This window comes from Cesiribacter sp. SM1 (assembly GCF_020178975.1).
GTDB lineage: Bacteria > Bacteroidota > Bacteroidia > Cytophagales > Cyclobacteriaceae > Cesiribacter.
Genome location: NZ_JAHXBU010000040.1, coordinates 115,343 through 165,475, shown reverse-complemented (window position 1 = coordinate 165,475; position 50,133 = coordinate 115,343). Strand labels below are relative to the sequence as shown.

The following is a 50,133-nucleotide window of genomic DNA, read 5'->3' as shown; positions in this document are numbered from 1 at the left end:
AGGTCTTCGGTAAAGGCGCTAAACTCTCTGGTCTGTTCTTCTAGGCCTTCTCCTGAAACCGAGGCAACAATGAGGTTCTTGTGAACATCCAGTCCACATCCTCTGGCGATAAGCTGGGGAAATGAAATTTGAGGCTCCATAATGAAAAAAGGTTCATCCCTGATGGATAAACCTTTTTCATGCTCCTTTGTGATAGCTATATCATGAATGTTTTATTTTATACCCTCTACTGATCACATTGTACAGAAAAAAACTTGTAGCTAAGTGAATTTTAAAATTTCTGCACAGCTTTACCGCCTGTCGCAAAACATTTTGTAACGTTTTTTTACCGCTCAACCTGCGCCTGATCCAATAAAACTATTTTGCCATTAAATTAAACTATTTACATACAGATTGTTGTAGCTTTGTCCTCAGATAAGTGCCACAAATACTCCACACTATTTTTAAGAGTCAAACATTCAATAAGTTAAATTTTTACAACAGACAGAAACAAGCCTGTTCATACTGTTATTCCTGCTGACTGTTTTTTTGCCTAAGTAGTATTTTCCTAACCTTATATTTTTATTAATACTTAACCATTACAACTATGCGTAAGCTAAATGCGCTACTTTATTTGTTCCTCATTGGCTTGGTTTCCCTAACTGCCTGCACGGACGATGATGATGAAGATTCCGGACCAAAAGTAGCAGAAAACACTATCAACATTGATGGCATCACTAAAAGTGTAACCATAGCTGGTACCATTGACCTCACCGGCTCAACTACTACCTCTGATCATTACATGTTAATCATCACTGATGGAGAAGGAGATAATGCAGTTGGTATAGGCCTGAACCTTGCGCCGAATGCTACCACTCTGGCCGGCACATTCAATCCAGTAAGTTCAGAAGAAGAAGATCCTGCCCCAAATACCTTCTCTTATGCATTTATTGGTTTTGACTGTACTGAAGGAGATGATTGCAATCAGGAATACAATACAGCAGCAACACCTGTGGGTAAAGTAACCATCACCAAAGATGGTAATGTCTATACAGTGAATTTTGATATTACTTTTGAGGGCAACAAAAAGGGTCTTGGTAATTACAGAGGCAACATCCTAATGTAGGCTCAAAGAACTCTTCTACTGAATCTTGCTTTGGGCACTACAAGTACGGGCCTGTTCAAGATAGAGAGAAGTTTCAGCTTTGGCTTCAAATTCCGCAGACAGCTAAACCCGCAGAACGGGTAAGAATAAAACAGAACAGCCTTAACACTAAGGCTGTTCTGTTTTATTTTTATTACTGGAGCAGGGGTTGCATGTTATAGCTGTATCAGCAGCTGGGGCTTCATCTGGCTATGTAGGTAGTGGTATAGGTGTAGGTACCCTGCATTGTAATTCCCTGGCTTGCATAAAGGGCAAGCACATCTTCACTGAAAAAACTGCTGATAGGGATGGAGCGTTCTATCGTCAGCTTCTGAGGGCTTAGCTCTTTTACCTTAAAGGTGGCCTCATTGCCGTTCGACATATGATCTCCCTGGATGTTCACACTAAAACCTGCCAGGTTCTCTCCTATAAGCGTCAGCTCCGATACAGCATCGTCTGAGCGCCACTTCACGTTATTGGCAGCGGGGTTTTCCAATCCACAAAAATTCGCTGCATAGCCTATCACTACCTTTTCATCCCGGGCAAACTGCATGGTGGCGGCATATTCACACTCATCAGACAGCCCCTCCATCACCTGGCTTTGCTTCACGGGTGTAGATCCTACGGACGTTGTCATGGTGTAGTCTGTGCTTGCAATTACTTTATCGATCGTCCAGTTAACGGCCATCAACATTTTCTTCTGCTCACTAACAGGAGCTACACTGTCATCGCTTTTCTGGCACGACATGGCCACCAAAAGCAGTAAAATAAGCGGCAGGTAAACAGATTTCTTCATTTTGGTAGAAAGAGAGTATTTATAACAACTCCTAAATGTAGGCACTTCATAAAAAAAACCTGCTATGCAGCAGGCTTTTTTCCCTTATTTCACCACCATTATTGTTACCCTTCGGTTCTGTCGGCGCCCTTCAGCCGTATCGTTTGTAGCTGCCGGCTCGGCTTCGCCTTTTCCCTCTGTATACACACGCTCCTGTGCCAGTCCGGCATTGATCAGAAACTCTTCTGCAGAGAATGCCCTGTTAATAGAGAGTCGCTTGTTGTAGGATTCGGTACCAATGGCGTCGGTATGGCCGGTAAGGTTAACTTTTATGTCGTTGCCATTGGTGTATTTCTGAAACAGTTCCCTAAGCTTTGTTTGTGCCTCCGGCGATAACTGGTAAGAATCAAAGGCAAAGTAGATGCTTACGGTAAGCGGGTACACATCTTCCACCACAATGGCTTCTTTCTTATTATCTGAAAGGTCGGCCATGCTGTTATCTTCAGGCGTTGGCTTTAGCTCCTCCATTTCGTTTTCGGTAAGCTCCTGAAACACAATGGGTACTGCCTGCTCCTTTTGCTCCAGCGGACGGGCTATGCGGGTCTGGTAAATATCTGACATACCACCCTCGCGGTTGCTGATAAAAAAGGCTGTACTATCCGTATAAAGTGCAAAGGAAGCATCAAAGCCTTTGGAGTTTACGGGCTTGCCCAGGTTTACAGGCTTGCTCCAGTTAGTCCAGCTTTCGTCCTGGCGTGCCGACATGAAAACATCTGCATCACCAAAACCACCATGGCCATTGCTGGAGAAATAAAGTGTTTGTTTATCGGCAGAGAGGTAGGGGAAAGCCTCAAAACCAGGGGTGTTGATTTTGGCACCCATGTTCTGGAAATCACCCCAGCGGCCATCGCTCTGGCGCACTGCAATGTACAGGTCTTCGTCGCCGGGCTGTGTGCGCTGCTTCATGCTTACGATCAGCACTTCTTCATCTGGCGAAAGGTAGGCATTGTAAAAGAAACCATCCTTTTTCAGTTTTGGAATCTTCACTTCTTTCGGATAAGCCCAGCGGCTGCCAGCAAGCTCAGAATAGCTAAGGCCGGATTTAAAGCTGGGACCGCTGCCATACTGGTTCAGCAGGAATATACGGTCTCCCTCCTGGCTAAAGCCAAGCACTGCGTTGTTCCCTTTGTTGTTCAGGCTTATCAGGCCATTTTTAGGATCCTGCCAGCTGCCGTCTGCATTCCGGTAGGAGTACCAGATGTCGTGGCCCGACAACCTGCCTCCGATGTTTTCCGCATGCAACACCCGCACGAAGTATAGAATTTTACCATCCTGCGAAAGCACCGGCATGGTTTCCTCTACCTTGGAGTTGATGCTTTCCGGAAGCTTCTGCGGTATTTCAAATACAAAAGGTTGCGGTGGCACCACCACTGTTTTTGGAGCAGCCGATTGCGCAAAGGCCGGGCTGGCGCTAAGCCATAGCAGGCCCAGGCCAAGTATATTTTTTATTAGTGATTTCTTCATGACCAATTACCAAAAATAGCTGTTAACACGATAGCCTTTTCTAAAGAAGCGATAACCCAGCACCACTTCGTGGTTGTTGTTATGAGCAGCATCAAACTCAAAAGCATTTTGCTCATAGGCATAGCCCATGCTCAGGTGATCGCCCAGCAGGAAACCAACCATCATACCGTAAGCTTCTTTATTGCGGTAAGAGGCACCAGCCCAGAAAATCTCTTTGTACCTGAACTTCACATTTCCATATACTGAGGCTTCGCGAAGGCGATCGTAAGCCATCAGGATACTGGGCTGCAGGCGCAGACTTGGGCTTAAGTACAGCTGGTAGCCTGCATTGATGGTGTGTGCCACATAGTTTACAGGCTCCTGGTATATATCATCCGTAGTTCCTTTCAAAAAAGCCAGGCGGGTAGTGCTGTAACCTGCATAAAAACGGCTGCCATAAATAGCTACACCAGTGTTGATAGCAAGCTCACGCTTTCTGGCATACTCTGAAGTAAGGTCCTGGTAAATGTAGTCTTTGGTATGCCGCACATAATAGGTACCTGCAGAAAGATAGGTATTCATGTAGGCTACGCCTGCTCCGGCCGACATGCTGATGCTGCGGGTAAGGGGCAGGTGGTAGGCATAGGTAAGTGAGCCCTGGTCATCTACAGACATGCCATTGGTCACATAACCATAGTAACCGCCCAGGCCATGCCTGGCATTCAACTTGCGGTACTCCTTGTTCGAGAGGTTATCTTCATAAGCCTCGGGCCGGCTGATGCGGATGGAATTAAGGCGCAGATCGGGCTTGTAGAAACTACCATTAAAGCTCACAAAGCTCTGGGAAGGCGCAAACTCAGAGCCTGCCCACACCTTGCGGTAACCGGCATTTATCTGCCAGTATTTTTCTATGCCTGTAAAGGCTGCATTCAGGGCCTGTGGGTTCTGAAAAAACTGGGTCAGCTCGTACTGTTGCTGCGCAGCCACAGGAGCCGCGGCAGCAATCATCATTACAAGTATCAGATATATCTTTTTCATAGGAGTCTTTTTTTGGCTGTTATCGTGCAATGGTTATATGACCCTGGCGCTTATCCTTGCCTTCGTTGAAAACAATCTGGTAGGTGTAGGTACCATCAGGCAGGGCTTTACCGTTCAGGGTGCCATCCCATTCTTTACCCGGACCATATATGTTGGAGGAGAAGATGATGCGGCCGCGGTTATCGAACACCCTTACCTCATGCTTGCCAAACTCTTCAAGACCAAAAATATTCCAGGTATCATTATCGCCATCGCCGTTTGGCGTGATCAGGGTTGGGATGTCGAGCACATCTCTGAGCTTGATCACCACATGCACGGTAATGAATACAGGCTCACGAGGCGTTTCATCTACATTACAGTAGGCAAGGTCGTTGATCTGGATCTTAAAGGTAGTTTCGCCATACTGGTTGTCTGCAGGCGTAACCCACAGGCGCCACTCATTTTCAGCACCCTTCACCAGCTCTACCTTGCTGATCATGGTTTGGTCTACCTCTGTGGCTGTTACCTCCAGCACCTCTGCTCCTTCAACCAGAGCTTTGGCATCGTCTTCTATGCTAAACTCGTAGTGTGGCTCTGCTGGGTCTGGCTGCTGGTTCATGAAGAGGGTAATGGTTGTTTCCTCCTCCGCTACCTCGGGCAGTGCATTGTTGCAGACAATCTTCACCCAGAACTCATCGTAACGCTTCTGCGCTCCATTCTCATCCAGGTCTCCCTCGTTCAGGAGGTTTACGCCGTGCTCGTCGGTTGCAAAGGCTTTTACTTTAAACAGCATGCCTTCTGCTTCACGGGGTGGGTTTGCCACCAGCTGGCTGATCCACCTGAAATCAGTGGTGAAGATATTTTCCACCCTTAGCCATTCTGGAGCGCCGCCTTCTACCTCTATTGCTACAGTAAGCTTTTCGGTAGAGGCTTCATCCTGCATATCCACATCTTTGTATATGGCAGGGAAAAGCTCTGCTGCCGCTTCAGTTTCAATTTCAAACACCAGCGGCTCTTCACCAACTTTACCATAAGGGGCATCATTGAGTGAATCTATTTGCACACTGAAGGTCTGAGAGTAAAGGTTGTTTACCGCACCCTTATCATCTGCTGTGAGGGTAAAGGTAAAAGGCTGACGCTTGTTTTTATTGTCTATAGACTTCAGTACAATAGACTGCTCTTCGGTATTCAGGCTAATATCTACCCAGTCTACACTAACAGGGTCAAGCGAGAATTCTATGGCCGAAAGGTCTGTATCAACATCTGCCAGATCGTTGATGTAGATGGTAACATCTCCACTTGTGTGAGAAAAGTCTTCCACCTGCCTGATTTGGGTCTGGCTAAGCGAGAAGCTCGGGGCATCGTTCACACCCCTGATGGTGATCAGCAGCTCTACCACACGCTCGGCCTGTTTTACCACCTGCGGATGGTTGGACGCTTCTTCGCTGATAGCCCGGATGGTCAGGAGAATATCCTCATCAAAGTTTTCTGTGCGGATGGTAAGACCTGTAAGCTGGTTCTGACTTAGCTGCCACTTGCCGCCTCCCAGGTTTGTACCTGCCGATAGTGTTGCATCTGCCGGCACACCTTCAATATAAATACCGATGAGGCTTTCAGATCCATCCACATCCTTCAGCGATACGCCTATACCAAGTGGAATGTTGGCTTCTTCCTCCCCTTCAATTGGATTCTGCGCCAGTGTGATGTTTGGCTTATCGGCCACTGCCACTACTGTAAGTGTAAAGGTTTTAACAGTAGTGTTTCCCGCCCGGTCTTTCACGGTAATGCTGATGGCAGAACTGCCATCGAGATCTGCTGCAGGGGTTATTTTAAGGGTGTAGTTTCCATTCACTTTGCTTAGGGCAATTCCTGAAGCAGGTATCAGGGCAGTATTGACAGCTGTAACCTTAACATCTAGTTCTGATGCAGAAGATGAGTTATCCGTTACGGTAAAGTACAGGGTCTTTGCGGTATCCTCGAAGGTCCACTCTTCATTGCCGATACCACCACCATTTCCGCCACCGCCGTTATCACCACCGTCACCACCATCACCACCATCGCCTCCATCTCCACCGCCTCCGGTGCCGCCGTCGCCACCGCCAACAATTGGGTCGGTGTTATCAACGATAAAGGTTTCACTTGGGCCGGCAGCAGGCGCCAGGTTGGTGCCATCGGTGGCAGTTCCTGCCGCTATGTTGATGCCAATGGTGCCGTTTCCGGTAATATTGGATAAGGTTACCCTTAGTACATTTGGATTATTGGTAGTAGTAACCGCTATATTACCAGCCTGTGCCGTACCTGTAAGGTTAAGGGATACATCATCGGCAGTAAGGAAAATATCAGTAGTACCATAATAAGTAACATCGTACCACACAGGGCCATGTGTTGTAATAGGTACAGATGGCGGACCAATAACGATCATTGGGGCATCATTATCTACCACCACAACCGTAAAGGAGCATTCGGCAACATTACCGGCTTTATCGGTTGCCTTAAACTTATAAGTATAGGAACCGGCCGTTAACCGGGTGCCTGATGCAAAGCCTGATACCCGCTCAATTGTAATTTCTGATGCAGCCGTACAGTTATCTGTTGCTGTAACAGCCGGGTAAGTGATGATCACATCATTTTCTCCCTCGGCAACCTCGTAATGTGTCTGGATGGCAGGGCATTTGATCACCGGTGCTTCCGTATCGATTACAGTAATTTTAAAACTACCAGTGGTGGTGTTACCGCTTGGGTCTTTGGCAGTGTACGTTACTACGGTTGGTGTTCCTGTTGGAAATCTTGATCCCGAAGCAGGGCCGGTGATGTTTAAGGTAACATCACCGCCGCAGTCAACTGCTGTTATTACACCGTAATCTACTTTGGCATCGCACCTGCCGGGGTCTGTGCCCACTGTTATATCTGCAGGAGCCGTTACCACCGGAGGTGCTTTGTCTTCTACAGTTACAGTTGTGGTACAGTTATCGTAGTTACCAGACTGGTCGGTGAATGTCCATGTAACGATGGTTGTTTTACCCACAGGATATTTATCTGAAGAAGCATCGGCTGTATTGGTAAAATCGTTGGTGATGGTTACCACGCCTGGCTCGTTTATATCATTGAAAGCAGGAAGGCCTACTTTTACATACGGGCTACAGCTAGTTGCTGTATGCATAACTGTTACATCCTGCGGGCAAACACCCTGAGGTTTTGTATTATCAATAATAGTTACTCTGCTGTAGTCAGACATACCCGCTACATTGCCTGCCGCATCTACGGCAGTACCTGCTTTAATCCTGATCTTCAGGGTACCATCGCCTGTAATGTTCCTGATAACTACCTTACGCTCCAGGCTACCGGTACCTGTTACTTCAACAATGCCTGTAGGGGCCGGTTTACCAGCTACCACTTCAGTAACAACCACTTCTACATCTGCAGGCGTAAGTGTAATATTACTTGCCTCGCTATAGGTAATGGTATAAGTTAAAGGACCAATCTGGGTATAAGGATGTATTGGAGATGTGATGGTAATGCCTGGCGCTGTGTTATCAAGCAGGTAAACTTCGCCGCCACTGAAATCGCCGGCAGCAGTGCCACCAACAGGCATATTGACGCTACTTAATACAGTATTGTTATCCCTGAAGCGGAGCTTCAGCGTTCCATTACCACTAACACCATTTACGTTTACATCATATTCTGAAGTGCTTACGGCAGCAACAGCAGAAATTGCAGCAGAAACGCCAGTACTTTTTTCCAGCTCAAAATCGCTGGCATCTACTCCCTTTACTGCTTCGCTGAACTTAACTCTATAGCTTACGCCCGATGCTTTGGTTGGACTGGCGCTGTTTCTCCTGATAGATAAAACAGTTGGAATACTGCTGGTTGTAAACGACATTGTTTTACCATACACAACCCCAACACTATTCTGGGCCACAAGGCGGTAATAGTAAGTGGTGTTGGCCTCAAGACTGCTAAGCGGCAGGTTAATGGCCGTAGCAGCAGCTCCCGCTGAAAGAATCCGGGACCCGGGCAGCATACCAGGATCATCAACATCGGGTAGCGCCTGTACTGAACCCCACTGAAAAGCCACAACAGTTGCTGCACCATTGCTGCGGGCAGTACCATTAAGCACTGCATCTTTTTCAGAAACTGCTGTAGCAGCCTCTGTATTTACCAGGGCTGCTTCGGCTACGTTATTAAGATTAACATGCACTGTAATATCTGTGGCCTCCGGCGCAGAAGTCTCTTTGCCTGCCGTTACGCGAACGGTGAGACTAAAAGTTGGTGTTTGCTCAAAATCTAGTGCATCGGCATTAAGCACTGATAGCTTACCATCCGTTGCCAGTTTGAAGGCATCGTTAGTGTTTCCTCCAATCAGTTCAAAGTGCAGAGCATCACCATTGGCGTCTGTTTTGGGCATAATCTGCCCCACAGGCGCATCTGTTGCCGTGTTCTCATCTACACTGAATGTGTGAGCGGAAAAAGTGGGCAACAGCACCGGAGCTGCAGCAATAATCAATAGGGTAACCGCCAAAAGCGCGTATCGCTTAGGGCTTAACCGCAGGGATTTAGTAACATGGTAAAATGGAATCATACCTTCCAGCTTTTGCTGATGTTGTAAGAATAGTTCGTTACAAAGGTAATATCCAGACTCAAAAAAGAAACATTTTTTATGAAAAAATTTTATCTATCTTATGATAAATAGGACTAAACCAATTCAGCAAAAGCCCTAAAAAACTGAGTTATAAAGAAATATATGCTCCTGCCGCCACTTAAAGGCACTTATCACCTACAAACCAGCAGGCCAGCATCAGCACGTAAGAACAGACAATAAATGGAGCATAATCTCAGCAGAAACAGCATGTTTATTTATGAAATATTCTGATACCAGCCCCCTTTTCCCGGCGCTGCCTGTTGTTTCAAAATTTTTTTTATATGCTAACGTTATGGCTATACAATTAGTAAGGCGCAGGAATTGCGCAGGCATACTAAAAGAAACTGAGTATTTTACATATTTTACATTAAAGCATTGATAAAACATAAGCACATCAATACTCTTAACATCAGCTTTTTATGCCTGATTTCCTGTAATAACTTATAGCCAGGCGAATCTTGTGATAAGGATATTTTCCATCCAGGCTCTCGTACACCTGTTTCATGGGACTGTTAACGCCATGAACATAGAGGGCATCACCAATTTCAGAGCGCTCATCTTCATCTAAATAACGGTCCAGGAACGGTAGCCTGCCCTGTTCAAAAAGAGCAGCAATATGAGAATAAACTGTCTCTTCACGCATGCCTCTTTTAGCGGCTACCTCTTCCGGCGATAACTGCTGCTTCAGCAGTTCAAGGGTAACCAGGTGAGTAGATCCCTCTACCTTCTGTTTCTTATCCTGCTGCTGCTGCCGGTATTGTAGTATTTCGTTAATAAAATCCTGCCCATAGCGATCCAGCTTCTGACGCCCTACCCCTCCTATCCGCAAAAGTGCGGCTTCTGTAACCGGTTGCCGCTCTGCCATCTCGCGCAAAGTTTTATCACTGAAGATAATGTAGGGGGGCAGCGCTTCTTCATCGGCCAGCCGCTTGCGCAGGTTACGCAGTTGCACGAACAGGCCATCATCTGCCACTTCAGCAGATTTTGGCTGCGGCCGCTGTGCCTGAACGGGCTGCAGGGGCTTATTCAGTTCTACTTTTTTACCCTCAAAGAGTATGGCACGGCTCCCGTCGTTCAGTTTTAGCTTACCACCATCTTCATAGGCAATATCCATGAGGCCTGAGTTTAGCATCTGCTGCAGGTAATTGCGCCAGTCGGCTGCGCCTATGTCTTTGCCTGCTCCATAGGTTTTAATCCTGAATAAGCCTTTCTGGCGCACCTCTTCGTTATCGGCACCGCGCAATACATCAATGAGCAGGCCCAGGGAGAGCTTCTCGCCAGAACGGGCAATAGCAGAGAGCGCCTTCTGTGTTAGCAAAGTGCCATCGAACGACTGGCGGGGGTTATCGCACACATCGCAATTATTACAGTTGCCCTCTGCCAGCTCTCCAAAGTAGGAGAGCAGGATACGCCGGCGGCAGATCTGGGCTTCGGCATACTGCTGCAGGCGCTCCAGCTTGGCCTCCTGCATGCGGCGGCGGTCGTTTGGCAGATCTTCCAGCATGCTGCGCTGCTTCATTACATCGGCAAAAGAGTAAAACAGCAGGGTATCGGCTGGTGCACCATCGCGGCCGGCACGGCCAATCTCCTGATAATAGCTTTCTATGTTTTTAGGCAGGTTGTAGTGTACTACCCAGCGTACATTGCTTTTATCGATGCCCATGCCAAAGGCAATGGTAGCACAAACAATCTGAACATTATCGCGCAGAAAATCCTCCTGCGTTTTCTGGCGCTGGTGGTGCGGCAGCGCTGCATGATAGGCCTCCGCACGGTAGCCGGCATCGCTTAGCTTTTCTGCCAGCGACTCGCAGCCCTTGCGGCTTAAGCAGTAAACGATTCCCGGCTGAAAGGGCCGCTCTTCCAGGAACTCCAGAATGCGCTGCAGGCGCTGCTGGGCCGGCAGCACTGCCAGGCTTAGGTTTGGCCTGTCAAAAGAAGCAACAAACACCTTGGGCTGCCTTAGTTTTAGCTGCTGCAGTATGTCGCTGCGGGTAAGTTTATCGGCAGTGGCGGTAAGGGCAATAATGGGCACTTGCGGAAACTGCTCCTTGAGGCGGCCCAGTTGTGTGTACTCCGGCCGGAAGTCGTGCCCCCAAAAGCTAATACAGTGTGCCTCATCGATGGCAAAAAGAGAGACCGGCAGCTGGCTAAGCAGGGAAGTGAAAGAGGGCGTTTGCAGTTTTTCCGGCGATACATAGAGGAGCTTGAGCTGGCCGTGTGCTGCCTGCTGCTCAATTTGCACCTGCTCCTGCCACTCCTGGGTACTGTTGAGGTATGCCGCAGCAACGCCGCTGGCCTTTAGCGCAGCTACCTGGTCCTGCATCAGGGCAATCAGGGGAGAAATTACTACGGCCAGCCCGGCCAGGTGCAGCGCTGGCACCTGGTAGCAAAGCGATTTACCGCCCCCGGTAGGCATGAGCACGAGCGTATCCTGTCCGGAGACTACTGCTTTAATAATATCGGCCTGCATAGGCCTGAACTGCGTGTACCCAAAATACTTCTTAAGTATACTATGTAAGGGGGAGGTTTCTGCCACTGTTTCTCTCTTCTTGTTCTGTTACAACAAACAAAAATGTGCTGTCTGTTCAGATGCAGTAAAATCTGTTATGATTTTCCATATCCTTTTTTTTAGAAGCTCGTTGAATAAAAAACAGGCACTTTCTTTAGCACGCTCATACTGATGCCTTTATCTTTTCAGCAGAAGCTAAAATTAAGAAATAATAGCCTGGTAGCCAAAACTTTGCAATTAACGGATGGTTGAATATATATAAGCGAACTTTATTTTTTTTAAACTGTATGATTGATTTAATACTCTGTGGAATAGCTTACGTCATCATGATATATTTTATGGTCATGCTCATGAAGCAAAAGATTAATCCCTTCCGGAAGGGAGGAGACGACGATGGCGGAATAAGTGTCAGTAATTTACCAGATCTGGATGATCTGCCCCCCGGCATTAGCCTGCCAGATGGCAGCTTACCTAAAAGACGATTGAAGAAAGAGCCTGAAGAGATAAAGTAAGGGTGTGCTGTTAATTTGGTGCTGTTAAAGAAATAAACATTTACAAAAACGGGCTTCAGCCGATATCAGCGTAATTTCACGATAGTTAAAAGCGCCTGGTAAAACAGATATTATCAGTAGAACGCATCTTCAAAGTGGCTGATCTCTGGGTTTTGATCAGAATTTAATGGCAGCTGTATAGCAATAATGTCAAAACGGATATCTCCTTTCCAATCGATCTTTTTAATATAGTAACTGGCAGCATTTATGATTAGTGCTGCTTTTTTATGATTGACAGCTTCTTCGGGATATCCAAAACTGTTTCCGCCCCTTCGGGTTTTAACTTCAACAAACAGCAGCAGCTTATCAGTAATGGCAATAATGTCTATTTCGGCCCGGCCCTTACGGTAATTCTGTTCAAGAATACGGACACCTTTTTGCCGCAAAAATTCTGCAGCAAGCTTTTCGCCTAATAATCCGGTAAGCTGCTTATCGTGCAAACGATTTTCTGTTAATTTTACCCTACATACTTTTGGAACAAGCTAAACACCTGCTTTGTCATGGACAAAATGAGAAAACTGATCGAAGATTTTTCCCAACAACTACGGGATGCCATACGCATAGGACAAGATGCCAGCATTAAACCGGCTACAAAAGAAATCCGCAATGTAGTAATTGCAGGCATGGGCGGCTCCGGCATAGGCGGAAATCTGGTTGCTTCTCTGGTGCAGGATGAGCTGAAGGTGCCGCTGCTTGTACTTAAAAACTACAGCATGCCCGCCTTTATAGATGAGCATACACTTTTTATAGCTTCATCCTTTAGCGGTGATACCGAAGAAACTGTTGGCAGCCTGGAAAAAGCCGTGCAGGCTGGCGCGCAGTGCACAGCCGTTACCAGCGGCGGCACGATTGGCAGTCATGCCGTGCAGCATCAGCTGGATATGATAAAAATACCCGGCGACAGCAAAAGCCCGCGTGCAAACATTGGTTATTCAGTAATTGCCCTACTCTTTATACTGCACCACAAAGGTTTAATAGGCAATGGCTTTGTTGCAGAAACAGAACGTATCGCCGCCCTGCTTGATCAGGAAGAAGAATCGCTGCGCACACGTGGTGAAAAACTTGCCAACTCCATGAAGGGCTACCTGCCGGTAATATATACCGATAGCCGTATATCGCCTGTAGCCACCCGTATTCAGCAGCAGATAAATGAAAATGGCAAACACCTGTGCCATGTGAATGAGCTGCCCGAGATGAACCACAACGAGCTGGTGGGCTGGGAGCACCCCGAGCAGGTAATGAACGACAGCAAGGTATACTTCCTGCTCACCGCCTACGACCACCCCAGGGTGCGGGAGCGCATTAGGGTTACACGCGAGCTGCTGAAAGGAAAGGCTGCCAATGTAAGCGATATTGAAGCAAAAGGAGATAGCCTGCTGGAGCAGTGTTTTTACCTGATCCATTTTACCGACTGGGTCAGCTACTTTCTGGCACTGGCCAACCAGGCAGATCCTTTCGCCATAGAAGCCATTGATCACCTCAAGAAAGCACTTGCAAAGGTGAAGTAGGGAGGTATGGAGTATCGGGTATGAGGTATGAGCGGGGCTGGTGTTGGTTGCCAGAGGCACTTCATTAAGCTGTTGGCTTTGGACATTGGACTATAGACAATAGACTATAGATAATAGACAGACTGGCACTGTATAAGAGATCATTCAGCTGACAGCAAACTCCCTACTCCTCATACCCCATACCCGATCCCCCCAAAATTCCCTACCTTTGCATTCAATCAGCTGATTCAACGCGTGAACGAGCACATCAATAAACAGGTAGTTTTCAGGCACCTGGGCAAAATGGATTACCAGCAGGCCTGGGATTTGCAGGAAGAGGTATTTGCAGGCATTGTTGCCATAAAAATCGCTAACCGGCAGCTGCCCCCGCATGAGCAGCAGCCTACCACCAATCACCTGCTGTTTGTAGAGCACCCCCACGTTTATACCCTGGGCAAGAGTGGCAAAGCGGAGCATCTTTTACTTGATGAGGATGGACTGCTACAGGCCAGGGCCAGCTATTACAAGATAAACCGTGGCGGCGATATTACCTACCACGGCCCCGGCCAGCTGGTAGCTTACCCCCTGCTGGACCTCGAGAACTTCTTTACAGACATTCATAAGTACCTGCGCCTGCTGGAAGAAGCCGTGATCTATACCCTGGCTGATTATGGACTGGACGCCGGGCGCATTCCCGGCCTTACCGGTGTGTGGCTGGATTATGAGAAGCAGCAAAACCCAAGAAAAATATGCGCTATGGGTGTCAAAAGCAGTCGCTGGGTAACCATGCACGGCCTTGCCCTGAATGTAAATACAGATCTGGCGTATTTTGGCCACATCATTCCCTGTGGCATTGATGACAAAGCCGTTACCTCCATGCAGCAGGAACTGGGCCGTGAAGTAGCGCTTGCAGAAGTTGAAGAAAGATTAAAACTACACCTGGCCAGTCTGTTCGGCATGGATATTGTTGAGTAATATGGTACTTTTAGACCATAAACTCAGCCTTATGTACCACTTTTTCAAATCCATGACATTGGGCCTGCTGCTCACAGGAGTTTTAGCAAGCTGCGCCAGTATATTCAGCAAATCAACCTACCCTGTAACCATTAACACCACCCCCCAGAATGTTAACATTACCATTTCTGATGCAAGGGGTATGGTAGTATATCAGGGCATGACACCTGCCACACTCCCGCTGGATGCCAGCAGTGGCTACTTTAAGCCTGCTTTCTATGAAGTATCCCTTAGCCAGCATGGGTATCAGCCACAAACATTTGTTATTGAAGCAAAAATAGACGGCTGGTATTTTGGCAATATTGCTATTGGTGGCTTTTTAGGGATGCTGGTTATAGACCCCCTTACCGGCGCAATGTGGCGCATTCCTTCTCAATACTACAACTTCACCCTGATACCGAACGACGAAGCCTCTACCAAAGGCATGCGTTTGATGCTGATCGATGAGGTACCCTCACACCTGCGCGATAAGCTCGAACCTATCAAAGAAGCAGGCAACAACTAAAATAAAATGGCCCGGCCTCCAGCCGGGCTTTCTGTTATAGTACATTTTTACGCTGGCAGCAGCGCTATGCCACAGCTGCTCCGATCTTCAGCAGCTAATGACAGCACCAAATACTGCTGTTAATTAATTTTTATATATTGTTGTAATATTAAGCTTCACCAAAACGCCTGTTGCCATGAAAAAACTATTACTGGTACTCACGCTCCTCTTTACTGCCTTCTGCACCTATGCCCAGGATTTCAGTGCCCTGCAAAAGGTTGAGTATAAGGAGAAGACTGAATATAAAGCGTACGAAAGCCAGATACTGGAATCTGCCAATTATATCCTCTCTGTTCCTGTAGATGATAACAACCCTAACCGCCAGGCTGCACTTAAAGCACTGGTCACCTGGATGTCGGGCACCCCTGATTATAAATTTATGGTAGATGAAACTGCCGCAAAGCTCATGCACAAAAACGATGCTGTGCTGGGTATTTACTTTGCTGCCATGACCAAATACGTGCTGGAAAATTCAGATAAAGCTTCAGATAACAATGAAATAAAGCTCAATGCAGTAACGCTTCTGCTCGATTACTGCGAAGTTAAATCAAACAAAATGAAGCTTAACAAAGAGCTGAAAAAAGCAATAGCCGCTAAAAACGGAGGAAAGCTAAAGGAGTACCTGAATATTTAGTGGCTAATACCGAAGAAAACTGTAAAACAGAAAAGCGCGCAGGGGTTGCCTCTGCGCGCTTTTCTTTTATCTTGATCTATTCTAAATTCTAATATCTACTTCAACTCTGCTATAACGGTGCGGCCGCCTTTGGTTTTATCGCCTATGGCAACTTTTACTTCAGCATCCAGGGGCAGCAATATGTCTACGCGGGAGCCAAATTTAATGAACCCGAATTCACCACCCTGTTCAATAGGCTGGCCCTCCTGTACATACCACTTGATCCGGCGTGCAAGAGCACCCGCAATCTGCCGGAATAGCACCTGCACACCGTCTGTCATTTCCACTACCACGGTAGTACGTTCGTTATCGGTGCTGCTTTTGGGGTGCCAGGCTACCAGGTACTGCCCGGGATGGTACTTAAAGTACTTTACAATACCACTTACCGGGCTGCGGTTTACGTGCACATTCACCGGCGACATAAAGATGGAGATCTGCCGGCGGGGCTGGTTAAAGTACTCTTTATCAAGCACCTCTTCTATCACCACCACCTTTCCATCTGCAGGAGCAAGTACATGCTTTTCATTAGTGGGCACCAGAAAGCGCGGATTCCTGAAGAATTGAAGAATCAGCAGATAAAATACAATGCTTGCAATAATGAAAATAGTGTGGAGCTCCGATTGCTCTGGTGCCCAGTAAATAACCAGCAGGTTAATGGCTACCAGGATCAGTAACAGTATAAATAGTAATCTACGTCCTTCCTTATGTATGGTCATGTGTGACTGTGTTTCGCGGCGCAATATACGGTAAAAGGCCAAAAACAGAAAAGGCTGGCCGGCACCTGCATGCTTACGACCAGCCCTTTTTATAATATACTTGTGCTTTGGCTCAAATGTTTAGAAGCCACCGCGGAATTTATAGGTTTTAGCCACTTTATCGATCGCAACAATGTAAGCAGCAATACGCATAGGTACTTTGTACTCTACCGAAGTTTTATATACCCGGTCAAAGGCATCTTTCATAATCCTGTCGCTGCGGCGGTTAACACGTTCGGCAGTCCACTTATAACCCAGGCGGTTCTGCACCCACTCAAAGTAGCTTACCGTTACACCACCGGCATTTGCCAGGATATCAGGCACTACCATCACCCCTTTTTCATTGATAACACCATCGGCACGGAAAGAGGTTGGGCCATTGGCTCCCTCCACAATCAGTTTTGCTTTGATATTATGGGCGTTGTTGATGGTAATTACATCTTCCATGGCAGCGGGCACCAGCACGTCTACCTCCAGCTCAAGCAGCTGGTTGGCTTCTTCCATTTTATCGCCACCGGCAAAGCCTTCCAGGCTGCCACGGTTGTTATTGCGGTGCTGCATGGCTGCGTTAATATCAATACCATTGGCATTGTAGTAAGCACCACTAAGGTCGGAGATAGCCACAATCTTAACCCCGCGCTCCTCGAGCAAAAGGGCTGCAAAAGAACCTACGTTACCAAAGCCCTGCACGGCGCAGGTTGCCTGGTAAGGGTTAATTTTAAGTTTCTCCATGGCTGCCAGGGCACTTACCATCACACCACGACCGGTAGCCTCGGTACGTCCCAGGGAGCCTCCCAGTACAAGGGGCTTGCCGGTTACCACAGCATTGGTAGTCTGGCCCACCGAGCGGGAAAATTCGTCCATCAGCCAGGCCATTTCCTGCGGACCTGTACCCATATCCGGAGCCGGAATATCGCGGTCGGGACCAAAGATCTCCAGCATGGATTTGGTGTAGGCGCGGGTTAGGCGCTCTATTTCGCCGGTCGACATCTGGCGGGGATTGCAGCGGATACCACCTTTTGCACCACCATAGGGAATATCTACCACGGCGCATTTCCAGGTCATCCAGGCAGCCAGGGCCTTTACTTCATCCAGGTTTACGTGCATATCGTAGCGGATACCGCCTTTTGAAGGACCGAGAATACTGGAGTGTATCACCCGATACCCTTCAAACACCTTAATTGTACCATCGTCCATGGTAACGGGCAGGTTTACAATTACCTGCTTTACCGGAGCTTTAAGTACATTATACACTGATTCATCGAGGCCCAGGTGCTGTGCAGCTGTTTCAAACCTCGACATCATAGATTCAAACGGGTTCTCCTTATCTTTTATAGGAGCTGGTTCGATGTACGCCATAGTATCTGTTGTCTAATAGCCTACTGCATCCCCATTTGTATGCTTAAAAAAAGATACACAGGTTTTGCCAGAGGCAAATTCATGAGGTAAAATTAGAAAGAAGTACAAGATTATAAAACGTTTTACCTGAAACGATTTAATGCAAAAATTTAAAAATTGTTACCTCAATTTTACGTAGCCTTCTAGGCTGCTTTGTTTTTCAAACGGTTGCGTTACTAATAATGAAAAAGAGCGAGATAGGTTAAAATGAAAGGCACCGATAGCAGGAGCCCATCAAATCTGTCCAAAAATCCGCCATGTCCCGGTATGCTGCTTCCGGAGTCTTTAATGGCAATGCTTCGCTTAAAAAGACTCTCCACCAGGTCGCCATAAGTAGCTGTAATAATAGCAATGCCTGCCAGTATCAGCCACTCCCAGGTACCCAGGTCGTCGTAGAACAAGGAAATTGCCAGCGCCATTACAAAAGCGGTAGCTGCTCCGCCTATACTACCTTCCCAGGACTTCTTTGGTGATACGCGCTCGAAGAGTTTATGTTTTCCAAATTTAGTACCTGCAAAATAGGCCCCCGTATCACTGGCCCAGATAATGAGCATCAAACCTAAAATTATCTGGTAACTGTAATCACCCAGGATAAACACAATGCCATGCAGCAGGGCAAAAGGCACGGCCACATAAATAATTCCTAAAAAAGTAAAGGCTATGTTCGTAAAGGGCTTTTTATCATCCCGTTTATAGAGCTTTATAAAGAAAACCAGCGAGCCCAGGGGGAAAAGCAGAAAGTAGTACTGAACGGGCAATATCCCTTTTTGTATAAAAAAAGCAGTAGTATAGACCATGAGGCCGGTAAAGGTACCCCAGAATTTTAGCGGAAAATGGCCATCCAGGCCAACCAGCTTGTAAAATTCAAGCAGGGTAAAGGCACAGATTACGGAAAAGGCCAGAAAATAGGTCCAGGAACTGAACCAGATGGCAAATATGATGGCAGCAGCTCCAATCACGCCGGCTATAACACGCTGACCCAGATTGCTGTACCTATTCAAACGAGATATCATCCTGTATAATTTTAATTGCTTGCAGTACACTGTCAGCTGCCACGTGTACTTCGTAATAACCAATTCCGTAATTACTATCTTTTTTATCAACTACCACCGCGGGCAAATCGTTATCCAGCAGCACGGCTTTTACTATTTCGGCCTGGTACTGCAAGTGTGTTTTATAGACTTTTGACCAGCCTTTCATGTTATGCTCTCTTTGCTAAAATACCCCCTGAAACCAACAATTGCCGCTATGCCCAGGAATAAAAAGATGGCAATGGTAGTACCCGCCAGCGATTCCGTGCCGCTGCTGTCAAATTCAATTAAATGCAGCTGGTACAGATAGCGCATTACCAAAGTAAAACCATTATTGATGAAATGACCCAGTATGGGCATGAGCAGATTTCCTGACCAGTAATAAAGATAGCCAAAAAGAGCGCCCAGAAACAAGCGGGGCAGCAAACCGTAGAACTGAAAATGAAAAACGCTGAAAATAAAAGCTGTTAACCAGATGGCTGCATGGGCGTTCCCGATCTTCAGCCGTATGAGCGGCTGCATAAGGCCCCGGAAGAAAAGCTCCTCTCCAACAGCCGGCAACAGGGCAATAATGATAAAGGCCACACCAAAATCAAGTCCCGAACTAAACGTGGTGAGGTAATCGGTGAGCCGCTGCAGGTAAACTTCTTTCTCCTGCATCCAGCTTTCAAAGGTTTTGAATGTTTCGGGCAGGGTTAGGTTGGCATTCCATTCAATTACAATGGAGTTTACCATCATAAAAGCCAGCGTTAGCACAATGGCCAGCAGCATGGGAATTATTGCCAGCCCCTTGCTGTTAATGAGGGTTGACAAGCGGTGGCGCTCATAGCGGTACACGTACATGAGCGGCCCTGCAATAAAGCCACCTGCCGCCGAGAAAAACTGCAGAACAAACAAGATGTAGCGTGCGTTAGGGTGGTTTAAGCTACCGGCAACCTGGGAGGTTTCGTTAAAGCCAGTACCAAAAATGGCCATGGAGATAACCACAGCCAGAAACTGGCCTACAAATAGCCCAACAAAGAAATAGATGAGGAGCAGGATAAGCGAACGCCCCGGGGGCAAATCTCTTTTATCGGGCTCTGGTTGCCGAAATACCATAATTAAGGCATAAATTTACGCTAAAATACGGATTTGTAAATTGGTAAAGATAGGAAACCTTGAGTTAGGCGATTTTCCGCTCCTGCTGGCGCCCATGGAGGATGTAAGTGATCCTCCGTTCCGAGCGGTTTGCAAGGCAAACGGTGCAGACCTGATGTATACAGAATTTATTGCTGCAGAAGGCCTGATCCGCCATGCCGACAAATCGGTGCAGAAGCTGGATATCTACGACTACGAACGTCCCATCGGCATCCAGATCTTTGGTGCCGAGATAGAAAGCATGCGTCAGGCTGCAGCCATTGCCGAAGAAGCCAATCCGGAGCTGATCGATATTAACTACGGCTGCCCTGTAAAAAAAGTGGCCTGCAAAGGGGCCGGTGCCGGCATTCTGCTGGATATCCCCAAAATGCAGACCATGACAGCCGAAATTGTAAAACGGGTAAATAAACCCGTAACGGTAAAAACACGCCTGGGCTGGGACCATGACACTATAAAAATTATAGAAGTAGCCCAGCGCCTGCAGGATGCGGGTATTCAGGCCCTTACCATACACGGCCGCACCCGTCAGCAGATGTACAAAGGTGAGGCCGACTGGAGCTGGATTGAAGAGGTGAAAAGTCACCCCTCCATTCATATACCTATTTTTGGCAATGGCGATATTGACTCGCCCCAGAAAGCTGTGGACTACTGGAAGCGCTATGGCGTTGATGGTGTAATGATTGGCCGTGCTGCCATTGGTTATCCCTGGATTTTCAGAGAAATTAAGCACTACAATGCCACCGGCGAGCTGCTGCCCCCGCCTACCCTGCAGGAAAGGATGGCAACTGTGAAGGAACATCTGCGCTTTTCTGTAGAATGGAAAGGCGAAAAGCAGGGTATTTATGAAATGAGGCCTCATTTCACCAACTACTTCAAAGGTCTGCAGAACTTTAAGCCCTACAGGATACGCCTTGTTACCAGCGAATCTTACGATGAGCTGCTGGTAATTCTGGAGGAAATTGCTAACGAATTTTCAAATGCCTACAGCTTTGCCTAGCAAGAGCCGGCATGGCGAGACAAAGCCTGAGGAGGCCCACACAAACAAGATGCAGACTAAAGAAATCCAGCCCAGGGATTCCCTGCATGAGGATGCCCCGCATGGAGATGCCCCGCATGTAAATGCTGTGCATAAGAATGGGCAATCTACCCAGACACGTTTTGGTAATCTTCGCTCTAACAAACAAGTTGTGGCCTGGGCCCTGCTGATACTGCTGGCCATTATCTGGGGTAACTCTTTTATTCTGATAAAAAAATCTTTACTAGCCTATAGTGCAGGCGAGGTAGGTGCTTTGCGCATTATTGCCGCCGGCCTTGCCCTGCTGCCCATTGCCCTGAAACATATAGGCGGGCTCAATGGGCGCAACCGCATGCTGCTGCTGGTTATTGGCCTGGTGGGTTCTTTTATTCCTGCCTTTTTATTCGCCAAGGCTCAAACACAGCTCTCATCCAGCGTTACGGGTATTCTCAATGCCCTCACACCCCTGTTTGTGGTGGTAATAGGTGCCATTTTCTTTGGTCATAAGTTTACCGTGCGTAATGCAGTAGGCCTGGCCATCAGCTTTGTTGGCTCTATTGTGCTGGCCCTGGCCAAAGCCGGTGGCGAGTTAGGCAGCATTAACTTCTATGCATTTCTGGTTATTCTGGCAACACTTTGCTACGGCCTTAACCTTAACATTATTAAAGCTTACCTGGGCAGCTTAAGGCCGGTAGTAATTACGGCGGTTTCTCTGGCGCTTGTGATGCCAGGTGCAGTAGTGTACCTGTTTGGTTTTACCGACTTTACTTACCACCTGCAAACACAGCCAACCGCAGGCTGGTCGTTGCTGGCAGTGGTTACACTTGGCGTAATTGGCACGGCCATCGCCCTTATTCTGTTTAACCGCCTGGTGCAAATGACCACACCTATGTTTACCTCCTTCACCACCTACCTTATACCTATTGTAGCTGTAATAGTAGGGGTGCTGGATGGCGAAGTGCTGCTGCCAATGCACTTTGTAGGCATGGCTGCCGTTATTGCCGGAGTTTACATAGCTAACCAGCGCCCTAAACAAGCAAAGCCAAAACTCTAAGCCACTGATGCTCGTTGGTTTATGAAACATAAATCAGCATATGGCGCAGGAGCCGGTTAAAGTAGCGGTTTTCGATCTTAACCAAACGGTTTATCGCAAATCATCAAAAGATGAGTTTTTCAAATTCATTTGCTACAAGAAAAATTATAAGCTACTAAACATCCTGCAGTTGTCTGTTTATGGGCTGATGAAAAAGCTGAAGCTCATCAATAAAACCAAATTCAAGGAGAACTTCTTCAAGTACCTGGATGGGCTCCCCCCGGAGCAGGTGCACAAATATGCCCGCCAGTTCTGGGAGGTAGAATGGGACGATCATTTTAACGAGCCCCTGCTGCAGCGCATAAAAGAACTACGGGCACAGGGCGTACAAATTATTTTTATTACAGGCGGCTTTGATGTGTACGTGGCTCCTCTTTTTGAAAAACAGCTGCAGGCAGACGCCTGGATGGCTACCCAAACCCGCTACGAAAAAGGTACCTACAAGATAAAAGGCAAGGCACTTAAGGACGAGGAAAAAGTGCGCCGGCTCAATGAACATTTTGCCGGCAGGCCATACAAGCTTATAGAGACCTACTCCGACCAGGAAGAAGCCCTTTTTGAACTGGCAGAAAAGGCTTACCTGATGAAGAATGGCAAGCCGGTTCTCTATCAGCCAGATTAACCTGCAGGCCCCTATATTGATTTTATTCACAGGTACATAAGAAAAGCATAGCGTTTGATTAGAAATAATTACACACTGTCCATAGCTTTGCTCCTGTTATACTATTTCCATCTGAACCCACAGTATGCTTCGCCGACTGAATCATTATATACTATTTACACTCACTGCCGGCTTACTGGCCGTTGCCTGTGATGAAGAAGATCTTTTTACCAGTACCCCCGCTGTTCCCCAGAGTTATAATTTTGAAAATGTAGATGTAAGTGGTCAGCAGCAACGCATACTGCTACTGGACTCTTTGATAAAAAAAGCAGGCGCCGCTGATGGAAAAACCAGGGTAACAGCTGCCGACTTAACTGCTATCTATGAGAATAGCGGCAAACTGTTCGGAACCGATAAAAATCTGTCCTCTGTTACATCAACCGATACAACAGGCACTACAAAAGCAAAGGTTACCGCTCTTTTCAAGCAGATTGAAACATTAAGTGGCAACCCGGCCCAGGTTGTAGATACATATCTGGTTACAGAAAAAGGCATTGAGCCTGCCGAAATACTGGCAAAAGGCCTGGTGGGTTCCATCCTGTACTGGCAGGCAACAGCCGTGTATTTAGGTGAGGAAAAAATGAATGCAGATAACACAAAAGTTACCGAAGGCAAGGGCACTGCCATGCAGTACCACTGGGACCAGGCTTTTGGTTATTTTGGTGTACCTAATGATTTTCCCGCCACCGATGGTATGGCCCAAGACACTGCATATGCTAAAAATGCCTGGTTCTGGGGAAGATATGCCAATCAGCATGCCAGCCAGCTAGATGTGCGGCAGGATATCATGGATGCTTTCATCAGCGGACGTGCTGCTATTAACCGTAATGATTTGATTGCCCGCAACGAAGCAATTGCTACCATCAGGGAAAAATGGGATTTACTCGCTGCTGCAAATGTGGTGCACAGCATTAATGCTACCATCAAAGCAAAACGCGAAAATAACACCGGCGCCTATTACCACAGCTGGTCCGAGAGCAGTGCTTTTGCACAGGCATTACGATACAACCCGGCCAGCAGGATAAGCGGCAATGAGCTAACAGCCCTGTTAGGGGCTAATCCCGCAGAGGCGAGCTTTGAAGAACTGGAACAAGCCAGGGCCCTGCTACAGGAGGTGTATGGTTTTACCGATGCTCAAATGCAGAACTTATGATAGCTGCAGAACATAAAATACGTTGGGAATAAAGAGTGCCCGTGTTGCTGCAGTAGCAGGTACTTTTCAGGTTTATTGCAGTGTAAAAGTAAAAAGCGTCAGCATGTGTGCTGATGCAACTTTGTTAACCAGCCATTTCAGGGGCTATCCTGGCCCGGGAATTTTTCCTTCCAGTGGAAGGAACTTATACCATAGCTTACAGTTTAAGTAAAGGAGGAGCCATCCTTATATTAGATATTTCATCTATATTTGTTTACTGTAAAGTGTTGATTTGCTTTTAAGGAGCGTAAGTTGCTGCTATGTCATACGAAGCCGCCATTATACAATACCAGCCGTTGTTGATTTCCATTGCTCAGCGCATGGTAAAAAACATAATGGATGCAGAGGATATCGTACAGGATACCTTCCTTAAGTTTTTGAGCCAGCCCCCTAAAGTAATTGAAAACTTAAAGGCCTACCTGGTACGCTCTGTTATCAACAACTGCCTTAACCACCTTAAGCAGTTGCGTCACAGTGCCGAAGAGCTACTGGACCCGCTGCTCCATGCCGAATGGATCGCTCATTTTGACATCAACATCAATTTTGTTGAGCGTGAGGGAGAAGTATCTGAGGCTTTAAAGGTGCTGCTGCAAAAGCTGGAGCCTTCTGAGCGTACAGTTTATCTTTTCAGGGAAGTCTTTAACTACGATTACGCAGAAATTGCTGAAATTGTAGAAAAGAAGAAAGACAACTGCCGCCAGCTCTTTTGCCGTGCACAGGCTAAGTTACAGCAGGAGAAAGTACGGTTCTCATTCAACATGGATCAGCACAGGCAAACACTGAATACTTTTCTGGATTCCTGCCGTAATGGCTCCTTTCTCGAGCTGGTAGATAATCTCAAAGAAGACTTCAAGCGTAAAATGCCGTTCAGCGAATAGCTCCTGTCAGGGAGCAAGTTCTATTTTTTTTCAATTCACCTGTTTTTTTGTTTCTGCTTAGTGCATGAAGAAGTTTGATACCCAGGAGATTAATCACCTCATTAGCTACCGCCGTGCTGTTTACCCGGTAAGCTTTTCCGGCGAACGTATAGATGATGCAGTTATAGAACAATTGCTGGAAAACGCCAACTGGGCACCCACACATGCCCTTACCGAACCATGGCGGTTTACAGTGTTTACAGAAACAGGACTTCAGAAACTTGCTAATTTTCAGGCAGACCTCTACAAGCAGTTTGCCATGGAGGAGGGCAGCTATGTGGAAAGCAAACATCAGAAGCTGCTCGATACCCCACTCATGTGCTCACATGTGATTAGTATAGGCTTAAAACGTGACCCAAAGGGAAAAGTACCGGAAATTGAAGAGGTAGAAGCAGTAGCCTGCGCCGTTCAAAACATGTGGCTCACCGCTGCCGCCTATGGCATTGGCTGCTACTGGGGCAGTGGCGGCATTACCTACCGGCTGGAGGCACTGTCATTCTTTGGTCTTGAGCCTAACGACAAGCTCCTGGGCTTCCTTTACCTGGGCATCCCCAAAAACGACTGGCCTGCAGGGCGGCGCAGCCCCATTGCCGACAAAGTAAGGTGGGTGAAAGAGTAAGCCAACCTTGCATGCCTGCTCCCGTACTATTGCAAGAGTAGCCGACACTATTTTTTTTCGCGTGCCTACAGGTACAGCACCCTATTATGGAGCAGGGTTTACAACTCTATGTCTACACCCAACTGTTAGATCAGTTACCTGGCCTGCATTGGTGGCAGAGCCTGGAGGGGGATCGGTATGCCTTTGCCCCCGCCTGCAGCAGGCTTGTTGGTTTTGAAGATACATTAACACCACGGCAGTGGCAGTCGCTGCTGCACCCACACGACCAGCCCCGCCGCAGGTCTGCACTCAAGCTGGCTCTTAACCAGGAAAGAAACCTAACCTACCGCATTTTAACCAGAAACGGCACCTACGAATGGGTGCAGGAGAGCATCAGGCATATACAGTCTGCCGATGCCGGTGCCGCACTCATAAGCACGGCTGCCACCTGTAAAGAACCAGTATACCGTGCCTTTTTCGATCACACCTCCCTTTTTATGGTACTGCTGGATGCCGAAGGCAACATCAGGGAGCTAAATAAAATCAGCAAGAAGTTTTTAGGCCATGAGGAAGAAGAAGTATGGGACAAACCCCTCTGGGAGAGCACCTGCTTTAGGGAAACCAGCCACAATACGACAAGGATCAGGGAGGCCATACAAAGGGCCGCTGCAGGAGAGCAGGTAGATCTGCAGGAGTGGATCATAAGGTACAACGGTCTTAGCTTTCATGGTAAATTCAGCATAAAGCCTATCTATGATCAGCAGGGGCAGCTTGAGCACCTGTTTATAGAGGGCAATGATATATCGCACAGAAAACAACCTGACCAGCAGTGGTATACGCTTGCTGAAAATATTCCTGATGTTATCACACGCTTTGACCAGGAGCTTCGGTATCTGTTTGCCAACCCTGCCATAGAAAACTTCACCGGCAAAAAATCATCTGAATACCTGGGCAAAAGTATTGGCGACACCAACTTTCCTGACCCCAGCTGGGATGGCTTTGAAAACAAGCTGCAGAAAGCCCTGCAGACCGGCCAGATGCAAACCTATGCCGGCAAAGTAAAGTCGCCCAAGCAGGAAATAAGAGATATATACAGCCTGCTGGTGCCCGAACTTGATGAGGGTGGCGAGATAGCCAGTGTATTGGTGATTACGCGTGATATCACAGAGCTGGCCCAGAAAGAAAAAGACCTGGAGCAGGCGAACGCCAGGTTGCGCGCGATCATAGAAGGTACTAAGGATATTATTTGTGCCTTCAACACCGATAAAAGACTGATTGCGTTTAACGCTGCTTTTGCAGAAGAAATGCAGCAGATCTTTGGAGCAGAGGTTAAGCTAAAGCAAAACATAACAGATCTGCTGGCAGAGTATCCGGAAGAGCTAAAGAATGCAAACGACCTCTGGGAAAGAGCCCTGAATGGAGAGGAGTTTAGCATTCAGCAGGAGTTTGGCCATCCGGATAGGGAGCGTAATTACTATGAAATAAACTTTTCCCCGATCCGCGATGAGCAGGGACAACTAATTGGGGCATCCTCAAGAACCATAAACACAAGCAGGGAAAGGCTGATAGAGAAAGAGCTGAAAGATGCGCGTGAATTTTTGGTGTTGGCCGAAAACCTGCCCCAGACAATTTTTACTGCCCGCCCCGACGGGCAGATCGACTACCTCAATACTGCTTTTTTCAAATACACCAACCTGCCGCATACCAGGGCCGACAAAGTTGACTGGAAAAGGGTGATTCACCCGGACGACTTTGACTGCAGCATGCAGCAGTGGTTTGAAGCTGTACGGTTTAAGGCTCCCGGACTGCAGCTGGAGCTGCGCCTGCGCAACAGGCATGGCTTATACCGCTGGCATATTGCCCGGGCCGTACCATTGTACAGCTACCAGCACTCAGCAATTAAGTGGATAGGCATTATTAGTGATGTACACGAGGCTAAAATTGCAGGTGAACTGGAGCGGCTGGCGGCAGAAGAGTTTAAAACCATATCAGAAAGCCTGCCCCATATTGTTTGGACTACCCATGCCGATGGGCGTGCCACCTACTTCAACAAAAAGTGGTTTGACTATACCGGCGAAGATGAAACCATCAGCAATGGGTGGGACTGGATAAAGTATGTGCATCCGGAGGATACAAGCCGCACACAGAAAACCTGGAATAAAGCCATTGCCTCCCGCACCCAATACCAGGTAGAGTACAGGCTGCGTCACAAAAGCGGCCGCTACCGCTGGTTTTTAGCCAGGGGCGTGCCTGTTACAGATGCACAGGGTAATGTTAGCAAATGGTTTGGCTCCTGCACCGATATTCATGAAAACAAGCTGCAGCGTAAAAGGCTGCAAACACAGAATGAACGCCTGAACCAGATAAACCAGTACCTGGATAATTTTGTACATGCAGCTGCCCACGACCTGCGCTCGCCGGTTGCCAACATGAAGGGCCTGCTACAGTTACTACGCGATAATGGCAGGGAAAAGAACGGCAAGGTTATACAGTCTATGGAAACCAGCCTGTACCGCCTGGACAATACCCTGCAGGCCATGATCCATTCCATTGAGTTGCAGAGCCTGCGGCAAAGTCCGGCAAAAACACTCAACTTCAGAGAGGTTTTCAGCATGGTACATCAGGAGCTACAGGAGCGCCTGCAGGAGGTGCCTCACGAAATACAGGCAAACTTTCAGAATTGCCCCGATATCGTGTTTATACCATTTTACCTCGAGAGCCTTTTCAGAAACCTGTTAAGCAATGCCATTAAGTACAGAAAAGAAAATGAAAAGCTAATCATCAGGATCAGTTGCCGTACCTACCGCGGGTATAAGCTCCTGGAGTTTTCTGATAACGGTATTGGCATAGATGTGGAAAAATATAAAAACAAGCTGTTCAGGCCCTTTCAGCGCTTTACCCAAAAGGCAAGCGGCAAAGGTATTGGCCTGCACCTCATCAACAATATTGTAACTAAAACAGGTGGAAAAATAGAGGTAATCAGCAAACCCGGAGAGGGCACCACATTCCGCCTGTTTCTGAAGAATTTTGAAAGCTAAGCAACCAGCCTCCGGAACAGTATATGCCGGCAGCTAAAATTATAGTTAGGCAAGCCTGCTGGCTGTTTGTTGCTTCTGCCGATCTGCCAGGTTTATCTGCGTCTGCTGCTATGGCTTTATTAGTTTTTAATTACTCTTAGCAGCATGCTCTCCAGGGTAAGGCCGGGGCCAAAAGCAAAGCTAATCACCGGGCGCCCCTCAAGCGTATTTGCCTGGCCAGCACCGCTAATAGCGGCGCTGGCTATGTTAACAGCTTCAATATCTTCACTGCTACTCCCTGCCTGCTTTTCCGCAGTACTCAGCTCCGGAGAAGAAACAAACTCCTCCACCCGGGCTGCCTCATCAAAGATCTCCTTCAGAACAAATAAAACTGTGGCCGACGACATATTTCCATACTCCTGCAGCACGGCATAGGAGTAGCGGTTGTCATGTCTTTGCAGGCCCAGGGCTTCTTCTGTTACCTCCAGGATGCGTCTGCCCCCCGGGTGTACGGCAAAAAGCGGATCCTCTTTTTCTACATGCGGTATTTTACCAAGCAAACCCCGGAGCAGCTGCTCTACCCCTCCTTTTATAAATGCCGGTATATAGGTAGAAAGCCTCATTTCGAAGCCCGTATCGCCAATATGCCAGGCCATGTCCTCCAGGCCATCCAGTGCCAGATCGCAATAAAACTGCTCCAGGGCAAGCTGTACGCCCGGGCGCTCCTTACCTTCTACCAGCACAGCTGCGGCACCGTCGCCAAAAAGAGCATTTGCCAGGAGGTTATCGTCATCGTGCTTTTTCTGAAAGTGCAGGGTACACAGCTCTACCGATACCACCAGCACCTTGCTGCCGGCATCTGCCTGGCAAATACTGGCCGCCAGCTTCAGGCCATTGATAGCGGCATAGCAGCCCATAAAATAAACGCAGGTACGGCTCACAGAGCTTTTCAGCCCCAGGGCCTGCACCAGCGATATATCCAGGCCTGGCGCCTGCATGCCGGTGCAGCTTATCGTTATAAGATGTGTTATATCACCGAGGGCTACATCTGATACCTGTTCCAGGCATTTTTTAGCTGCTGCTGCTGCCAGGGCCGGAGCCTCTGCATTATAAATAAACATTCTTTGTTGCGTGGTCGGGAAGGGCTCCAGGTTTTCGGTATTAGGGAAAAAGCTGTAATAGCCGTAAGACCTGTTGTAATCTTCCAGCACAGAATAGCGGTGCCTGATGCCACTGGCCCGGTAAACAGCCTGTAACCTGCGTTTGTCTGCAGGGCCTAATGCCATGGCTTCTGCCATAAAGCGGGCAGCATCGGCCTGTGGTATTTTATGCGGAGGGGTTGCTGTACCTAATGCCGAGATGTATGCGGTCATATTTTAAAAATTCCTTAACTTATGCTTTTTAAACCGGAAGGGCCATGATCAAGAAATCTACCTTGCTGCATTTGCGCATTCCCTTTTCTTTTTATCTGTTGCCCGTTTACCTGTTTGCTCTTGCGGTGGCAGAAGCTGTACATATAATACCAGCAATAGGTGTATTTGTTAGCCTGCACCTGTTATTATATCCGGCAAGCAATGGTTATAACAGTTATTTCGATCGGGACGAAGAGAGCATTGGCGGCCTTGAGAAGCCACCACCGGTAAGCCGGCAGCTTTATTTTACAGCCAATGTACTTGACCTGCTGGCCCTGGTTATAGGCTGGTGGCTGGCCGGCCCTGTGTTTGCTATAATGGCCGCTATATACAGCGCCGTATCTCGCGCCTACAGCCATCCGTCAATCCGCCTTAAAAAGCGCCCTTTTGCCAGCTGGTGGGTAGCAGGCTTTTTCCAGGGCTTTTTTACATTTGCCATGGCCTACATAGGCATTACCGGCAGCAGCCTGGCAGAGTTCTGGGAGGTTAAAACCGTACTGGCTGCATGCCTTACCACGCTGCTGCTCTGGGGCTCCTACCCCATGACACAGATTTACCAGCACCACGAAGATGCCCGCCGTGGCGACCACACCCTTAGCTTACTACTGGGGGTTAAAGGCACCTTCTTTTTTACTGCTGCGGCTTTTACCATTGCAAACATCGCATTCTGGATTTACTTTCTCCAGTTTCACACCCTTTGGCGTGGAGTAGCTTTTCAGCTGATGCTGTTGCCGGTCTTTATTTATTTTTTCCACTGGCTACTGCTGGCCTACCATAACGAAAATGCAGTAAGTTTTAAAAAGGCCATGCTGCTGAACACCCTGTCGGCCTGCAGCTTAAATGTCTTTTTTGCGAGTATGCTTATTTGGCCTGATCGTTTTTAAGCGTTGCTGCCTGGTGAGGTGCGGCAGGAAAACAACTACAGATGTTCCCTTTCCTTCCTGGCTTTCTATGTGAATCTTACCCTTTAGCCGCTCTACTGTCTGTTTTACAATGTAAAGCCCCAGGCCAGAGCCTTCGGAACGGTCTGTAGCCCTGAAGAACATATCCCACACCCTGTCAATGTACTCCTGAGAAATGCCTATGCCATTGTCTTCTACCTCTATACTGGCCCCTTTGGCGGTATTGTGAATTGTTACGTGCACATAAGGTTCTGGCTTTCTTAAATCAGCATACTTAATAGCATTGCCAATCAGGTTATTTAAGATCATACTAACCCTTACCCTGTCGCTCTGAAAGCTGTAAAGCTCGGTATTGATGTTGACTTGCTTATTTATTCTGCTGAAGTGTTCCAGGTAGTGTACGTGCTCCAGGGCATCATCCAGCAGCTGATCCCATTCAATACTACCCAGCGTAATTTCGGTACGGCTGCTTTTGGCGTAGGAGAGCATTGCCTTCACAAAATCATCCAGCTTGTGCACCCTGTTTTCGATGTACGTGTGGTACTCCTGTATCTTGGCTACATCGGTTTCCTGCCTGGCCAACATTAATAAGCCCAGAATGGAGGTTAAGGGCGACCGCAAATCATGGGAGGTTTTGTACATGATCTGATCCAGCTCATAGTTACGATCAGAGAGTTCTTCTACCAGCTGCTGTAAATCTTGTTTCTGCTCCTGAAGTGCTTTATTGGTACTGTCGAGCTCTGTTTTGCTTTGCTGCAGCGCCTGGTTCTGCATATGCAGCATTTCATTGAGGCGCAGGGTTTCGCTAAGCAAAATCTTGTTTTGCTCCTGCTGCTCTACTTCTTTGGTAAGATCAATAATATACCCCCCTATGGAATTGGTGGCACCATAGCTGTTCTCTACCGGAAAAAAAATGGTGTAAAAGTACCTCCGGCCTGTCGGAAGCTTGTACTCTTCTGTTAGTAAAAGAGGCTGTCCGCCATTAATTACCCGCTCAACATGCAATCTGAAATGTTCATAAAGATCTGAAGGCACAAAATCTTTTAAAGTGCTGATAGTTCCTGTTCCAGATTTTACATTTAAGAGCTTATTGAAAGCTTTATTGGCGAGCTTGATGTTAAGCTCAGTGTCTACAATAAAAACCGGAATGGGAGCAAACCGCAGAAAATCGTTTATGGTTTTAAGGGTTGCCTGCATCAGGTTACGGGGCTTTTTGCCGCCTGCATAGTCGGTACAAAAGCCAAATACCATAACCTGTTCAATGGCTTTTTCTCCTTCTAATGGAAAAAAGTGAAGATCAAGTTTTTTTGGTTCCAGTTCAGCTTTCCGGGGGCTTAGCAGCATATCTTCCAGCCTGAATGACTCCCCCGCCAGTGCTTTCCGGTAATACTCCGTACCTTCCTGCTTATTCAGAGAAAATACCTCAGAAATCGCCCTGCCCCTGATGTCCCTTTGCAATATGCTGGTACATTCTTCCATGTACCTGTTCCATTCTGATATAATGAAGTCTTTGTTGAATATGAACATGCCGAATCCAGTACCCACGCTTAGGTGCTGAATCAATTTATTTCCATCCAGAGTACTGTAATCCATGCTTAGAGGGGGGCATTAAAAAATAAGCGCTTTGGCCAGGGCCTTACGTTAGCACCAACAAATATTACAGAAAAATAATATATTTTTTAAGAATACTTAAATTCTAAATCAGAACAAAGTAAAAATTGTTTAAACACAGAAGCCTAAGCCCGGCAACAGGCTTAGGTCTGATCTTTTTATACAATTGGCGTTGCTGCTACTCTTTGCGCAGGTAAATATTACTGCTGATTGTCTCCAGGCGAACAGGCGTACCACCATTGCCCAGCTTGCCTTTCATTTCATAGCCAACGATCGGTATCTCATCTTTTTTATTGAGGATTTGCAAATCCAGGTCGGTGTAGAGTTCCCCTGTAACAGACTTCATTGTTAACTCTGCCTGCTGGGCCGGTGCCATGCTTACATCAATAAAGCCGCTGATACTTTTCAGATCAAGGCTGCCGCGCAGGTTTGTTGCCGTTACATCGCCGCTTATGGTTTCGAGCTTAACCACTGCTGAATGAGGAAGCCAGACCTCAAAGCTGATTTCCAGACAAATGTTCCTGTTTACATTATCTGAATCGTACCTCCAGATCGACTGGCTGCCGTTGCAGTCTTCAGCAGATGAACCGCTAAGCTGTTCTTCATCAACCAGGGAAGTGATCTGCAAACCAGCTGCAGCATCTGTGCCGGTGAGCTTGAAAGCATCATTATCGCGGCCTCCGTTTATTTGCACTACTGCCTTAATCTCCACCTCGGGCTTATCCCAGCCCCTGAGCGCTATGCTGCTGGCATGATCGAGTTTTAAGTTAACTGGTTTATTTGCGGGCAGTGGCCAGCGCTCATTAACAACTTGCTGAGCCTGCAGGCAAAGGGGTGCCAGCGCCAATAGCAGAAAAAATAATTGCTTCTTCATAAGGGTTAGCGTTTACGGAGGTAAATATTGCTGCTGGTGCTTCTGATGGTTAAGGCAGCGCCACCCCCATTTAAAGTGGCCCTGATGGTACTGTTGCCCCCGCCTAAATGCTGCATGTTTGCCTCCTGCCCATTCCGGTTCTGCATCTGCAGGTCCAGGTCTGTAAATATCTCGCCCGCTACAGAGCTTAGCACCAGGTCTGCTTTGGCACTGGCAGGCATGCTGATATCCACCTCACTCGCCACTGAGCTGATCATGCTGGGGCCTGACTGGCTGTATTCGCTGAAGGCAACATTGATATCGCCGCTGGTGCTGTTAGCTACTACCGGACCGGATACATCGCTTAGATTAATTTCAGCATCCAGGGATTTCACCTCCAGCTCTGCCCGCATGCCTTTTACAGATATGTTGCCGCCACTCCAGTTCATATCTTCAATGCTAAGGCGGGAGCCTTCCGGTACCCTGATAACGTAGGTGCCAGGAGTCTGGCTTGCCTCACGCACCAGCAGTACTCCCTCTTTTGCTTCTACAGCAAGGCCTATACCTGTGTTATCTACAGAGCTGTTGTAGAGAGAGCGCAGACCTTTTGCACGCTCCGGCGGGGCCTCGTAACCAGATGCCTGGATTACTATTTCGCTGCCCTTGTAGCCTTCAATACGTATATCGGCCTTGTGGTACTGTATTTTCACCTGCTGACCGGCAGCTACTTTCTGCTTAAATTCCTGCGCCATTACAGGACCGGCCACAGCAAGCAGGAGTAGAAGAATCTTATATTTCATGTGATGTTCTGATTTAAAAATTAGATAATAGAAACGGTTTGAATATGTGTGATTGATCGATCCAGAATCCTAAATGAGTATTGATATACTTTTCTGTAACTGCTGGCGTACTACCTGCTGCAAATCGGCCTGCCGGAGCATTTCCTGCATATAAGGCACCGCCTCTTTCTCCTGCATGGCAGTAAGTCCCTGAATGAGCATGATCTGTACATTAGGGTCTTTCTGTATGGTTAGGGAATGAATAAGCGCCTGGCGTACCCGCGGGTGCTGCCGGTAACCAATCAGGGCTTCCACAGCGGCCATTCGTACATTCACGTTATCATCAAAGTGCATGGTTTCAATAAGTGCCAGCAGCAGCTCTGTATCTGCACTGGGTGCCTCTGAGGCTACACTTACAGCCTGCAGGCGCTGGCTGGTACTGCTGCCATTCTGCAGCATTTCCTTCAGGGAGCTTAACTCCTGCCGCATGGCTGTAAGCTCGGTAGCAGTTTCTGTAGCAAGCGGCGCATCTGGCTGACTGGTGGTTAACTTACCGGCGGCAAAGCCCAGCACCAGCAGGCTAACTGCAGCGGCTATCTGCCAGACCACCGGCCAACTACTGCGCCTCTCTAATTTGTGTGCAGGCTTTTCGTCTTCCGCAGGTAGTTTAGATAGTATTTCCTGCACCGTAACAGGTGCTTTAACAGCCTGCTCCTGCTGTTGCCAGCCAAGTAATTTAGCTTCCAGCTGCAGGTCTTGTGGCAGATCCGCCTCCTGCAATGCTTCTCGCAGGTTTTTTTCTTCGGTAACAGTAGTTTCGCCCTCGTAGTAGCGGCTAAGCAATTCGCGTACACTATCCCAGTTTTTCATAGCTGCTCACTTTAATAAATTGTTCTCTTAATGTTTTTCTGGCCCTGGAGAGGGCTACCCGTATGGCATTAACCTGCATGCCGGTAACTTCTTCAATTTCCTCGTAAGAGAGCTCCTCCACCTCCCGCAGCCTTAGGAGCCATTGCTGCTGCTCAGGCAGGGTTTGCATCAGCCGCATCAGTACGTCGTTGTGGTTGGCAGCTTCTGTCTGCTGGTGCGGACTGGCCGCCCCACTTTCGGAATACTCCAGCCCCTCCAGGCTTTGCCGGTTTTTATAGGCTTTAGATTTTAGCCTGTCGAGGCAAAGATTGCGCACGGTGCGAATAGCAAAAGCCTCAACATTATGGCACAGCAATAGCTTTTGCCGGTAAAGCCACAGGCGCAGCATGCCCTCCTGCAGTACATCTTCGGCTTCGGCGCTGTCTTTCAGCATCCAGTAAGCCACTCTGTAAAGCCGGTCTTTGGCGGGTAATACCTTGTTGTGGAAATTCTCTAGCTCCATATCTGCTAACATGACGACCGAGTGGCACAAGCATTACAAAAAAAAGCGAAGGAATTTTCCTTCGCTTCAGTACGCTGTTTACAGGCTGCTATTTCTTTTGAATATAGATGGTGCCGTTAAGGCTCTTCACATAGATCTCCGGTCCGCCGCCGTTCACTTCTCCCTGCACCCAGTTATCTATTTTAACACGATATGTACCTCCTGAAGATGTAGATTCTGCACGAACCTCTTCCTGCTTCATCTTCATATCGTAGTTGGTATACACATCGCCAAACTGCGACCTGGCCTTTACGTTAAATTTTGCATCAGCAGGCAGTTTTATCTGTATTTGCCCGTTAATGTTGGTAAAAGACATTGGCGCATTGGGTGGCGTATCAGCAAAGAAAGCTTCTATTTCCCCGTTAACGGTATTTACCACGGCAGCTCCCGATATATTGTGCAACAAAACCGAACCATTCACATTGCTGATGTCCAGCTCGCCCTGTACATCTTTTACCTCTATAAGGCCGTCGTTAACAGTGCGCAGGTGAAGGCTGAAATTACGGGGCACTAAAATGGTAAGGTCGGCCTTACTCATCCAGCTGTTTACCTTTACATCAACCTCATTGCGCTCTTCTTTTATATCGAGGCCCATGTTATTATCAGAAACACGGCGCATGCCATTGGCCATCTCCGGCTTACTGTTGTTTCTGCGATTACCACCCGAGGTGTAGCGTACTACCACTTCTTTACCATTGTATCCCTCAACCCTTATTCCGCCATTCAGTGATTGCACACTTAGCTTGCCTGCTTTACCAGGTTCGGAAAGCGGTATGGCTATCTGGTCGGAATCTTGCTGAGCGGCTGCCGGCAGGTAGAGGAATAGTAAAGCCAGCAGCATGTTGCATATCGTGCGCGTTTTCATTGTTAGTTATCTCCTTTCTTCAGGAACATATCACCGTTAACGGTGGTAATTTTTATTTTAGGGCCACCCTGGCCAACTTGTAGTGCACTTTTACCGCCAACTTTATAGTAGGTGCCGCCGCCATTCCTTTTTTCTTCTTTCAGGGGCGATGCTGTTACATCAAAATCAGTATAGAAATCTCCAGATACAGAGGTATACTGTATGTTGGCTGCCAGTTGCGGCGGGTAGGTAAGCCTGACAGCACCATTTACGGTGGTAAATTTAGTATCGATACTGGGTGCTTTTTTACTTTGCACTTCCACATCGCCATTTACAGTTGTGGCCTTTACATTGCCGTTCATGTTGGTAAGCCGCACGGCTCCGTTCACATTGGTGGCTTCGGCATCGCTCTGCAGGTTCTGCATGCTTACATCACCCGCATTGATGGTGGAAGCCTGCACCACGGCGGCATCTGGCACCCGTAGCTCAATATCGAACTTCACCATTCCATCTTTGGAGTCGTTGTTTACACTGTAGCTCCAGTTGCCACTGCTGTTTTGCTTTACTGTTACACCCGGGCCATCGGCATATACTAACACAGTGTTTCCCTCCTGGCGGAATACCAGTTTCCATTCCTGCTCCAGCTGGTCGGCATTGCGGCGGGCTTCTACCGTTTTGCTGGCTTTCATCTCCACTGCAGTGCCGCTGTGCCCTTGAATATCTACCTTTCCATTGAGGTTCATAACTTTTATGGTGTACTGGCTGCTATTCTGGGGCAGGTTTAGCGATTCAGTGATTGTACCCGCACTTTGTGCAAAAGCATACACCGTGCATACTGCAAGTATCAGTAGGGTTAAAAAGGTATTTTTCATGATGATATTAAAGTAAAATGTTAATGCTCTGATTTATTTGTTGTTTTACAGTACTGTCAAGTTCTTTTTCTTCCAGCAGCTTTTGCATGGGGGCCACGGCCCGCTTTTCCTGCAGGGCTGCTACCTCTTCGGCCAGGGCTATTAGCACCAGCGGCGACTCCTGGTACTCAAAGGAGCGCACCAGGCCCTCGCGCACCAGCGGATGGCTGGCATGGGTATGAAGTGCCTCTATGGCTGCCAGGCGCACATTAATGCTGGGGTCGCTGTTGAGGGTGTTGAGCAGGGCCTTAATTACCTGCTGATCGGCCTCGGGCAGCTCCTGGCTGAGGTTTACCGCCTTTAAGCGTTCGGTCGCAGAGTTTTGCTCCAGCTGGCTTAGCAGGGCAACCTGCTGCATTTCCAGTAGCTGGTGCTGGAGCTGGCCTATCTGCTGCTCGTATACCTGCACCGGCCGCAGCCAGTAACCTATGCCAACCCCTATAATTAGCAGCAGCGCACCTGCCAGCACACTACCAGCCTGCACATTGCCCGACCAGAAGAACCGCCCCAGCCGTTCCTGCAGCTTTTGCAAAAAGCCTGGCGCTTTTTCTTCGGCTTCTGCAGCGGCCAGCATGGTATAAAAGTTATTGCGCAGGCGGGAGCTGGGCTCAGGCTGAGGCAGTGCCTCCATCTGCTGCAGCATATTGCTGTACTCCTTTAGCTCCTGTTCCTGCAGTATGCCTTTTTCCAGCAGTTCTTTCAGCTCCTGCTGCTGTGCCGCGCTTAGCTGCCCCTCCAGGTAGTCCATCACCAGGGGTATGTATTTATCATCAATCATGTTGCACCTCCTCGTCTAGCTGTGCATAAATGGTTTTAAGCTCCTGAATGGCCCTGAAAACCTTTACCCGCACATTGTTTTCCGTACTGTTTGTCATGTCTGCAATTTCCTTGTACTTAAGCCCCTGAAACTTGCTTAGCTCCAGCAGCTCACGCTTTTCATCACTCATCTGCAGCAGGGCTTTCTGCAGCAGGCTTACCTCTTCTTCCCGGTCGGTTGCAGGTCCATAACTGCTCTCTGCGGTATCTTCAATCTTGGCTAAATCGTCGCGCTGCCCTTCACGCTTGTTCTTTCGCCAGTGATCTGCCATTATGTTGCGGGCCATGTGGAACATCCAGGCAGTAAAGGCACCCTTCCCCAAAAAGGTATGCTTATATTTAAGTATGCGATAAAACACCGTCTGGGTAAGATCTTCGCTGAGGTCGCCATCGCGTGTAAGCCTGAAGAAAAAGGCATACAGCGGTTTATGGTGCCGCTCAAACAGCAAGCCCAGGCAGGAGGTCCGGCCCTCTTTTACCTGCAACATCAGGTGGTTATCGCTAAGGGTGTTCTGTTCCATTTTGTTTTGCGCTAGGGTAAACTCCACCTTTGTCTAAACATTACAGCTGCTAGCTATATTTTTTTAATAAAAGCAGCAATTCTATCTTGACCAGCGGTTGCATAGCGCCGTAACCGGCTGTGCTGCAAACAAAAACACCATATAAAAAAAAGAAAACAGGAGCACCGCCACTAAAGGAGCCCGCACTGCAACTCTTTGCCCGCTCCCCTGTTCAATTTAAAAGAGATATGTAGTATGGATAACAGCATGCAAGCCATTGTAGTAAAGCAGGCCCAACTGGAGGTAGGTGAACTACCCAGGCCACAGCCAGCCGAAGGAGAACTGTTAGTAGAAGTAAAAGCAGCCGGCGTAAACAGGGCCGATCTGTTGCAAAAGCAGGGCAAGTACCCGCCACCCGAGGGTGCCAGTTCGCTCCTGGGCCTGGAGGTTGCCGGTACTGTAGCGGCTGTTGGCAATGGGGTAAGGGGCTGGAAAGCCGGAGACAGGGTATTTGGCCTGATGGGCGGCGGCGGCTATGCACAATATGCTGTTTTAAACAGCCAGCTTGCCATGCGTATACCTGCGGGAATGGATTTTGCCAGTGCTGCGGCCATACCGGAAGTCTTTTTAACTGCCTGGCAGGCCCTGGTGTGGCTGGCCCGACTCCAGCCAGGCGAAAAAGTGCTGATTCATGCAGGTGCCAGTGGCGTAGGTACGGCAGCCATTCAGCTGGCAAGGGCTCTGGGAGCAGAGGCATGGGTTACCGCATCGGCAGCTAAACATGAAGCCTGCAGAGCCCTTGGCGCCAGCGAAGCTATCGATTATAAAACGCATGATTTTGCCGAAGTTGTAGCAGATAAAACCAGGGGCAAGGGAGTAAATGTAATTGTGGATTTTATTGGTGCCGATTACTGGCAGCAAAACATGCAGAGCTTGGCAGTAGATGGCCGTTTAATAATGCTGGCCTTCCTGGGAGGGGTAAAAACAGAAGCAAACCTGGCTCCCATTTTGCGAAAGCGCATTTCTGTTTATGGCTCCACGCTGCGCTCCCGCTCCCTGAGCTACCAGGCAGGGCTTACCAAAGATCTTTCTGACTTCTTACTGCCCCGGCTGGAGCGCGATGAGCTCAAGCCTGTTCTTCATAAGACCTTTAACTGGCAGCAAGCCGAAGCAGCACACCAGGAAATGGAGCAAAACAAAAACATTGGGAAAATCGTACTCATATTTTGAATGAAATTTTTTAACCAAGCTTTGAACACATGAAAATGAACATAATTGTTGCAGGTATTTTTTGCCTAAGTTTAGCTGCTGCCTGTAATCCAGACCGCAGAACTGCCCAGAATGAGGGCTACCAGGATACTACTGCCACCGACCAGGAAACTGTTGCAATTGGTGAAGAGGGCCGCATAGATGACAATACCCGGGAGTTTGTAAACGAAGCTGCCAGTAGCAGCATGATGGAGGTAGAATTAGGAAAGCTTGCCCAGGAAAAAGCCAACAATCAGCAGGTAAAAGATTTTGGAGGCATGATGGTACAAGACCACAGCCAGGCAAATGAGCGCTTAAAATCTATTGCCCAGAACAAAAACATTCAGGTTCCTTCTACTATGATGGAAAAGCACCAGCAGCAGGTAGACAGGCTTCGTAACCTTTCCGGACAGGAGTTCGACCAGGAATATGTAAACCTGATGGTTGAAGCCCATGAGGAAGACATTAGCAAGTTTGAAGACAAGCAGGGCGATGTGCAGGACCAGGAGTTGAGGCAGTGGGTGGATAATACCTTACCTACTCTTCGTACACATAAAGAGCAGATCGACCAGATTAAAAACAGCATGGGAAACACGCGTAGCTAAAAGACTTTACCATGCGTTTGCCTTACCAGCAGGCGCCCCAAAGGCTTTAAGCGCAGCAACTGCAGGGCAGCTACCGAAAACAGCGGATGCCCAAAGAGCAGCTGAAACTGACGCCCCATCCATAAGCGCCTGGCAAATTGTTTTTGCCAGGCATTTTTATAGGCCTGCTCCAGCTTTTCCTGGCTACCACTCGTGCCTGGCTCGTAGTGCATTACTATAAGCTCTGACAGTATTTTACCGGCATGTATGGCCATGGCCATACCATTTCCACAAAGAGGTGTGATAAGCCCAGAGGCATCTCCTGCCATGAGCACACCCCCATCTACAGCCTGTTTAAAGCTGAAGTTCACTTCGTTTATGACCAGTGGCTTCTGAAAGAGAAACTCGTTTTCCCTGAAGATCTTCCTGAGATGCGGATTTTGCTGAAGATCCTTTTCTTCCATGGCTTCTATACTACCCCAGTGGCGCAGGCGGCTCCGGCTGCCCAGGTAGCAAAGGTTCCAGGTATTGTCTTCTACCTTACTAAGGCCACAGTACCCCCCAGGAAAATTATGCAGCGCAATCTCATTGGGTGGCAAATCTCCCCTGATATGGTATTTTACACCTATAAAATCTGATCGCAGCTCCATAAATGGCCGTGCGAGCTGCTTATCCAGCCTGCTGCGCTTACCCCAGGCCCCAATGACAAGCCTGCTGCTGAGCTCTTCTCCTCCCCTCAGCACTACCTTAAAACTGCTCTGCTGCCTGCGTACCTCCTGCACATGCGCCCCCTGCCTTACTTGAGCACCTGCTTCTTCTGCTTTTTTGCTAAGAAACTCATCAAAGCAATACCTGCTTATGCCAAAGCCACCTAAGCTTAGAGGCAAAGTGGTTTCTGCCCCACCTACGCTGCTTAACCTGAAACTGGTAACCTGTGCAGGCTTAAATGCTTCGGGATAAGCATCTATTGATTGCAGAAAAGGAGTTACTTCGTTAGAGATGTACTCACCACATACTTTGTGAAAGGGATAGTGGTGTTTCTCCAGCAGCACAACGTTTAAGCCTGCTTTAGCCAGTTGCATTGAAGCAATAAGTCCGGCTAGCCCACCGCCAATGATTATTACATCTTTCACCTTAATTTAAAAAATTGAGTTTTCTGTGCCCTCTTATAAAAACTACCAGCGCCTGTAGTAGTACAATGCTTTAGCCGGGAATCCAGCATGCCACCTTATGTCAACAACATCAGTGGCATCTGGTTAAAAGATTCCGACATCTGCACTTGCAGAAAAAACTACTGCATCAGATAGCATCGCGCAAACGAAAATGCGTTCGCAGCTTTTTACCGTTACGTAATATCACTACCCTTAGCTTTTTACCCTCCCGTTTGCGCATAAAATCGGCTACCATGGGAAGACCCGCACCCTGGGTACGCATGCCATTAATTTTGAATATGATATCTTTCTTCAGGATACCCGCCTTCGCTGCAGGACTGTCTTTGCGTATTTCTGTTACCACCAGGCTATCCAGTGCTTTGCCACGGGCAGAAATGGTAAGCCCGGATCTATTAAAAATGAAGGGTCGTTTGTAATTGTTTCCCTTATCAAGATATACAGCTTTGTGAGGGTAGTCCAGGATAACAGTAAACCTGCTTAGAACATCACCGCCCAGGGTTCCGTCACGCTCCTGCTCATGATTGGTAAGCGAATAACTTTCTGCATTGGGAAAAGAAGATAATACATCATGGAAAGTATATTCAGCAATGTTAAGTTCTGGAAGTCTGCCAATGTGGCCCTCTATGTCGCCCAGCAGACCACGCCCCAGATTACCATAGAGTGTTTTCTCTGGCAGGGGTACCTCGGCCCTGTCGGAATGGAGTAAAAGAGCATGGCTGGCGCCTGTATCGATCAGCAGCTTAAGGGTATGTTTTTTTCCAAGCTTATCTGTTACTTCTGCATGTATAAAGGGTTTGGTATTTTCCAGCATCAGGTCAAAACGCTCATAGGAACGTGGTGCCTTGAAATGCTCCGGCTCATAGAGGGTAATCATGTTACTGCCATAATCTATCTTTACAACAAAGCGTGCAAAGAGCTCATACCCTATGATACCATGTACGGGCACTCCCAGCTGACTGCCTAATTCCAGGTAATCCTCTTCCAGCACCAGAATGGGCAGGTTGCTTACCTGCACATTTGGCAACATCATTCTAACGTTTGAGGCTACATAAGCCTGCACATCGGTTCCATAACCTGCCCCTCTTAGGCTTAGGCTACGATCATAATTTATGTTAAGGATATCGCTGTAAACCCGGTCTGTCAGGATGGGTGTACGAACGCCTGTATCCAGCAAAAATTCCAGCGGAATCATGTTATCGAGCAGTACCGGTATAAGTATAAGATTATTGATGTTCCGGAAAGGAATCTGGACACTGGCCTTACTATCTAAAAAATTAATACTCTGTATCTGAGCCCCTGCCTTATAGACTGCAACCGGCAACAACTGCAGCCCTACCAGCAATGCTATTGCCAGTAAGATCCGGATTTGCTTGTTCCAATATATAGCAAGCTTTGCCATGGGCCTGATGCCTCTTATTTTGCTGATCACATAAAAGATACAACTTTATTTTGTCATATCCTTCTTCCCTAGAATACATTATTGCCACAAGTGGTTCCGTAGCCGGAAAGAGATAGCTGCTTAAACCTGAACCCGATTTTAAGAGAATAACGCTCTTATTTCAAAGCCTGCAGAGAACGCAGGCCTGTTATTGGATTATTTATGAGCAATTGGCCTAACCACCCATCACAGAAGCCTGTTTTCTGGAAAAAGGCTACTTATTATCCAAATCAGCCATAAAAATGAGGAGGAGCTAAATTATCATGGATAAGTGTTATAGGAGGCTTGCCATTAACTGTTTGAGAGACTTGAGGAACAGGTTCCTCCTATTTTAATCTTTAATTCATGTGCCAATACCCTAAGCTGCTTCAGCACCTGTACACAGCGACAGGTTTCCTACAGAGGCTTCGGCATACTGCTACATATCTTCCACAGCTTAGCTAGCTGCTATTAGAAATGCAGTGGATGTGGCGGAGGCTACAGATAGCCAGACAGTGCTATTATATACCCGCCCCGTATGCTAATTAATTGCACTGGCACCTGGAAGGATTCTCCCACAGGATTGTATAACCGATGCCCCCGTTGGCCTTTTGCAGGTTTTTATTCAGTTGTACATAGAAAAACTGCTGTTGTACCTGCCTGCTGAACTGAAACCTGCTGTGGCCACCCTTGGTTTTGTAGGGTAAACATCTTTATTCATAAAATTTGCCTGCAAAATACTCATCCAGAAACCAATATTACATCACCCTGCTCCTAATAACGAAACTTTTACAAGCTCCCGAACACATCAAAAAGAGACATAAAAGCATAATAATAGAAAAATGTAATGTTTTACTTGCACTTATTGTCGATATTTTGATACTTTTAATGAATACATTACACAAGTGATTTTTAGCCATGGACTCATCCATATCTATCAGCATGCTTAAAGGTCTTAAAAGCAGCTATATCAACGTTCTTGCTTTTTTTACACAGGAGGAAAACAGCTGTGCTTACAAGCTACAGTGCCTCGTTAAGTGGGGGCTTCAGTTAGGCATTCACAAAGCTGAACTACACCGCTACATGAAAGATCCGGCCCTGATCCGTTTTCAGGCACCCAATTCAAACATAAATGCCCTGGCACAGGTATACGACCTGGTGTATATGGTTTATATGGATGGTATTGTAGAGGATATTGAACTGGAGCTGGTATCGGAGTATGCTTCCAGCATTGGTTTGGAGGCCCACGTGGTAAACAATCTGCTTAAAGCCATGGTAGCTGCACAAATGGATGGCACACCAGACGAGGCTCTCCGCTCAGACATTCTTGTACACCCAGAAGTGTACGTTTAGCTAAAAAATACTGCAGTAAGGGAGCATTTCAGCCCCCCCTCTTTCTCCAACAGGTAAACCGAAGAGACTGAAGCAAACTGTTTTAGTTCTGGACTTGCAGGAAATGACGCCGGACATCACAGAAGAGTAGCAGCAGTTTAGCTGCTGCTCACGCCCTCTTTTGCCTTCCCGGACACTATCAACGATTTAACAAAGATTCAACACAATGCTATGGTACAGGCTCACAAGCCGCCTGCTACTCATGGCTTCCACTACAGGAAACTTATAGAGCAATCAGGCCCTTAATATGGTGCGCTTTCAGGTAAACCTCGATTATAGCATCACTAGACTCCGCCATTAAGCGGGCAGTAAGGCTTATGTAATTACCTTTTCTGGACTTCTTTTCTGTTACCTCAGTTCCGGGAAACAGTTCCTTTACCTGCATTTCACTTCCCTGAGGCACTATAAATTTAAATGTATACAGGCTGGGCCAGTCATACTGCTGATCCAGCTTTTCACGAAATGAATCGTATCTGTTTCCGCTTTCCTCTATCATTTACCGTTAACTTATCTCTCTTTTTCCTGTAAAGAAAAACAAACCCACTGTTACAATAATTCCCCGCAATATAGGGACACCAGCGTATTCAGTAATAACAAAAAAGCTGCCTTTCGGGCAGCTTTTTTGTGAAGATTATATTTTAGAAGTACTTATATCGTTCGTCTTCAATTTCAGCCTTTTCTTTAACTGCCTCTGAAATAAGATAAGGAGTTCTTGAGGCTCTGCGCTGCAACAGCTGCTCTTTAACGCTTCCATAGTCAGCAATTTCGGCAGGCTCTGTTTTATTAACAGTTTCTACGATCACTACGCCCTGCTGTGTTTCTAGCGGCTGCGAACGTTCTCCTTCTTTCAAACCAAAGGCGGCACCTACTACTTCAGGAGCGTAACCTACTGCAGAAAGGGTATATACATTTGGCTTAACGTCGCTGGCAGTATACACGCTGGCATCGGAGCCATACTTCTGAGCCATTTCATCGAGTGAGCCATTCAGGGAAGCAAGCTTGTCTTTGATCTGCTTGGCCTTCTTCTCGTTTTTAACCTGTGCTAACACTTCGTCACGCACATCGGCCAGCGGAGCAGTTCCTTTATCGCTTTTACCAGTTAACACGGCTACAACATACTGATCGTCGAGTTCAAAAACGTTTGATACCTCACCCTGCTCAGTGTCGTCTGCAAAGGCCCACATTACTAACTGGCGTGCATTGAACATATTATCCACACGGCGTTCGTTCTGGCCAATACCGCGGGCTTCCTGAACATTAAGCCCCTGTTCTTTTGCAAGCTTCTCCAGCTCCTCAGGGCTTTCCGCTTCGGCTGCAAAAATTTCTGCTTTGCGGTAGGCTTCGTTACGGGTCTGGTCACCAGGCGTCAGGTCGGCCTGTACGCGGGCAATCTTGTAAACTGTATTGGTTTTAGGCTCAGTAACATTGATGATGTGATAGCCATAGTTGGTTTCTACCACACGGTTTACCAGGCCGGCTTCATTTCTTTCAAACACTGCATTCTCAAAAGGCTCAACCATACGGCCCTGCGCAAACCAGCCCAGATCACCACCACGTGAGGCAGAAGGATCGTCGCTGTTTTCACGTGCCAGCTGAGCAAAATCAGCACCGCCACGCAGCTGGGCTAAAAGACCTTCTGCTTTTTTACGGGCTTCTGCTTTCTGCTCCGGAGTTGTACCCTCACCGGCACGTACCAAAATATGGCTTGCACGGGCACGGTAAACTGAGTCACTGGCAATGCTGCTTACTTTATACAGTACGGTTGATCCGTTTTCATCGAAAGGACCGTAGATCTGCCCTTCCTGAAGCTGACCTGCGTTAGACTGCAGCTGGGCTGGCAACTGATCAAGGCCATAACGTGCAAAAGCAGGACCTGCCTCTGTATTTCTTACGGCGAAAGTAGAATCATTATTAGCGGCAGCAAAATCGTCTTTCAGCTGCTGAAGCTCGCGGTTGAATATCTCACGGTCAGACTCGGACGGCTGCACCGGAAACACTACATATTTAAGGCTGCGGGTAGCTTCTGACTGGTAGCGGCTCTTGTTTTCTTCCAGATACTGGGTCAGTTCAGATTCAGATACCTGAACAGTAGAGTCGCCAATAGAGTAGTATGGAATGTAGAGGTACTTAACCTCGGCTACAGCATTCTGGCTGTTGTACTCGCGCTGAGCTTCTGCTGTTGTAATGTATTCGCTCTTCAGCAGCAGGTTATCGTACTTCATGCGGGCACGGGCCGGGCGAAGGGTCTGCTCAAACATATACCACTGCATTTGCTGCTGTGGAGGCATGTTTTTGATGTTCTGCAGGTAAGAAAGCAACTGGTTGCGGTCAAACTCTCCTGTTTCAGGGTTTGTGAAGGCCTGCTGAATTTCAGGGCTGATGTTATTACCCTGAACCATGTCAACAATCTCATCGTCGGTTACTGCAATTCCCAGCCTGTTGAACTGCTGACGGAACGCTTTTTCGGCAATGAGTGCTTCCCAGGCCTGATTACGGATTGCTGCACGCTGTGCTTCTGTAATAGGAGCGCCTGTACGCATCTGGTACTGGTTTTCCAACTCTTCTACCTTGAGGTTAAACTCATCTACGCTAACCTCCTGCCCTGCGATCTCACCCACGGTGCGGTCTGGTGCATTGAAGGATGAATTCGGCCCGAACATATCGGCCAGAATGAACGCCCCAATAGCCAGTCCTATAAACACCAGCACAAGTACGCCAAGTTTCTCTCTAATTGTATTGATCACTGCCATTATATTGACTTTGAAAGAACCGCAAAATAAGAGTATAAATGCTTAATTTCAAAATATTAACGCTACGTATACTTGCTTTCGTACAAGTATTATTAACCATCTTCATTTGCATCCAGCAGATGCAGTTTTACGGTGTTGATACGGTTACCCTGAAGAGACAGAATGGTGAACAGGTAAGGGCCTATTTTTACCTCCTGGTTCAGGTTCGGGATATCTTCGTGCTCTGAAAGTATAAGGCCGCTGAGGGTATCATAATCACCTACAGGCAAATCCCAGCCGTATTCCTCGTTGAGGTAATCAATTTCATGACGGGCACTAAACAACCAGGTATCGCTGTCGAGTTGCTGTTCTACCAGGTCTTCCTCATCATGCTCATCGTGAATTTCGCCAAAGATCTGTTCAATGATATCTTCCATGCTTACGATACCAGAGGTACCGCCAAATTCATCTACAACAAGGGCCAGGCTTTTGTGCTCTGTAATAAACTGGATGAGCAGCTCATTGGCAAGCATGGTTTCCGGCACTATAATGATGGGCGTTAAAATTGCCTGAATGTCTTTTGGCTTTTTAAACATCTCCAGCATATGGCAATAGCCGATTACCTCATCAATAGAATCGCGGTAAACCAGAATCTTTGAATGTCCTGTATCAATAAACTCCTGTTTTAGCGCCTCTATACCCTCTTCTATATCCACAGATACCATTTCTGTTCTTGGTATCATGCAGTCACGCACCTTTATCGTTTTAAATTCAAGTGCATTGTTGAAAATACGGGCATCTACAAGCTCATCTTCGGCACTTTTTAGTGGCCGGGCTACATAACGCTTAATAAAGTTGTTCAGGTCGGTTAGCTGAAATACCGGTCTGTCGTCGGCCATTTGCTGCCGGAGTACATTCCTGATGATCCATTTACTGGCACCAATGATGATTACCACGAGCGGCCACATGATCCAGTAGATGAGCTGCATTGGCAGCGCCAGCAGGTGCAGTAACCAGTTAGGGTTAATCAGAAAGATACTTTTGGGGGTAAATTCGGCTGTTACCAGCACAATAAGAGTTGATGCTACCGTTTGGATAAGAAGCACCAGGGTATCATGCAGTTCGGAACCCATGCCATCGGGCAGTATTTCTGCTATAACCGGTTCGAGTACCAGGGCCATAAAATAACCATACACGACCAGGGCAATGGTATTACCGATTAAAGTAGTGCCTATAAAACCGGAAGGGTTATTGATGAAATTAGAAAGAATACGTCCGCTGAGTTGCCCCTGCTTGCGTTCAAGCTCTATCTGTAGCCTGTCTGCTGATACAAAGGCTATTTCCATTCCGGAAAAAAAAGCCGAGAATACCAGGGATCCCAGAATAACATAAACAATTGACCAATCCATTACTGCTCCTTTTTACGGTTTTGGGCCTGTTTGGATTCGGATGTAGGCTTTGATGATGAACGAGCATCGCCGCCAGACCGGGAGCGTTTTCCTCCAAAGCGCACCTTTTTACCTTTTACCTGCGCAGTTGTAGTACCCCTTGTCTTTTTATCTGCATCAGCAGCACCCTGAGCGGCAGTACGGTTCTTTTTCCGAACCATGTACACCAGCCAAAGCAGCACACTGAGCATCAGCCAGAGATAGCCAAAGCTTATTCCCTGCGTTATTGTTTCTAAAATTGTAATTACCAGGCAACCTGCACTAAGGGAAATCAGTGCTGTGTCTATGGTTTTACTGCTCATTATCTTCTTCTTTCAAAAGGGTACTGCCTTCGGGATTTAAGACCGTATAGCTTGAAAAATCCTGGCTGGCCTCAAGGCCTAAGCCGCGCAGTGTATCTTGCTGCTCTGTAATTACAACCCGGGCTTTTGTATATACTCTTGCTGTAGGCGGAGACCAGTGCAGGGTATCCGTATCGAGCCGGTTATTTTCTTTTTTCCCTTCTATTACCACATTTCCAACTGCAGTATAGCGGTCTTGCTCCTTGAAATAGTAGGCCTTATCAGCCATAAGCGTAGAGGAAACACTACCATCAGGATCATAAAATTCTACATAGATGCCAACAGGGAACTCCCTGTTACCATTTTCAAATTCGTACTGTTTTGCTGCCTGTAACTGCACCCGCACCACAGCAGAATCGCTGTAAAGGGTTTGTACACTGTCTAACTCCACCAAAGGGCCTTCATATGTGGCAACTTCGGTTACATCTTCCTTACCATTACAGCTCCAGAACAGTAAACTAAACAGAATAAAACCAACGATCGATTCTTTCATTTTGCAAAATTAAAAAAAGCGGCCCACATAAGCCGCTTTTCTTTAAGCTATCTATGATAACGGTTAGTCGCGTGTACGCAGTGTAACAGTTTCATTGATCCAGCATCCTACTTTCATTTCGCTGCCTACTGCGATGTTCTTATCAAAAAGCTCTCCTTTAGAAGGAAACTGAGCTTTTGCCCTGGACATTCCACCGCTGTCGCCAGCTCTCTGGAACATTTCGTATGCCGCAATATAAATAGCACGGTCAGCAACAATATCCTGGTTACCATAGCACTCCTGGCTGTCCATATAAAGTCTGCCAATCAGGCTGTATGCCTTAGAAGCTGAACTTGGATCTGCCTCTGCTGCTTTGTAAGCCAGAGAACGGGCTTCTGATTTAGAACCACGCTGACCGGCCAGCTGTGCCTGCAGCAGGAAAAGCTCACCTTTATCTTTGGTTGTGGTAGCCATGCTGATGGCTTCATTGATGTACTTGTTGGCTTCGCTGTAGTTCTTTTCACCAATATACTTAAGGGCAAGATACTTAGCCAGCTCAAAAGTAGGCTCCGACTGGTAGATGGTTGTGATGGCATTCAGGTACAATGGCCTGTCGGTACAGTTACCAACGCGCAGCAGCTT

The 50,133-nt window shown here is 47.5% G+C and carries 47 protein-coding genes (1 of these 47 running past the window's edge); 17 read left to right on the top strand and 30 right to left on the bottom strand.

From position 1 onward, the window contains the following. Positions 1-586: 586 nt before the first annotated feature. Positions 587-1,105 (top strand): hypothetical protein, encoded by a 519-nt coding sequence (locus tag KWJ01_RS05840; protein WP_224995487.1) that lies wholly within the window; start codon positions 587-589, stop codon positions 1,103-1,105. A gap of 220 nt (positions 1,106-1,325) precedes the next feature. On the opposite strand, the gene KWJ01_RS05835 is transcribed toward KWJ01_RS05840, so the two are convergent. The 6 genes from KWJ01_RS05835 to recQ all read right to left on the bottom strand — a co-directional run bounded on the left by KWJ01_RS05835 (position 1,326) and on the right by recQ (position 11,593). Beyond that, entirely contained in the window at positions 1,326-1,919 is a 594-nt protein-coding gene (locus KWJ01_RS05835) for a hypothetical protein (protein ID WP_224995486.1), read from the bottom strand. Between the two features lie 84 nt (positions 1,920-2,003). Next, positions 2,004-2,390: an OmpA family protein gene (locus tag KWJ01_RS28280; protein WP_224995491.1), complete on the bottom strand. Its 387-nt coding sequence runs from the start codon at positions 2,388-2,390 to the stop codon at positions 2,004-2,006. Between the two features lie 551 nt (positions 2,391-2,941). Continuing rightward, positions 2,942-3,022 (bottom strand): PGF-CTERM sorting domain-containing protein, encoded by an 81-nt coding sequence (locus tag KWJ01_RS28275; RefSeq protein WP_224995490.1) that lies wholly within the window; start codon positions 3,020-3,022, stop codon positions 2,942-2,944. Between the two features lie 406 nt (positions 3,023-3,428). Then, positions 3,429-4,439 carry a PorP/SprF family type IX secretion system membrane protein gene (locus KWJ01_RS05820; RefSeq protein ID WP_224995485.1) on the bottom strand — a complete coding sequence of 337 codons (1,011 nt, stop codon included), beginning with the start codon at positions 4,437-4,439 and terminating at the stop codon, positions 3,429-3,431. Positions 4,440-4,458: 19 nt separating this feature from the next. Next, entirely contained in the window at positions 4,459-8,997 is a 4,539-nt protein-coding gene (locus KWJ01_RS05815) for an HYR domain-containing protein (RefSeq protein WP_224995484.1), read from the bottom strand. A 469-nt stretch (positions 8,998-9,466) separates the two neighbouring features. Then, positions 9,467-11,593, bottom strand: a complete 2,127-nt coding sequence (gene recQ / locus KWJ01_RS05810; RefSeq protein ID WP_224995483.1) for a DNA helicase RecQ — start codon at positions 11,591-11,593, stop codon at positions 9,467-9,469. A gap of 260 nt (positions 11,594-11,853) precedes the next feature. Here recQ and KWJ01_RS05805 point away from each other — a divergent pair, with 260 nt between their 5' ends. Further along, positions 11,854-12,078, top strand: a complete 225-nt coding sequence (locus KWJ01_RS05805) for a hypothetical protein (protein ID WP_224995482.1) — start codon at positions 11,854-11,856, stop codon at positions 12,076-12,078. A 113-nt stretch (positions 12,079-12,191) separates the two neighbouring features. Here KWJ01_RS05805 and KWJ01_RS05800 read toward each other — a convergent pair whose 3' ends face one another. After that, the gene (locus KWJ01_RS05800; protein WP_224995481.1) at positions 12,192-12,557 is read right to left on the bottom strand and encodes a YraN family protein; all 366 of its coding nucleotides are present in this window, start codon (positions 12,555-12,557) and stop codon (positions 12,192-12,194) included. 60 nt (positions 12,558-12,617) lie between these two features. Between KWJ01_RS05800 and KWJ01_RS05795 the strand changes: the two genes are divergently transcribed. The 4 genes from KWJ01_RS05795 to KWJ01_RS05780 all read left to right on the top strand — a co-directional run bounded on the left by KWJ01_RS05795 (position 12,618) and on the right by KWJ01_RS05780 (position 15,796). Further along, on the top strand, positions 12,618-13,625 hold the full coding sequence (locus KWJ01_RS05795) for a bifunctional phosphoglucose/phosphomannose isomerase (RefSeq protein ID WP_224995480.1): 1,008 nt from the start codon (positions 12,618-12,620) through the stop codon (positions 13,623-13,625). A 234-nt stretch (positions 13,626-13,859) separates the two neighbouring features. Further along, positions 13,860-14,579, top strand: coding sequence for a lipoyl(octanoyl) transferase LipB (lipB, locus tag KWJ01_RS05790; RefSeq protein WP_224995479.1), 720 nt, complete (start codon positions 13,860-13,862; stop codon positions 14,577-14,579). A 31-nt stretch (positions 14,580-14,610) separates the two neighbouring features. After that, positions 14,611-15,123: a hypothetical protein gene (locus tag KWJ01_RS05785; RefSeq protein WP_224995478.1), complete on the top strand. Its 513-nt coding sequence runs from the start codon at positions 14,611-14,613 to the stop codon at positions 15,121-15,123. Between the two features lie 175 nt (positions 15,124-15,298). Next, the gene (locus tag KWJ01_RS05780; protein WP_224995477.1) at positions 15,299-15,796 is read left to right on the top strand and encodes a hypothetical protein; all 498 of its coding nucleotides are present in this window, start codon (positions 15,299-15,301) and stop codon (positions 15,794-15,796) included. A 95-nt stretch (positions 15,797-15,891) separates the two neighbouring features. Here the strand turns inward: KWJ01_RS05780 and KWJ01_RS05775 are convergent, their stop codons facing one another. From KWJ01_RS05775 to KWJ01_RS05755, 5 genes are all read right to left on the bottom strand, one after another. After that, positions 15,892-16,551 carry a phosphatidylserine decarboxylase family protein gene (locus KWJ01_RS05775; RefSeq protein WP_224995476.1) on the bottom strand — a complete coding sequence of 220 codons (660 nt, stop codon included), beginning with the start codon at positions 16,549-16,551 and terminating at the stop codon, positions 15,892-15,894. 120 nt (positions 16,552-16,671) lie between these two features. Continuing rightward, positions 16,672-17,949 carry a Glu/Leu/Phe/Val dehydrogenase gene (locus KWJ01_RS05770; protein WP_224995475.1) on the bottom strand — a complete coding sequence of 426 codons (1,278 nt, stop codon included), beginning with the start codon at positions 17,947-17,949 and terminating at the stop codon, positions 16,672-16,674. 215 nt (positions 17,950-18,164) lie between these two features. After that, on the bottom strand, positions 18,165-19,001 hold the full coding sequence (locus KWJ01_RS05765; RefSeq protein WP_224995474.1) for a phosphatidate cytidylyltransferase: 837 nt from the start codon (positions 18,999-19,001) through the stop codon (positions 18,165-18,167). Further along, positions 18,982-19,188 carry a putative signal transducing protein gene (locus KWJ01_RS05760; RefSeq protein WP_224995473.1) on the bottom strand — a complete coding sequence of 69 codons (207 nt, stop codon included), beginning with the start codon at positions 19,186-19,188 and terminating at the stop codon, positions 18,982-18,984. Before KWJ01_RS05760 ends, KWJ01_RS05765 begins: the two co-directional genes overlap by 20 nt. Beyond that, positions 19,185-20,117, bottom strand: a complete 933-nt coding sequence (locus KWJ01_RS05755) for a CPBP family intramembrane glutamic endopeptidase (protein WP_224995472.1) — start codon at positions 20,115-20,117, stop codon at positions 19,185-19,187. The genes KWJ01_RS05760 and KWJ01_RS05755 overlap by 4 nt, the downstream gene beginning before the upstream one ends. A 40-nt stretch (positions 20,118-20,157) precedes the next feature. Here KWJ01_RS05755 and dusB point away from each other — a divergent pair, with 40 nt between their 5' ends. The 7 genes from dusB (at position 20,158) to KWJ01_RS05720 (ending at position 28,670) form a co-directional block, all read left to right on the top strand. Next, on the top strand, positions 20,158-21,153 hold the full coding sequence (gene dusB, locus KWJ01_RS05750) for a tRNA dihydrouridine synthase DusB (protein ID WP_224995471.1): 996 nt from the start codon (positions 20,158-20,160) through the stop codon (positions 21,151-21,153). 49 nt (positions 21,154-21,202) lie between these two features. Further along, positions 21,203-22,225 carry a DMT family transporter gene (locus tag KWJ01_RS05745; protein ID WP_224995470.1) on the top strand — a complete coding sequence of 341 codons (1,023 nt, stop codon included), beginning with the start codon at positions 21,203-21,205 and terminating at the stop codon, positions 22,223-22,225. Positions 22,226-22,265: 40 nt separating this feature from the next. After that, a complete protein-coding gene (locus tag KWJ01_RS05740) occupies positions 22,266-22,886 on the top strand; it encodes an HAD family phosphatase (RefSeq protein ID WP_224995469.1) in 621 nt (206 codons plus the stop codon). Between the two features lie 124 nt (positions 22,887-23,010). After that, positions 23,011-24,078 carry a DUF4856 domain-containing protein gene (locus KWJ01_RS05735; RefSeq protein ID WP_224995468.1) on the top strand — a complete coding sequence of 356 codons (1,068 nt, stop codon included), beginning with the start codon at positions 23,011-23,013 and terminating at the stop codon, positions 24,076-24,078. Positions 24,079-24,377: 299 nt separating this feature from the next. Next, positions 24,378-24,995, top strand: coding sequence for a sigma-70 family RNA polymerase sigma factor (locus tag KWJ01_RS05730; RefSeq protein WP_224995467.1), 618 nt, complete (start codon positions 24,378-24,380; stop codon positions 24,993-24,995). Between the two features lie 64 nt (positions 24,996-25,059). Then, positions 25,060-25,653, top strand: coding sequence for a nitroreductase (locus KWJ01_RS05725; RefSeq protein ID WP_224995466.1), 594 nt, complete (start codon positions 25,060-25,062; stop codon positions 25,651-25,653). Between the two features lie 86 nt (positions 25,654-25,739). Next, positions 25,740-28,670 carry a PAS domain S-box protein gene (locus KWJ01_RS05720; protein WP_224995465.1) on the top strand — a complete coding sequence of 977 codons (2,931 nt, stop codon included), beginning with the start codon at positions 25,740-25,742 and terminating at the stop codon, positions 28,668-28,670. A 119-nt stretch (positions 28,671-28,789) separates the two neighbouring features. Here KWJ01_RS05720 and KWJ01_RS05715 read toward each other — a convergent pair whose 3' ends face one another. Further along, positions 28,790-30,022: a type III polyketide synthase gene (locus KWJ01_RS05715; RefSeq protein WP_224995464.1), complete on the bottom strand. Its 1,233-nt coding sequence runs from the start codon at positions 30,020-30,022 to the stop codon at positions 28,790-28,792. Between the two features lie 44 nt (positions 30,023-30,066). Between KWJ01_RS05715 and KWJ01_RS05710 the strand changes: the two genes are divergently transcribed. Further along, a complete protein-coding gene (locus KWJ01_RS05710; RefSeq protein ID WP_224995463.1) occupies positions 30,067-30,945 on the top strand; it encodes a UbiA family prenyltransferase in 879 nt (292 codons plus the stop codon). On the opposite strand, the gene KWJ01_RS05705 is transcribed toward KWJ01_RS05710, so the two are convergent. From KWJ01_RS05705 to KWJ01_RS05665, 9 genes are all read right to left on the bottom strand, one after another. Continuing rightward, positions 30,898-32,556 (bottom strand): PAS domain-containing sensor histidine kinase, encoded by a 1,659-nt coding sequence (locus KWJ01_RS05705; RefSeq protein ID WP_224995462.1) that lies wholly within the window; start codon positions 32,554-32,556, stop codon positions 30,898-30,900. The genes KWJ01_RS05710 and KWJ01_RS05705 overlap by 48 nt on opposite strands. A gap of 196 nt (positions 32,557-32,752) precedes the next feature. Then, on the bottom strand, positions 32,753-33,448 hold the full coding sequence (locus KWJ01_RS05700; RefSeq protein WP_224995461.1) for a DUF4097 domain-containing protein: 696 nt from the start codon (positions 33,446-33,448) through the stop codon (positions 32,753-32,755). A 5-nt stretch (positions 33,449-33,453) separates the two neighbouring features. Beyond that, a complete protein-coding gene (locus KWJ01_RS05695; RefSeq protein WP_224995460.1) occupies positions 33,454-34,227 on the bottom strand; it encodes a DUF4097 family beta strand repeat-containing protein in 774 nt (257 codons plus the stop codon). 69 nt (positions 34,228-34,296) lie between these two features. Then, positions 34,297-35,076 carry a HEAT repeat domain-containing protein gene (locus KWJ01_RS05690; protein WP_224995459.1) on the bottom strand — a complete coding sequence of 260 codons (780 nt, stop codon included), beginning with the start codon at positions 35,074-35,076 and terminating at the stop codon, positions 34,297-34,299. After that, a complete protein-coding gene (locus KWJ01_RS05685; RefSeq protein WP_224995458.1) occupies positions 35,060-35,578 on the bottom strand; it encodes an RNA polymerase sigma factor in 519 nt (172 codons plus the stop codon). The genes KWJ01_RS05690 and KWJ01_RS05685 overlap by 17 nt, the downstream gene beginning before the upstream one ends. 88 nt (positions 35,579-35,666) lie before the next feature. Further along, positions 35,667-36,482, bottom strand: a complete 816-nt coding sequence (locus KWJ01_RS05680; protein WP_224995457.1) for a DUF4097 family beta strand repeat-containing protein — start codon at positions 36,480-36,482, stop codon at positions 35,667-35,669. 2 nt (positions 36,483-36,484) lie between these two features. Continuing rightward, the gene (locus KWJ01_RS05675; protein ID WP_224995456.1) at positions 36,485-37,333 is read right to left on the bottom strand and encodes a DUF4097 family beta strand repeat-containing protein; all 849 of its coding nucleotides are present in this window, start codon (positions 37,331-37,333) and stop codon (positions 36,485-36,487) included. 7 nt (positions 37,334-37,340) lie between these two features. Further along, positions 37,341-38,150 carry a HEAT repeat domain-containing protein gene (locus tag KWJ01_RS05670; RefSeq protein WP_224995455.1) on the bottom strand — a complete coding sequence of 270 codons (810 nt, stop codon included), beginning with the start codon at positions 38,148-38,150 and terminating at the stop codon, positions 37,341-37,343. After that, the gene (locus tag KWJ01_RS05665) at positions 38,143-38,709 is read right to left on the bottom strand and encodes an RNA polymerase sigma factor (RefSeq protein ID WP_224995454.1); all 567 of its coding nucleotides are present in this window, start codon (positions 38,707-38,709) and stop codon (positions 38,143-38,145) included. The genes KWJ01_RS05670 and KWJ01_RS05665 overlap by 8 nt, the downstream gene beginning before the upstream one ends. Positions 38,710-38,943: 234 nt before the next feature. Between KWJ01_RS05665 and KWJ01_RS05660 the strand changes: the two genes are divergently transcribed. Together KWJ01_RS05660 and KWJ01_RS05655 are read left to right on the top strand one after the other, a co-directional pair. Further along, the gene (locus tag KWJ01_RS05660; protein ID WP_224995453.1) at positions 38,944-39,918 is read left to right on the top strand and encodes an NAD(P)H-quinone oxidoreductase; all 975 of its coding nucleotides are present in this window, start codon (positions 38,944-38,946) and stop codon (positions 39,916-39,918) included. Positions 39,919-39,947: 29 nt separating this feature from the next. Then, complete coding sequence (locus tag KWJ01_RS05655; protein WP_224995452.1) at positions 39,948-40,541, top strand: DUF4142 domain-containing protein; 594 nt, start codon at positions 39,948-39,950, stop codon at positions 40,539-40,541. Here the strand turns inward: KWJ01_RS05655 and KWJ01_RS05650 are convergent. Together KWJ01_RS05650 and KWJ01_RS05645 are read right to left on the bottom strand one after the other, a co-directional pair. Then, on the bottom strand, positions 40,538-41,653 hold the full coding sequence (locus tag KWJ01_RS05650; protein ID WP_224995451.1) for an NAD(P)/FAD-dependent oxidoreductase: 1,116 nt from the start codon (positions 41,651-41,653) through the stop codon (positions 40,538-40,540). The genes KWJ01_RS05655 and KWJ01_RS05650 overlap by 4 nt on opposite strands. Before the next feature lie 166 nt (positions 41,654-41,819). After that, positions 41,820-43,091 carry an aspartyl protease family protein gene (locus KWJ01_RS05645; protein ID WP_224995450.1) on the bottom strand — a complete coding sequence of 424 codons (1,272 nt, stop codon included), beginning with the start codon at positions 43,089-43,091 and terminating at the stop codon, positions 41,820-41,822. A gap of 936 nt (positions 43,092-44,027) precedes the next feature. Between KWJ01_RS05645 and KWJ01_RS05640 the strand changes: the two genes are divergently transcribed. Further along, positions 44,028-44,462, top strand: coding sequence for a hypothetical protein (locus tag KWJ01_RS05640; protein ID WP_224995449.1), 435 nt, complete (start codon positions 44,028-44,030; stop codon positions 44,460-44,462). A gap of 262 nt (positions 44,463-44,724) precedes the next feature. Here the strand turns inward: KWJ01_RS05640 and KWJ01_RS05635 are convergent, their stop codons facing one another. From KWJ01_RS05635 to KWJ01_RS05610, 6 genes are all read right to left on the bottom strand, one after another. Next, entirely contained in the window at positions 44,725-44,997 is a 273-nt protein-coding gene (locus KWJ01_RS05635) for a DUF493 family protein (RefSeq protein WP_224995448.1), read from the bottom strand. A 142-nt stretch (positions 44,998-45,139) separates the two neighbouring features. Beyond that, on the bottom strand, positions 45,140-47,251 hold the full coding sequence (locus tag KWJ01_RS05630; RefSeq protein WP_224995447.1) for a peptidylprolyl isomerase: 2,112 nt from the start codon (positions 47,249-47,251) through the stop codon (positions 45,140-45,142). A 92-nt stretch (positions 47,252-47,343) separates the two neighbouring features. Beyond that, a complete protein-coding gene (locus KWJ01_RS05625; RefSeq protein ID WP_224995446.1) occupies positions 47,344-48,639 on the bottom strand; it encodes a hemolysin family protein in 1,296 nt (431 codons plus the stop codon). Next, entirely contained in the window at positions 48,639-48,980 is a 342-nt protein-coding gene (locus KWJ01_RS05620) for a hypothetical protein (RefSeq protein WP_224995445.1), read from the bottom strand. Before KWJ01_RS05620 ends, KWJ01_RS05625 begins: the two co-directional genes overlap by 1 nt. After that, positions 48,970-49,512 carry an LPS export ABC transporter periplasmic protein LptC gene (gene lptC / locus KWJ01_RS05615; protein WP_224995444.1) on the bottom strand — a complete coding sequence of 181 codons (543 nt, stop codon included), beginning with the start codon at positions 49,510-49,512 and terminating at the stop codon, positions 48,970-48,972. The genes KWJ01_RS05620 and lptC overlap by 11 nt, the downstream gene beginning before the upstream one ends. A gap of 63 nt (positions 49,513-49,575) precedes the next feature. After that, positions 49,576-50,133: the 3' end of a hypothetical protein gene (locus KWJ01_RS05610; protein ID WP_224995443.1), read on the bottom strand. It continues 780 nt past the right edge of the window; 558 of the gene's 1,338 nt are visible here — the last part of the coding sequence; its start codon lies off the right edge, out of view — the gene reads right to left on this strand; the stop codon is at positions 49,576-49,578.

What these genes read in the sequence shown, in the direction of transcription:
- KWJ01_RS05670 (WP_224995455.1), bottom strand. Translation starts at nt 38,150, where the DNA reads ATGATTGATGATAAATACATACCCCTGGTGATGGACTACCTGGAGGGG.
- KWJ01_RS05715 (WP_224995464.1), bottom strand. Translation starts at nt 30,022, where the DNA reads ATGACCGCATACATCTCGGCATTAGGTACAGCAACCCCTCCGCATAAA.
- KWJ01_RS05755 (WP_224995472.1), bottom strand. Translation starts at nt 20,117, where the DNA reads ATGGTATTTCGGCAACCAGAGCCCGATAAAAGAGATTTGCCCCCGGGG.
- KWJ01_RS05675 (WP_224995456.1), bottom strand. Translation starts at nt 37,333, where the DNA reads ATGAAAAATACCTTTTTAACCCTACTGATACTTGCAGTATGCACGGTG.
- KWJ01_RS05665 (WP_224995454.1), bottom strand. Translation starts at nt 38,709, where the DNA reads ATGGAACAGAACACCCTTAGCGATAACCACCTGATGTTGCAGGTAAAA.
- KWJ01_RS28280 (WP_224995491.1), bottom strand. Translation starts at nt 2,390, where the DNA reads ATGGCCGACCTTTCAGATAATAAGAAAGAAGCCATTGTGGTGGAAGAT.
- KWJ01_RS05835 (WP_224995486.1), bottom strand. Translation starts at nt 1,919, where the DNA reads ATGAAGAAATCTGTTTACCTGCCGCTTATTTTACTGCTTTTGGTGGCC.
- KWJ01_RS05620 (WP_224995445.1), bottom strand. Translation starts at nt 48,980, where the DNA reads ATGAGCAGTAAAACCATAGACACAGCACTGATTTCCCTTAGTGCAGGT.
- KWJ01_RS05625 (WP_224995446.1), bottom strand. Translation starts at nt 48,639, where the DNA reads ATGGATTGGTCAATTGTTTATGTTATTCTGGGATCCCTGGTATTCTCG.
- lptC (WP_224995444.1), bottom strand. Translation starts at nt 49,512, where the DNA reads ATGAAAGAATCGATCGTTGGTTTTATTCTGTTTAGTTTACTGTTCTGG.
- KWJ01_RS05660 (WP_224995453.1), top strand. Translation starts at nt 38,944, where the DNA reads ATGGATAACAGCATGCAAGCCATTGTAGTAAAGCAGGCCCAACTGGAG.
- KWJ01_RS05840 (WP_224995487.1), top strand. Translation starts at nt 587, where the DNA reads ATGCGTAAGCTAAATGCGCTACTTTATTTGTTCCTCATTGGCTTGGTT.
- KWJ01_RS05710 (WP_224995463.1), top strand. Translation starts at nt 30,067, where the DNA reads ATGATCAAGAAATCTACCTTGCTGCATTTGCGCATTCCCTTTTCTTTT.
- KWJ01_RS05695 (WP_224995460.1), bottom strand. Translation starts at nt 34,227, where the DNA reads ATGAAATATAAGATTCTTCTACTCCTGCTTGCTGTGGCCGGTCCTGTA.
- KWJ01_RS05640 (WP_224995449.1), top strand. Translation starts at nt 44,028, where the DNA reads ATGGACTCATCCATATCTATCAGCATGCTTAAAGGTCTTAAAAGCAGC.
- KWJ01_RS05745 (WP_224995470.1), top strand. Translation starts at nt 21,203, where the DNA reads ATGCAGACTAAAGAAATCCAGCCCAGGGATTCCCTGCATGAGGATGCC.
- KWJ01_RS05775 (WP_224995476.1), bottom strand. Translation starts at nt 16,551, where the DNA reads ATGACCATACATAAGGAAGGACGTAGATTACTATTTATACTGTTACTG.
- KWJ01_RS05645 (WP_224995450.1), bottom strand. Translation starts at nt 43,091, where the DNA reads ATGGCAAAGCTTGCTATATATTGGAACAAGCAAATCCGGATCTTACTG.
- KWJ01_RS05760 (WP_224995473.1), bottom strand. Translation starts at nt 19,188, where the DNA reads ATGAAAGGCTGGTCAAAAGTCTATAAAACACACTTGCAGTACCAGGCC.
- KWJ01_RS05735 (WP_224995468.1), top strand. Translation starts at nt 23,011, where the DNA reads ATGCTTCGCCGACTGAATCATTATATACTATTTACACTCACTGCCGGC.
- KWJ01_RS05730 (WP_224995467.1), top strand. Translation starts at nt 24,378, where the DNA reads ATGTCATACGAAGCCGCCATTATACAATACCAGCCGTTGTTGATTTCC.
- KWJ01_RS05820 (WP_224995485.1), bottom strand. Translation starts at nt 4,439, where the DNA reads ATGAAAAAGATATATCTGATACTTGTAATGATGATTGCTGCCGCGGCT.
- KWJ01_RS05785 (WP_224995478.1), top strand. Translation starts at nt 14,611, where the DNA reads ATGTACCACTTTTTCAAATCCATGACATTGGGCCTGCTGCTCACAGGA.
- KWJ01_RS05700 (WP_224995461.1), bottom strand. Translation starts at nt 33,448, where the DNA reads ATGAAGAAGCAATTATTTTTTCTGCTATTGGCGCTGGCACCCCTTTGC.
- KWJ01_RS05815 (WP_224995484.1), bottom strand. Translation starts at nt 8,997, where the DNA reads ATGATTCCATTTTACCATGTTACTAAATCCCTGCGGTTAAGCCCTAAG.
- KWJ01_RS05685 (WP_224995458.1), bottom strand. Translation starts at nt 35,578, where the DNA reads ATGGAGCTAGAGAATTTCCACAACAAGGTATTACCCGCCAAAGACCGG.
- KWJ01_RS05655 (WP_224995452.1), top strand. Translation starts at nt 39,948, where the DNA reads ATGAAAATGAACATAATTGTTGCAGGTATTTTTTGCCTAAGTTTAGCT.
- KWJ01_RS05795 (WP_224995480.1), top strand. Translation starts at nt 12,618, where the DNA reads ATGGACAAAATGAGAAAACTGATCGAAGATTTTTCCCAACAACTACGG.
- KWJ01_RS05805 (WP_224995482.1), top strand. Translation starts at nt 11,854, where the DNA reads ATGATTGATTTAATACTCTGTGGAATAGCTTACGTCATCATGATATAT.
- KWJ01_RS05680 (WP_224995457.1), bottom strand. Translation starts at nt 36,482, where the DNA reads ATGAAAACGCGCACGATATGCAACATGCTGCTGGCTTTACTATTCCTC.
- KWJ01_RS05705 (WP_224995462.1), bottom strand. Translation starts at nt 32,556, where the DNA reads ATGGATTACAGTACTCTGGATGGAAATAAATTGATTCAGCACCTAAGC.
- KWJ01_RS05635 (WP_224995448.1), bottom strand. Translation starts at nt 44,997, where the DNA reads ATGATAGAGGAAAGCGGAAACAGATACGATTCATTTCGTGAAAAGCTG.
- KWJ01_RS05780 (WP_224995477.1), top strand. Translation starts at nt 15,299, where the DNA reads ATGAAAAAACTATTACTGGTACTCACGCTCCTCTTTACTGCCTTCTGC.
- KWJ01_RS05630 (WP_224995447.1), bottom strand. Translation starts at nt 47,251, where the DNA reads ATGGCAGTGATCAATACAATTAGAGAGAAACTTGGCGTACTTGTGCTG.
- KWJ01_RS28275 (WP_224995490.1), bottom strand. Translation starts at nt 3,022, where the DNA reads ATGGCAGCGGTCCCAGCTTTAAATCCGGCCTTAGCTATTCTGAGCTTG.
- KWJ01_RS05770 (WP_224995475.1), bottom strand. Translation starts at nt 17,949, where the DNA reads ATGGCGTACATCGAACCAGCTCCTATAAAAGATAAGGAGAACCCGTTT.
- KWJ01_RS05765 (WP_224995474.1), bottom strand. Translation starts at nt 19,001, where the DNA reads ATGATATCTCGTTTGAATAGGTACAGCAATCTGGGTCAGCGTGTTATA.
- KWJ01_RS05740 (WP_224995469.1), top strand. Translation starts at nt 22,266, where the DNA reads ATGGCGCAGGAGCCGGTTAAAGTAGCGGTTTTCGATCTTAACCAAACG.
- KWJ01_RS05720 (WP_224995465.1), top strand. Translation starts at nt 25,740, where the DNA reads ATGGAGCAGGGTTTACAACTCTATGTCTACACCCAACTGTTAGATCAG.
- KWJ01_RS05690 (WP_224995459.1), bottom strand. Translation starts at nt 35,076, where the DNA reads ATGAAAAACTGGGATAGTGTACGCGAATTGCTTAGCCGCTACTACGAG.
- KWJ01_RS05725 (WP_224995466.1), top strand. Translation starts at nt 25,060, where the DNA reads ATGAAGAAGTTTGATACCCAGGAGATTAATCACCTCATTAGCTACCGC.